We start from the raw sequence: 57671 nt of genomic DNA on the forward strand, positions 1-57671 counted from the left end.
CGTACCGGAAGTTAAGCTACAGCAATATACCGGCGAATATGATATGAAAGGGTTTACGATCACAGTAGCAGTGAAGGACGGTGTGCTGACAGGACAGCCCAGCGGACAACAACCTACTCCATTGTATGCAGAAAAAGAGGATTTCTTTTTCCTGAAGATCGCTGATGTACAGATCAAATTCACCCGTGGCGAAAAGAATGAAGTGAATGGTATCATTCTCTATGAGAATGACAGAGAGAGAACCGGCGCAAAGATCAAATAAAGCTATTCGTTGTGGTTCAGCCCACTGAAGGCGGTCTGTGTATTGTTGTCCCAGGTTATCTCTCTGGGACAACAATACCAGATCCAAACAACGTCTTCAACAGTTGATGGAATTGGTAATGGGCCGCCGCTGCTTTGCCTTACAGCTACCAGGGCATGCTGTTTACGCCAGGTGTATATTTTCTACCACGGCATGCTCTAAAGGACGCTGCTGCAGGGCCAGGATCACATTTCTTGCGGCAATCGCTGCCATCGCGCTGCGTGTGTCCACAGTGGCAGAGCCGATATGGGGGAGAATGGCAACGTTGGGCATGTTCAGCAAGGGGTTATCAGGAGCCATCGGCTCCGGATTGGTAACATCCAGACCAGCTCCCCAGATAGTGCCGTTCTCCAGCGCAGCGATCAGGTCTTCTTCATTATGCACGCCTCCCCTGGCGGTGTTGATAAAAATAGAAGAGGGCTTCATTTTACTGAACGCATTTTTCTCAAAGAGGCCTTTCGTTTCCGGTGTCAGGGCTGTATGTACAGATACCACATCACTCTGCTGCAACAGTTCATCAAAAGACACCCGTACTGCCCCAAATGCTTTTTCAGCCTCCTCATTTCTACCGCGGTTATGATAGATGACCTTCATGTTGTACGCGCCTACACATCGCTTTGCCAGTTCAAAACCTATCTTGCCCAGGCCGACAATACCCAATGTTCTACCGCCCAGTTCCAGACCAAGATTGGCGGTAGGGTCCCAGAAATTCCAGTTGCCACGTATAATTTCCTTGTGCATATGGAAAGCCTTCCTCGAAGCAGCCAGCATCAGCAGGAAAGCAGTATCTGCTGTTGCACCGCTTAATACGCCGGGCGTATTCCCTACGGCGATGCCTAATGTCTTTGCGGCCTCAGTATCAACATTATCGTAACCGACCGACATCAGGGAGACTATTTTCAGATGACGGCAGGACTCCAGGAAATGACGGTCCACTTTTACAGGACCAGACACCAGGACCGCATCATATTGCTGCAGCACTTTAATCAGCTCTTCCTCTGGCTGGTGGTACATTTCCGTCCACACAGTAACGTCAAGACCGGCGTCTTTTAACAGTTTCAGCCCTGCTTCGGGAATATTCCTTGTTATATACACTTTCATATCACTATATGGTTTGCATTTACATTCAGTAACAAAATACATAAATGCCGGATTTCAGGGATACTTTCGAAAAACTTGTTCAAGTAATTTTGCAACGCATAACAAGATGCGCCTTTTCCCTCGCACCATTTGAGAAGACAGGTCAATGGTTAAAGCGCTTAGTTTATTTGTTTATTTTTAGTCTAGTCAGGAAAGCCTTTTAAGTTCTACTTAAGAGGCTTTTCCTTTTTAATGCGTTTATCCACACATATCGCCAGCTCAGGATCAGCTACATCATCCAATTTCCTTATCAAGAGAAACTATTTTTTCAAATAGAATAACACTTCTTATTGTTTTGTTAAAGCGCTGAAATCTGTTGCGGACAGATTGCAATAATTAGTGAATAATGATAACTTGCACACGGTTCAATTGCCCGCCCCTACAGCGTTAACAATTGATTTAAAATACTAACAATCTGTTTAAGATTATAACAATCCGTTTAAGATTCATCAGTATGAGGATGTTCCTGGCAGCTATGTTCATTATCGCGATAAGCGGCAATCGATTATATGCCCAACAAGCAAAGAATAATAGTGAGATCCTTTCCTCGGCTGTTATCGCAACAATATTTACAGATGATGTTGTTAAGCAGTTTAACCTGCAACACCCCATCAGAAGAGTATACAGCTATCAGGACCAATCCGGCGCCTACTATCTCGTTCTTTCTGAAAGTATAGACAATATAACAAAGAAGGACACACTGCACCAGAAGATAAACGCTGTCAATCTGAAGATAGATGGTAACGGGCTTGTGAAGACATGGGAATTGAAAGATTTTATCAACAGTAATAACGCTGACGGTGGTCAGGAAACCTCCATCTGGTTCTGGACAAAGTTCTGTGAAGTGAAAGACCTCGATGGCGATGGCAATGCAGATCCGCTGATCGTGTATGGCAGCAGTGATGATAACGGGTATGATGATGGAAGGATCAAGATCATTCTCAACTATAAAGGACAAAAGATCGCGGTCAGACATCAGAACTCAACCCTGGATGAAGGACGGCATATCCAGGTGGATGCGGCCTTTTATACACTGCCGCAAACGGTACAGCAACACATCAAACAACTGATGCAGACGCTGGCTGAAAAGGGTTTTGCATTATATCCGCATGAGTATGAAAAAGCGATGATCCAAAAGAAGCTGCTTATATATTAATCAACCAACAACTTTGTATGAAACTAAACTGTTATAAACCCGTCGCCCTGCTGGGCTTACTTTCCCTCCCTCTTTTCATGTCTGCGCAAACTACAGCGACAGTTGCAAAAGAGGCTGCACCTGTAGTGAGTAAAGAGACCACACACGAGATCCTTGAAAAGATCAGTAAAGGATTGGACGCGAGCTATCCCTTCCCGGATATCTCAAAGAAATACATCGCTGCTTTAAAGAGTCAGGAAACAAAGAAGGCATACGAAAATCTGACTGCAGAACAACTTGCCAAAAAGATCACAAAAGACCTGCGTGACGTGCATAAAGATGTACATCTGACCATCTTCTTCAGTAAAGATTACTTTGAACAGCTCACCAGGAGCTTCTCCAACACCAGCACGCCGCAAGACGAGCAAAAGGAACTGGAAAGGAAAAGACGGAATAACTATGGCTTTGATGCCGTTGAACTCGACAAGAAAACATCTACTGCCTATATCAAAATATCCGGTGGTTTCCACGGAGACCAGGAGGCTTTTGAAATGGCTGCCAACGCGATGAACATGGCTGCCTATTCAAAGAACATCATTATTGATATCAGGGATAACGGCGGTGGTACCGGCATGATGGGCCGCTTCCTCGCAGGTTATTTCTTTAATCCGGGTGATGAGCGTTATTACCTGCATGGTTATCATAAAGACAGGACAAAAGATATCCAGGAATGGACATACCCTTTTGTACCTGGTAAAAGAATGGCAGACAGCAAACTGTATATACTGGTAAATAAACGTACGGCTTCTGCGACAGAAGGTTTCGCTTTTGCCATGCAGAAAATGCACAGGGCCACCGTCATAGGCGACACCACCGCCGGTGCGGGCATCGCAGGCTCCATGATACCGCTGAAAGAAAACCTGGTAGTATTCCTGCCGGTGAAAATGGTAGCAGCACCCGATTCTGACCAGGGCTGGGAAGGTATTGGCGTGCTCCCCGACGTAGCTGTAAAAGGTGATGAAGCAAGAACTGAAGCTGAGCGCATCATCAAAAAAGAGCAGGAAGAAGTAGCGGCAAAAACTAAATAATTGTCTGTAAATATCAGACTAAAGAGGGCCTGTATCGTACTTTGATACAGGTCCTTCTTATTTATATACGTGGGTACTTAGCTGATCTTTTTATGCGCTGCTAGGATGTTCATTTATTGTTACTACCCTCTCTTTACATCCGGGTAATGATGACAGATAGTCTTTTAAATGATTCCCCAGCCTCCTACTTCTTTCTGACTGACTCTTACACTTATCATGGATGCTGTGAATAAGCAACAATCGAAGCCTTTGCAAGCACGTTTAAATTCAGGAATACACCTGCAAGTGCTGCTGGCGCATTTTTATCCAGCTGCAGTTTTGTTTTCAATGCATATACGGTGATGAGATACTGGTGAGGAAGTCCGGGCAATGGTGCAGGACCGATATAACCGGGTGCTCCTGTATCGTTGATACCATTTACGGCGCCGGCAGGTAAAAGGTTGCGGCTAAGGTCTCCTGCACCGGCTTTCAGCTCCTTTACATCTGCAGGAATATTGTATATCATCCAGTGCCAGAATCCGCTGCCTGTCGGAGCATCTACATCATACATGGCAACAGCAAAGCTCTGTGTACCGGCAGGTGCATTCTCCCATGATAATTGCGGGGAAATATTTTTTCCATGATATCCCATTTGATTCCATAACTGATCATTCACAAATTGTCCGCTAAGATCATTGCTTTTCAGCGTGAAGGTCTGCGCCATGGCAGCAGAACAACCGAGGATGACCATCGCGATCAGTGTGCTTATTCTTTTCATAGTGCCTTGTTTTATGTGATACAAAGCTACTATGCAGCTAAGGGCGGGCATTAGGGCTAACAGGTCAAAAGCTAAGGCTGAACAGTCAATTTCTGTTGCTGGTATTCACTGGGTGTAAGACCATAGATCTGTTTGAAGGACTGTGTAAAACTGGAGTGATTCTCATAACCTATTTTGTGATAAACCTCACTAGGCTTTTCTCCCCTTGCCAGCAGCATGGTAGCCGCCATTTCCATCCGCTTCTGCAGGAACCATTTGGTAGGCGTTGTACCATACACCTTGCTGAACTTCCTTTTATAAGTAGACAGGCTCATATTACAGAGAAAAGCCAGTTCCTCTACGGTCACATTATTATAGAGGTTTGTTTCTGCCGACCTCCTGATCACCATGTCTTCCTGTGTTTCATGTACCGTAGCCCGCAGACGCTGCAACTGCTGCGGATAACGGTCTGCGATATACAGGAGCAGCTCTTCAAATTTCAGCTGCTTCATTTCCCTGGATAAAGGTTTTCCTCCCTCCAGCATCAGCCATAATGAGTCTATAAAGTTCCTGAGGAATCCATCTTTATTAAAAACAAGAAAGGGTTCACCTGCTGTATTACTTTCCGGCGTATCGGGGCAGACATGAGGGTATTTCAGAAAGAAGCTGCTGAGCACATTCTGCTCAAAGGAGAGCATGACACTTTTATATGCTCCGCCATGAGATGCATGCTTTTCGCTCATGATGCAATTACCGGACGATAAGAGCAGGAATTGCGAATTATCTATCACCGCATGTTTCTCTGCATAGTACACGCGCTTCTCTCCTTCCAGCAGGAAGCTGAACAGGTGATGTCCCAGCATGATCTTATTTCTCATCCGGTTTTCGGTTGATTGATAAGACAATACATGGATATCATCCTGCTTAACATCAGCAGAAAGCAGGAAATCAGGAAATGAATAACTTTCTGGAATAGCCATGATAAGCAAAGTTACACAAATACCCCGTCAGGGTATGCACATTACCTGTACTGGTAGAAAATGCCTTTATCGAAGGGCGTCCATAGACAGGCTTTTTGTCCGCAGTGTTTCAGCCCATCGTTGGTCCAGGTATTGCAGGTATGGAACAGGCTATAACTTCCTTTGGCCTCATAGAATGCATCTGTCCTTCCATAGTTGGCATTGGTGACGATATGTATAATATTTCCGCTGGTATCCCTGTCAAAACTCTCCCGGATATAACTGATCAGCCTTACATATTGGGCACTGTCAACATTCAGCCTGATACAGTCATTACCTTCTTTCATGTTGTGGTAATAAGTGGTATGGATCGCAGATCTACTTAGTCCGGTAGCTGCCTTAAAAGCAGTGCTGAACTTCAGATCTGCCCAGGTAGGCGTTTCCAGGTAGAAGCCTTTGTCGCCCCAGCCGAAAGCGATCCATTGTGCAGTAGTGTCTTTGCCTGTTGTATTCTCAAAAAGCACTTCTTTACTCCAGTCTATGTGCTGGTTACGTACCGGCATTACCAGGTCGGTATGCACCCCGTTGGTGAGGATATAAAGCGGGATATCTGCGGCAGCAGTTTCCTCCTTTGCCACGGCAATACGGGATAATAAATAGGCTGCTGACAGGTATAGGCCTACCAGTAATACAGGGGTTAAAACTGTCCACCCGATGACCTTAAATGTCTTCTTCAAGTTGTTGGTATTTAGGGACTGCTTGTTCTCTCCGTCTTCTCTGCTTGTTCTCTCCTTGTTCTCTCAGCCCCCGGTTTAAGAAATTATGAACACTTTGTTTCTCTGTTACAAAGATACACATTACGGGATATTAAATATAAACTCCATGGATACCGGCACTACGGCATACAAACAAAATACAATCGGCTCCTGACGCAGCCGTGTGTTTGTGGCCCCGGGGGTGACAACCCCGGGAAATACGGGTTTTAACAAAACATGATCGGCTCCGCGTAGGAGCCGTGTGTTTGTAGTCCGGGGTTTCACCCCGGCGAATGCGTTTTTTTATATTTATCGCTGGAATTATATAATTCGGTTGTTATTGTCCGATCAACCTAACCAGGATTACCTGATCACCAATCTCTCACACCGATTGCGAATACCTCTCCAGCGTGTCCCGCTCCTTCTTGGTAAGACTCTTTATCCCCTTTTTATGGATCTTTTCCAGCAGGAAATCAATCTCCTGTTGCCGGTCCATCCGGTCCAGGTTATACCGGTCGTCAATATCATAGTCGCCGACATGGGTCTTGAAGTACTGGTTATCAACCAGCAGCAAATGAGGACGGGTGATGATCAGATATACGGCCAGTGCGCCTGGGAGAAGAATGGACAGTATGGTGGGATAATTTTCCGCAATTGCTTCCGGTACCATACAAACCGCCACCAGCATGCCAATCAGCGCGCCGCCGAGATGTGCTTCATGCCCGATGTTATCCCTTTTCGACCTGATACCGTAAATGGAATAAAGCACATATAGCAACCCATAGATCCAGGCAGGAATAGAGAAGGGCAGACCGAAGAAACCCAGTCTCATGCCCGGGAACAAGGCAATAGACGCAAAGATGATTCCGCAGACAGCGCCGGAAGCACCTACCGCACTATAGTCGCCATGATTGCGGTGTATCAGTAACGACAACAGATTACCCCCTACCAGGCTGGCGAAATAAAGCGTGAGGTAACTCGAGAGTCCCATCCGCAACTCCAGACTTGTACTAAAGGCGTAAAGTGCAAACATGTTGAAAAACAGGTGCATCCAGCTGACGTGCAGAAAGCCCGAGGTGACAAGACGCTTATAGTCCTTGTATACCAGGATATTGTCCACTTCAAACGAATATCTGTCAAAAAAGGAATGATCTTTCAATCCTTTGTATGACACAACAATGTTTACAATAATCAGTGCCAGGTTAATGAAACCAATGTATGCCATTCAATGCGGGTTTTAAAAAACGATAGGGAACGGTCAGCCGGATATCTTGCTCACTGCAATACTCTTACTAATGCAAATATATCCAAATCTGCCGCCACGAATTCGCGCTTTTACGGAATTTTATTTAATATTAGCAAAAATCGCACCCATGATATCCAGACCTCAACCTGGCGAATTTATGCCCTACCAGGGCGTCTACATCGAGTGTGTAGGCAACGCCGAAGTTCCCGCTGTCCTGCAGGAATTAAAAGACAGCACCTACGCTTTTTTTACCGCTATTCCCGAGGAAAAAGCAAACTACTCCTATGCTCCCGGTAAATGGACCATTAAAGAAACATTGGGACATATGATTGATACAGAAAGAGTACTTGCCTACCGGCTCTTATGTTTTGCCCGGGGAGAGCAACAGGGGTTACCAGGCTTTGAGCAGGACGATTACGCCCTGAATTCAAATGCCGGCGACCGCACATTGCAGGACCTGGCAGATGAATTCAGGATCGTTCGTGAATCGTCTATTTACCTCTTACGTAATCTGAAGAAAGACCGGGAAGCTTTTATCGGTAAGTCCAACAACAACGCTCTTTCTGTCAGGGCATTGGCTTATATTATCCCTGGTCATGAATTACACCACTTAAGGATATTGAAAGAACGTTACTTACCTGGACTTGGCATCCAGATCTAACCACTCATTCACCGTATTGGCACTTGTTTCCAATACGATCTTATAAAAGTTGGATGGCAGTTTTGTTACATCCAGCAGCGCACGACGGTCCTGTACGGGTACTTCTGCCAGCAGATGGTACTCGTCAGTTCCGCCTGTCTTGAAAAGATTGGTCGTTGTTACCCAGATCTTCACTTTACCGGTATCCTGTAAAGCCGCCCACTTGATATCGATATGCCCCTGTATAAAATTGGCGGTGGGATTTGCGATAGCCACCTTCCCGATCATAGGAATACCATCCACCTCCCTCGCGGTATGGGGAGGAATATTCATGTTCAGGTAACTGGCAATAGTCGGCATGATATCCACGATTGCTGGTTCATAATAACGGGCATAATCGTTTGCAGGCTTATAGCTGGTCGCCATCCAGGTGCTTCTCTGGCGGGGCGACTGTCCTCCATGATGGCGGCCGGTCTTTTCGTCACGGCCATGATCTGTAGTGATTACCAGCATCCAGTCTTCCGCAAAATGCTGCTGCCTGTAAGTGATCGCTTCCCAGAGGCGGCCCATCTGCTTGTCCATCATTTCCACCGCATTGTAGAACTGCGGACTGTCGCCATATCCATGGCCCATGTCATCTGTATACTCCAGGTATACCCATGTCAGGGAAGGCGCATCCTTCTTAATACCGGCACTGGCCTCATCGATCACTTTCTCGTCAATGCGATGCATGTAGTCCGATTTTTTATCATGAGGGAACTGCACCGTATCCAGTTCGTAACCATCCGCATGCAGGTCGATCTTCACATTGCCAGCCTCCGGCAGTCCATCGCCCGCCAGTTTGGTACGGTTATCCAGCCAGCTGGAATAGATAGCGGTCTTCTTTTGCGGATACTGTGTTTTAAACAGCCGGAAAAGGTTATAATAATGATAGTTAGGCGCTTTAATATCGTTGTCAGGCACATTGTGCTTGTTCACCCACACGCCCGTCAGCAGGCTGTTATACCCCACTGCTGAGATGGTAGGTGTCTGGTTATAGGTATCCTTGTCCCCACCCACATGCATGCGGGTATACCTGCCGGCAGCAGCGATACGGTCAATATTGGGCGTGTTCAGTTTTTCCAGCACATCGGCCGGAATACCATCCGCAATAACAAATACTACTTTCTTTTCCCGTTGTTGCTGGGCCTGAAGGCCTCCTGCCAGCAGGAGGCTGAGGCAGGAAGCCAGGTATATTTTCTTCATCATGAACATAAAAATATAAAATACTATTTATTCTGTTTTCAGCAGCCACATTACGCCGTTGATATTATCATCGCCTGCAAACTGGCTGCTGACAGCTGCTTCCACATTCGCCTGGTTGGTCTGTAATTCCGTTACAGGGTACATCCAGCGTTTCGGTACCTTCTTGTTGTTCAGCACACCGGAACCAGATACATCAAATACCGGTAAACCAGTTCGGCGCTGCTCAAAGAAGAAATGCCAGTCGCTGTTCATAAAGGAAGCGATATATTTCTGTGTCATGATCGCTGCCAGCTGATTCGTAGCCGGGAATGGGTTCAATAGCAGGTATGCGTCAATTGTGGCCTGGTCTATACCGTAAAACAGCATTGATGCCTGTACACCCTTCTTATAATAAGCAGCCGCATCTCCGTTGATCCAGCCACGCACTACCGCTTCTGCGAGGATGAACTGCAGTTCTGCATAACCGATGGCTATACTTGGTTCGTTCACCGGGTTATTGAAGTAACGTGACTTGATCTTGGATACTTCACCTGCCAGCACCTTGTTACTGTTGTCATTTACAGGGTCGCTGCCTTTCGCACCACCATAAGCGGTAAAATCATTATCAGGCAATGAAGCATACTTAGGCGCTTTCTCTGCAAAACGGAACAGGCGCGGATCTTTCAGTCCTTTCAGCAGGTCTACAAAAGTAGCATCCAGGTAATAAGCAGTCTGCAGGTCGTTGTCGTTGTATGTCGGATAACGCGTGCCCAGCACATCATAGAATACCAGCTGACCGTTGTCTGCATTACCTGTCATGAGCGGATAGGTGTTAGGATCATTTACGATCTCTGCAAACCGTCCTTTCACATTCAGCGTTGTATTGTTCTCTTTCAGTGATAAGCTCATCAGGATACGCAGGGACAGGGTATTGATCAGTCTTTTCCACTGCTGCATGGAACCATTGTACAGGATATCGCCCTGTACTTCCGGCGTAGTACTGCTGATCAGCGCATTTGCTGCCTTCAGATCATTCAGCACAGCGATATAGATATCTTGCTGTTTGTCGTATACCGGCGAAATAGTGTCCTGCTCTCCTTTTAATGCTGCTGAATAAGGAATATCACCAAACGTATTCGTCAGCTGCATGAAGTAATAGGCCTTGAAGAATTTCACCAGCGGAATATACTCCGGCTTCTGCATCCTGTTTGCCTCCTGTTCCATCTTTGCCACCTGGCGCAGGTCCTTATAGGTGTCAAAGCTGGCTCTTGTCCAGCCATAGTATTGCTCGTTAGATACACTGTTCACAAATACCATCTGGCGGGTAGCCAGTGTGGCGCCCAGCGTGGTAGACTGGAATGCTTTCTGGATTACGGTAGACAACAGCAGGTCCGGTGTAGCGCTTGTTGGCTTGTTGGGATCTGTCTGAAAATCATCGAACTTCTTACAGCCTGCTGTGATGATCAACAGCAGTACCGCTATGCTATATATTTTTCTCATGGTAGCTGACATTAGAATTTAAGATTAAGGTTCACACCAATGCTCCTGGTAGATGGTGTCTGTAAGTTATCCGAACCAGCATCCGGATCTACGTTCGGCATCTTAGAGAATAGCAACAGGTTACGGCCCACAGCGGAAATATCGGCTGCACGGAAGATGTGACCTTTCAGCCATTTAGATGGCAGCCGGTAGGTCAGTGTTACCTCCCTCAGCTTCAGGAAAGTCTGCGAGTAATAGTTGTAATTCACGAACTGCGCATTGCTCGTGTTGGTCATATAGTCGATGTAGTTCACGCCTTGTGTGTTCGGTGCAAAAGTCCTGTTGTCGCTGATGATGTTACCATCCCTGTCATAGTTCACCTGACCGGAGGTCACGATCACACCCTGTCCTACGTAAGTAGATTTACCTTCATTTGCTTCATCCCTGAAGTGATTTACCGTACCCGGATTGGTACCACCCCACCACATTTTCTGATTGGTAGTGGAATACATTAAACCACCGATACGTCCATCTACCAGGAAACGGAAGCTGAAATTGCCATAAGAGAAACTATTCTCCAGACCATAGATCAGGTCAGGATCGCTGTTACCCACAAGGCGCTGGATGTTATCTTCCAGCGGGAACCCATCAGCCCTGTATACAACATTACCGGAAGGATCTTTCTGATAAACAGTTGTGAAGATCTTATCAGCCCTGTCACCTGCTTTCAGGTATCCAAGCCTGTCGCCACCCGTGATCTCTTTCAGGTAACGGCGATACGTGCTCAGGTTCAGCAATACATCCCATCTGAATTTCTCTTTACGTACAGGAGTAGCGGTAGCTACGATCTCTATACCTCTGCGCTGATAAACGTGACCGTTCTCGAGGCGGCTGGTAAAGCCACTGCCTAATGATACCGGGATCTCCAGGATATTGTTGAAGTCTTTTGTCTGGAAGTAAGTCAGCTCCAGTCCCAGTTTGTTGCCGAAGAACTTCGTTTCCACACCGGCTTCCCAGCTGTCAGAAGTCTGTGGATGCAGTGACTGATTATAGATCACATTTTTGTAAGTCAGACCAGGTTTACCATTCCATGTTGTGCTCTTGTCATAAGATGGAAGATAACCATACGTGTAACTGTTATCCAATGTACCGCTGGATACCCTGGACACCGCACCTCTTGCCTTCAGGAATGAGAACCACTCAGGCAGACGTACCAGCTGTGATACAACCACTGATCCTGACAAGGATGGATAGAAGAAACTATTGTTAGCGATAGGCAATGTAGAGATCTTGTCATTACGGCCAGTAACAGAGAGGTAGATCGCGTTGTACAGTTCCACGTCTACAACCCCATAAACGCTCGCTGTTCTGCGTTCTTCCAGCCAGTTAAATGACTGTACGGCATTGGCAGAGTTACTCAGGTTGTATAATCCCGGAATGGTCAGACCATCGGTATTACTGGAATCAGCTTTCTGGTTCCTGTAGTAGTTGGAACCGCCTGCCTGCGCGTGTATCTTAAACTTGTCGCTGAAAGTATGGTTATAATCAACGATCAGGTCAGACACAATATCAAAGTAGGTACCTGAAGTAATAGTATACTGTCCTCTTGATTTATTTCCATAACCGATATAGCTCTTGGGCTCGTTATAGTTACGGTTCAGACTGTACTGGTTAATACCGTTACGGAATTTCACGTTAAACGAAGGACTGATCTTATAGTTCAGATCAACTGATCCGAAGGTATTATTCTTATCATAACCTCTCAGGTATTCGTAAGCCTGGAAGTATGGGTTATTGTAGTAAGAGATGTTGTAATGACGCTGTTGAACACCTTCCTTACCAGGTACCCAGTAATTACGCAGGTCGCGCACATCGATATCCGGACCAGTCCAGAGTATCAGGTTATACAGGTAGTTGGTAGGGCCATAACCTGTTTCCGGGAAGTTGTGCGTGTATTCTTTGTTATAGCTGATGCGGCCATTCACGCTGAAGTTCTTACTCAGGTTATATGTACCCGCCAGGTTGAAGGAAGTATTCTTCAGATCTGTATTCGGTACAATACCCTGCTGATAGATATGTGAAGCGGAAGCCCTGAAGCTACCATTATCGCCCGTTTTGGTGAAGCTTATATTATTGCTGGTGATAACACCTGTACGGAAGAAGTTCTTCACATTGTCCTTACCGCGTGACAGGAATGGCAACGGTACCAGTTTACCTGTATTAGGATCAACAGGACTATTGAACTGAGGCGTTTCAAAATAACCACTTGGTGTGGACGGATCACGCTGGTCCAGTCTTGGTCCCCAGATCCATCCGAAGCCTTCAGGGCCGCTACCGGAACCATCTATGTATTCATATTCACCTTTGAAACCGTTACCATAAGTGGTCTGTACTTTAGGAATGCGGATAAAGCTGGTCTGGAACTGTGTAGAAGAATTAAAGTCAACACTCAGATCTTTTGAACCACCTCTTTTTGTGGTGATCATGATAGCGCCGTTCGTACCGATGGAACCATACAATGCAGAAGCAGACGAGCCTTTCAGTACGGTCATACTCTCAATATCGTCTGCATTGATCTTATACATATCGGCAGTCTGGTCAGGAATACCATCTATTACGATCAATGGTTTGGCACCACGCAGGGAGATACCCGGGTCCTGGAACAGGTCAGTGGTATTCCTGATAGTCAGACCAGCTACGCGACCTGTCAGAGAGCTGATCACGTTTGATTCTCGGGCCTTTACCAGGTCAGCACCTTTTACTTCCTGTGCGGCATAACCTACTTTTGCTTTCTCTTTCTTAATACCTAAAGCCGTTACCAATACCTCAGACAATTTCTTTTCATCATCCTGCAGGGTTACCTGATAACTGGTGCTTTTATCTACGGTCAGCAGGAAAGGCTGATAACCTGTGAAGAAGAACTGCAATACTTCTCCTTCATTTGCTTTGATCTGGAAGTCACCGTTCTCGTTTGAGATAGTACCACGCTTTGTACCCTTCACCATGATAGATACTCCTGGCAGTGGTTGTTTCTTTGCATCAGTTACTTTACCGGAGATGACCTTTTCCACCGGATCATCCACTGCTACCGGTGCTGCACCTGCCTTTACAATGATGTTATTGTCCAGGCATTTGTAATTAAAGGCGGCCTGTCCTGCCAGTTGCTGTAATACATTTTCCAATGTTGTATTGCGTGCATTCAGGTTCACTTTCCTGGTCATGAGCCCGGACTGGTCCATGCATATGATAGCATAATGTGTTTGCTGTTCGATCATTTCGAACACTTCTTCTAATGGCTTATTCTGTACCGTCAGTGAACAGGGTACCTTGTGCAGGTCTACCCGTGCGCCTGCCTGTACCGAAGCGAATGGAAGGGATAATACACAACAAAGCAACATACATAAGATTGCTTTGCCGCGTGCGATACTCAGATGTTGGTAAAAACGAAACATAAATTCAGGCATTTAGCGTGAGTGATAGGCATTACTTTGTGGTGAAGCGGATTTGTTTTCCGTCGATCGTGTAATCAAGATTGTCCGTTGCTTTGATCACATCCAGTATATATTTCAATGGTTTGTCATTGAACCTGGCAAACAGTTTATAACCGGCCATGGCAGGACTAGCGAAGGAGATCTCTACATCATATAATTGCTCCAGTTTATTGGCTACAACTGACAGTGGCTCATTACGGAACACGAGTATGCGGGAAGTCCATCCTGTAATGGCTTCCACATCATAGTTCCGGGTATAGGCATGCCGGTCGTGACTGTCATAATATAATTCCTGTCCCGGCTGCAGTTCATAAGGCTGTTGCTGTGCAGGTACATTTACCTGCACCTTTCCATCTACCAGCGATACCGCTGCACTGTCCACGCCTTTATAACAGGTTACATTAAACCGCGTACCCAGCACCTGCACGGACAGATCGCCTGCCTTCACTGTAAAAGGCTGGTGTGCATCTTTGGCTACTTCAAAAAAGGCCTGTCCTTCCAGGACAATGTTCCTGTCGTGCTGTCCAAATTGCTGTGTATATCTGATGATGCTCTTTGGCGCCAGCTGCACAATAGTGCCATCAGGCAAAGTGTCTTTCAACATCTGTCCGGGCAGCGTCTTTTTCTCTATATAAGCGACTTCCTGCTGGCGCGGCTGCTGTCTTAAAAAGAAGATGCTGCTTATAACGATACCTGCAATAGCTGCAGCTACACCCGCCTGCCAGAAATATCTCTTTATGAGTCCTTCCTGCCGGCGGTTACGGATGCGTTGTTTTACATCTTCCAAAGCCAGCGCTACCTGCTCTCCATCATGCTCCTGCTGGCTTGCCAGCCATATCTCCTGCAGTACGCGATAGGTTTGTCTGTTTTCTTCTGCACTTTCCAGCCATTCAGCCAGGAAGTCTTCTTCCCATGGGACGGTCTGTTGATTAAAATGCCGGGTGATCAGTAAGTAGAGTTCCTTCTGTTCCAATCTTTTTTCTGTTTACAAGACTAGGACGAAAAGAATGATCCCGCTCGTGACAGAAAAAACGGAGTTAACATATTGGTAATATTGGATAGGCTGTCTTGAGGATTTTCAATGCGCGGAACATATGTGTCTTCACGGAGTTAACAGATATATTTAATAGATCCGCAATTTCATCATAACTGAATCCTTCATAACGGTGCATCTTAAATACCAGCTGCATCTGGGGAGGCAATCCCGTGATCAGTTGCCGGATCTGTGAGGTAACGTCTTTATATATGAGCTGATGGTCAGGTTGTTGATGGTCTTCACCGGCAGTTTCGGCCAGTACTTCTTCAGGCAGGTTGAAAATAGTCTTTCGCTTGCGGTAATAATCAAACACCCTGTTCCTGACAGAGACGTATAAATAGGCGCTTAAAGTAGTAGAAATAGCAATCTGGCGGCGGTTATGCCACAGCGTACAGAACATCTCTGCAACGATATCTTCGGCTTCATCAGTAGGATAAGGCAGCAGCACTTTGGCAAACTGCAATAAGCCTTCATAATAACGTTTAAAGATAGCATCAAACGCATCTTCGCTGCCGGAGATGAAGAGTTGCAGGTGTTTGTCTTCGTCGAATAAATGGCGTGCCATCAGCGCAAAGCTAAGGGGTGAGAATGGCTTTCAATGTTAGGTTTTTATTAAGTCTGCGGTAACATACTACTGACTCCAAAGTTCAATACCCGCCTATTAATTTTTTATTATCATATCTTTGTTTGAATAAATGTAACGCCCTTCCAATGAAAGAAGGACCACATGCGTGATTGCAAGCCGCGCCTTTTCTTTTGAATACGGGTGAACATAACAGCTTATCTATCTTTCTCCGTGATTAATTTCTGATAAAATTTGAGTAAATTTATCTAACAATCCCCCCGGCATCTCTACCCCACCTTTTCAGATTGTCACATCATTTAACTCCAATAATTATGAAAACGTGTATACTAAGCATTTTCATGTTATTTACCACCCATGCCATACTCGCGCAGGAGCAGGACACAACCAGCCGCTACCAGCAACTGGAAGAGAAATTCCAACGTCTGAAAGACTCCGTCTCGCGCTTATCTCCTTTTATCCCGGCTGTATCATCTGTACTCGTTAATTACAAGCAGCTGGAATTAAACTTTTTTGCATCTATTATATCGGCCAATAACTACAGGGATGACGACGGACATCTGGGTGATCTCAGCGTCCGTCAAACGTACCTGTACCGCACATTACAGGCAACGTACGGCGTATCAAAACATGCACGATTTAATGCAGGAGTGGATGTCAATATCATGATGGGAAGAATAGACCAGGACAGGACCAGCTCCATATTCAAGGTCTTTGACAGCGATGTAGAAGGCAATAGCCGCTTTGCGAGAGCCATTACCTCTGTAGCAGCAAGGATCAGGTGGAGGCCTTTGAGGAGAAATTACAACTTCACTATGCAAAGCAGTATCATCTTCCCGACTGGTATCAGTCGGGAGAAGCAGCAGGTATTAGGGTATAGCCAGATCTTTCTGCTGTCTCAGTTCCTATACAATCAGCCTTTGAGTGAGCGCCTGTTCCTCTTCTCCCAGCTAGGTTTGCAATATGGGTTTGAAAGAGATAATGCGCCGGCAGCATTCTTCTCTCCCATATCCCTCTACTTAAGTTATTTAATCCCCAGGAAAACGATCCCCTTTATATTGTTTAATTATATTCCTATGTTCAGCAAGGATAACAGCTGGTCTTACAGCCGTTATACGATGCAGGTGGGCGGCGGACTACAATACCAGCTCACCCGCCGGTTTTTAATCAATGCATATTATGCAAATGATATAAAAGGAAAGAACTACCCCGACTTCAACACCTACAGCCTCAGCTTACGCTATGTGCTACATTAAATGATTCACGGATCACATTGCTCATCAGGATTATTAGCCTTCCTGTCGAACGTACATGTTGAGACAGTACCTGTTTTGGAAGAGATGAGCACCATTTTCAACACGCAGGGATTAGCCGTTGTAGCAGAGAACTGTCCTGCGAAGGTTTCTCCTGTCGTCTTGTTGGTAAACTCAACATAGTTCAGGTCATTATAGTCTTTGTCTTTATCAAAGTGATATTCAAAAGTGCCAGTCACGTCATAATTGAAGGTGCCGTCGTCTGTATTGAGATCAACGAAGTTATTCCCATCCGTTTGCGAAAATAATCCGCAGCTCCAGTTGTTGGAGATAGTAGGTACATAGTTAGGAGGAGGAATGTTGATAATGGAGAAGTTGACACTGGCTGGTCCGGAAGGTGGTGGTCCTGACACCTGGAAGTTGAGTGTAGACGTCCCTTTGACAGTAGCCACCTTTACAGTCACCGTACCTGCAGGCAGGTCTTTCGGAACGGTAACCGTGATCACCTTTTTGTTGTTTGTATAAACAACGGCATCTTTATCATTAAAGGTTACACTGATGGCGCCTGAAAGATTATCGCCATAGATCAATACAGGGTATTCTGTGAAGTTGGCGGCTGGAATGATCTTACTCAACGTTGGCGGCAACGGATCTACATTGTCCGGCTCTTCTATCACTTCAAATTGCAGTTCATTCGACTTACCTCCGCTGGTGTACACCGCAATCTTATTCATGCCGATAGTTGCACCCGCAGGCACTACCGTTGTAATAGCAGTACCGGTATTACCTACAATTGTAGAAGCAGTACTATTGAACGTTATCTTGTCAGCATTACCGATATTCTGCCCACTCACGGTTACCGGGTCTCCTACTATACCTTTTACGGGAGATACCGAACTAAGTGAAGGTACAGGGATCACCTCCTTTTTGGATTTTCCGCACTGCGGACCGGTAAACAGAATGATCAGCAACAGCAGGTATAGCTGGTTGATCCTTATCAACTGTTTCATAAGTGTCGTTTTATAGTACTGTTAATAAGCTGTCTGTTACATGGCCAGTCTGCTTAAGAGGATCTTCGCCCTGTTATCCAGTTCCTGCAACCTTCTTTCCAGCGACAGTTGTGCCTCTTCAATTTCCCGCATCACGGTGTCCTTAAATTCCTTCCTTTTTGATCCTTTGATCCCTCCCCTGTTGTATTCATTGATGTCTCTTATCTTTAGATTCAATGTGAAGATGTTAACGTTATGCAGATCTCCCAGTGCATAGTTGAACCATTCCCTTACCTCAGTGGCTTTTGCTTCACTCTCCCACAGGTCTGCCACCATTTTCTCATATCCACTGCGTTTCCTGTTGATATCTTCGAATGCTTCATTATATCTATTCACTGCATCTGTAAGTATCTGCATCGCCTGCGGATCATCAAATGCATGCCTGACAGTGAACTTAAACGCATCTTTCAGATCCTTTGCCTCATTTGTATAGTTACTGATAGCAGCAGCAAGGACCGGGTAGAAGTCCTGCCTTCTTCTATCCAGGTCTATCTGATCTTTGAGATCCTCCAGTTTGATATTGGTCATCTTCTGGATTTCATCCCTGAAGGCGACTAAAGACTGTTCTATGCCATCCTGTTTTACCCCCAGTTGCAGCAAGCCGTTCTTAATCTCATTATTACTTCTGGCAACAGCACGGGTAAGTATATCTTTAGGAGAATCGCCGACAATGAATACAGTGGCAACACTGCTATCCCTGGGTACTGCTACACTCCCTCCGGGGGGATACAGGATACTTTGATCACTATCCACCAGCTCCAGTGTTACCATGCTGACGTTACTGTTGATGGGAATGATGAATTGTCCGTCCGTGCCGGTAGTGCCTCTGCCCTGGTCCACCAGCCTGACAGAGATATTATTCAGTGCTTTATTACCATCGAAAAGCACCACTCTTCCTTTAAACCTCCTGACGTTCTGACCGAAACAAACATGCATGAGCAATAGCAAACATATTGCAAGGCAGCATCTCAAACATCCTTTTGGCATATATATCAGATTAAGGGGTCTTATCTATTCTCAGATCAATTGGTATTGCTGATGAAATGGTCACTACTTCGTTGAACCGGGTGATGCCATCGGTGACTATCTTCAGCTGCACCTTTTCCCCCGAGGGCAATGGTACTGTCAGGGAAAAGTTACCATTAGCATCTGTATAACAGGTAGCGAGGCCGCTGGAGAAATCGAGCCATGCATGCACTACAGCCATATTCTGCTCATCGAGCACGGAACCTCTCACCAATGTGGACATTGATTCCCTGGTCCTGCTAACATGGATATCTACATAGTCGTCTCGCTTAGAGAGCAGTACTTCATTGGAATCTGCCAACTGGTAGTTCTTAATAGCCGTCAATAACCTGACTTTCCTGTTGTCATATTCCTCCGGTATATTGTAGAATGCCACCTCACCTTCGTGGATACTCACCGTCTTTGGTTCTTTCCCTATATATAATGTAATCGTACCCTCATTCAAGGTATTCAGGGGCTGATCATTGCTGACAATGCGCATTTTCAGATCAAACTGTCCTTTCGTATTGTAGTAATTCGGCATAATAAATCCACCACCTACAACGAGGGCAAATATCACGATGGGGCCTGTCAGCTGTAGCTTTCCATAAGTAACGCTTTCATTCGATGTAAAGGAAGCATACGACTTCATTGCGCCGGCCAGGAAAGCTGCACTGCTGAATCCAAGAGGAATGAGAATGATGTAATAAATGTTTCCTGTGATCCCAAGATCTTCCAATTCTTTACCAAAGAAGATCATTATGCCTGCGGCCAGAAAGGACAACAGGAAAGCCGCCCCACTTATCCATATCCAATTCATACGGCGCCTTGGGGCTGAGCGTCCGTTCGCAACAGTCTTCATGATATCATTCACATGAACTTATCAACAAGCTATAAAACAAATGCTATTAGTGATTGGCATACTATATCGCCCGGCTATATACCTGTATTATTGCTATCAGTGACGAATGAAATATTGCAGCCTCACATGTATTTCATCTTCGTGCCAGCGCTTACACCATCATTTCATTACGCTGTAGAGGAAATTGGGGTGAGGGATGTTTATAACGAATTTGCTTATGTTAAGTTATAAATATTTTTCCAAACTGCTATCAGTATTTTTTACTACTGTATAAAATTAGATAATAGATGAAATGTAATACAGTCAAAGACTATAGGAGATTATTATAATTTATTTATTTTAATTATTGATCACCGTAATGATAGTACTAATAAGCGGGAGAAAACTTAAAACAGTTCCTGAGCATCGCTTAAATGATTTCCTGACTCCATCATTACCCGGATAAAACGATGGTGCATCAGACTTTGAAGCACCCAAAAAAGTCAGACACTTTTGGAAGCACTTCAAAGTCTGATACACCATCTATTATCCGGACACATGACAGCGGCTTGTCGTTTAAGCAACTATTAGCGCTTTCATTTATCCCTGGTACTATTTTTTTGTATGCAGTGTTTCAACTTACAATAGCAAGGTATATCAACACATTAATAGTCATCATTCTGCTCAAGCGACAAATAACTATCCACTTCTGCCTGCGGGAAGGGAAATACATAATTCTTTGGAAAGAACTTCCTGTTCACACCACCGGGATTGACAACCGCGGGTAACACCGTTGCTGCCGTCTTCCATCTTAACAGGTCAAAGTACCGTAATCCTTCCAGGGCAAACTCTACTCTCCTTTCCTGCCTGATGCGCTCACGCATCTGATCCTGCGACAAGCCTTCAGGTAATGGTGGCTGTTGCACACTCTTACGGCCACGTACCGCATTCACTGCATCATATACACTCTGATCAGGACCGCTCACCTCGTTCTTTGCTTCTGCATACATCAGCAAAATGTCGGCATAACGGATCAGCACAAAATCCTGGTCGCTACGGGTGGAATAGTCGGTTGGGGCCCTTGTAGTATCGAGGTATTTCTTCACAAGAAATCCTGTCCTGTTATTACCGTCTTTCGCCGGATCAAAGATACCTTCCGCACTATACTTCCAGGGATCCCCCGGCACATAGATCGTTCTGCGTAAACGGGCATCACGGTTATCATACGGATGCGCAGGATCATATAGGGGAGATTCAGTGATCTTTTTCCCGTCCTTACACTCAAACGCATCTGCCAGACCTTTAATGGGTTGTATACGTTCCCACTGATCCCATCCCATCTGGTAATCTATAGTATTGATCAGGTTAGGCAACTGGTAACGGGCAGAAAAGATGATCTCAGGATTGTTGTTCTGGCCGGGCTTTACAAACAAACCATAAAATTCATCCGCTATACGGAACTTCCCACCATCGATGATCTGCTTTGCAGCAGCAGCAGCTTCCGCCCAACGTTCATTATACAACAGCACTCTTGCCTTCAGTCCCAGTGCTGTTGCCTTTACGATCTTACCACTATACACATCGTCTGGCAATGAAACCAAAGCAGTATCTATATCTTTCAACACCTGCTCCACCACCTGTTCCTTTGTACTCTTCTTCATATCCTGTGGATAATTCAGTTCCTCCGGCTGTAAAGTGATGATGACGCCTCCATAGGTCTTGCACAGTTGGGAATAATAATAGGCCCGCAGAAAATATACCTGTGCCTTATACTGCGCTGTAGTGGTGGCATTCAGTTTAGCCTTATCTACATTCGCCAGAAAATAATTACAGGTAGCGATCGCCTTATAATTCAGATAATACATATCGTTCACAATGCCGCCCGTCGTCGGTTCCAGTTGTGAGGTAGCAATACTGTTGAAAGATCCGGAACGTGGCCATGCATCATCAGAAATACCATCCCAGTACATAGTGAATGCACCAAATCCTTCGGAAATGGAGTTGTTATCAGACTGTGCAGACAACAGCGCATAACAACCGGTAAGCGCCAGTTTTACATCTTCTTCAGACCTCCAGAAATTTTTACCGGATACTTTATCAAGCGGATCTTTATCAAGAAAATCGCTGCTGCAGGCCATCATGCACGACAGCAGTAAAAAGTATATAATGTTTTTCATGACGTGTTTTTTAATGATCAGAAAGTAACCCTTGCACCGAAGGAATAAACTTTATTCTGCGGATAGTTCACAAAGTCGCCACCGCTGCTCCGCTCGGGATCAAGCCCCGGATAACGAGTGAACGTAAACAGGTTATCGCCCGCGAAGTATACTCTAAGCGCGGTAATACCGGCCCTTTTCAATAACTCAGCTTTCACATTATATCCCAGCTGTACATTCTTCAAACGGAAGAAGGAGGCATCTTTCAGGAAGAAATCTGAAGGGGAAGAAGAGATAGGACCATAACCCTGCACATAGATATGCGGTAGTGTGGCGTTTTTATTCTCAGGCGTCCATGCGTCTCTCCATTCCGTGGTTGGCGGTGTGGATTGCCTGAAAGGTTCGAGCCCCCAACCGGTCACATAGAACTTCTGTCCCTGTACACCGTAGAAGAATGCACTGAAGTCGAAATTCCGCCATGCAGCATTAAGATTAAAAGAGTAGTTGAAATCGGGAAAAGCGCCATCTACATAGGTCCTGTCAGATGCATTGATCTTTCCGTCATTGTTCACATCCCTGTATTTCAGATCACCGGGTTTAGGCGTGTATTGTTGTTGCGGAGAATTTTTGATATCATCATCCGATTGGAAAATGCCTGTCACCTCGTACAGGTAAAACGTCTGCCAGGGCAGTCCTTCCTCCTTGATAGCAGTACCTGTTATTTCGCGTGCACCAAATTTCACCAGCTCGTTTTTATAAGTCTGGAAATTTACACCCACACCATAAGTGACCTCTCCTATCCTGTTGTTGTAATTAAGGCCAAACTCCCAGCCGATGTTCTGCATCGTACCTCTGTTCACAGTCGGCGCACTCAATCCCAGCCATCCCGGCACCTGTGCAGCACGCAGGATGTTGAAAGTGCGCTTATTGTACCAGTCGGCCGTTATACTGAGCTTGTTGTCAAACACGGCAAAGTCTACGCCTACATCAAACACCTGGGTAGTTTCCCAGCGGATGTTCTCATCTACCAGGGCGGTACGTAAAACGCCCGGTGATAATACGGTATTATCCATCGGATAGTTATATCCTACAGTCAGGATGCTCTGATAAGGATAGTTACCTATGTTCTGGTTGCCCAGTCTGCCCCATGACGCACGTAGTTTCAGATCGGTGAGCCAGGACAGTCCTTTCATAAAAGGCTCCTGCCCTATACGCCATCCTGCAGAAAAAGAAGGGAACAATCCCCAGCGGGTATCTTTTTTGAAACGGGAAGATCCATCATAACGCAGGTTGGCTTCAAAAAGATATTTATCTCTGTAATCGTAATTCAGGCGGCCATAGTAAGAACGCAATGACCACTCAAAGGCGGTGCCACCGGTAGTTTGTCCGTCGGCGCCAGCGGCATTCAGTTCAGGCAGGTCATTGCTGGGGAAATCCCGTCTGTATCCATTCAGATTTTCCTCTTTGAAATATTCTTCCTGTGCACCTCCCAACACTTTAAAAGTATGGTCGCCGAACTTCTTGTTGTAGGTCAGCTGCGTGTACACAACAGGATAAATATTGTTTTTGTCTGTAACGATCAGTCCTTTGGTACCAACGTCCAGGTTCGTGGCGAATTGGCCTGTAAACCAATCGTACTGCGGGATCACGGGGCGGAAGTCTTTCACTTTATTAAAGCTGAAATTAAATCCGCCTCTTGTTTCCCAACTCAATCCTTCGAGCACTTTTACATTCAGAAAGAGATTGCTTTGCAGATAATAAGCGCGATCTGAAGCCTGTACATTTTCAGCAATAGCGACAGGATTCTTGTTGTGATACACGTAAGGATCGCCTCTGAAAGTATAATGCCCGGTGCCATCAGGTACGATAGGACCATACATAGGCGCCTGCGACAGCGCAGCGAGGAACTGGTCCTGCGCACCCTGACGGGGATATTTGCGGTCATTATAATTGAAGTTCATGTTCATACCGAATGTGACCCTTTTGTTCACTTCGGAAGTCAGGTTGAACTGCAGGGTGTATTTCTTATTCGCAAATCCCAGCATGGTCCCCGGTTCGTCTGTGAGGCCCATTCCCACCGTATAGTTCGTACCAGCCCTGCCACCGCTGACGTTCAGGTAATGGTTCTGCACATATGTTGTACGAAACAACACGTCCAGCCAGTTTACGTCGGGATAACGTGTTTTATCGGTGGCATTGCGGTACTGGTCAATAAAGCTGGCGGGATATGCTGCCGCCTGACCAGAGTGAACGAGGGCTTTGTTATACAGCTCCATGTATTCCACGGAGTTGGTGATCAGCTTCAGCATGCGGGTAGGTGAAGTGATGCCCATATTGTAGCTGTATTCCAGGTGCAGACCGTTTTTAGCGCCTTGTTTTGTTGTGACGAGTATAACGCCATTGGCGGCACGGGTACCGTAGATGGAAGCGGAAGCAGCATCTTTCAGCACGGTGACCGATTCAATGTCATTGGGATTGAGCGCCGTGAGATTACCGGGTATACCATTTACGATGACCAGTGGATCATTACCGGCGCCGCTGTAAGTGCCTTGTCCGCGGACACGCAGGCTCACCCCCTGGTTACCCGGTTCTCCGGAGTTCTCCACCACCGTGAGGCCGGGCAATTTTCCCTGCAGCATAGTGGCTGGGTTGGTCACCACACGTTTATTCAGTTCTGCAGAATTGACGGTCACCACAGCCCCTGTCAGGTTTACCTTCTTCTGGGTACCATAGCCTACTACGATCACATCGCTGAGGGCTGTGGCCGTTTCTGTAAGGCTGACCATTAATTCTTTTTTCCCGGCCACAGGAATGCGCTCTTCCTGATAACCGATAAAACTGAACTTCAGCGTTCCCGAGTTTGCGACACTGATCCGGAACTGACCATTGTTGTCGGTTTGTGTACCGGTCTTTTCATTGCCGGCAACGGTGACGGTTACTCCGGGCAATGGGTTTCCCCGGGTGTCTTTGACGGTACCGGTGACGATTGAAGGAGGGCTTGACTGTCCCCATAGCATAAGGGGGAGGATCAATAGGAGTGTTAACAGGTTGTTCAACTTTTTCATAGCGTGAATTTTTGGTTGAGGGTTTTTCTGACTACAGTAGTGGAAATGAGGGTGTTTCGTGGAATCTAGCTGTACTGAAATTAAGTATTATGAAATCGATTTCAAACATGCCATTTTCTGATTAAGAATATTATATCATAAATTGCTAAAAAACAATCATATACAGCATTCAGGATAAATTAGAAATCGATTTAATAATCTGGTACACAATGAAGAAGAATAAGCGGGTGACAATCTATGATCTGGCGAATGAGCTGGGCATATCGGCATCTTATGTATCGAGGGCATTAAACAACCATCCGGGTATTAGTGAAAAGATGAAGCAGATGGTGCAGTTAAAGGCGCAGGCGCTGAATTACCGGCACAATACCAACGCCGCCAATCTGCGTAAGGGGGCCTCCTCCACGATCGGCGTTATCGTTCCCAAGATCAACGAGAATTTCTTTTCCAACGCGATAGCGGGCATCGAGGAAGCGTGTACGGAACATCAGCATCACCTGATCATCTGCCAGTCAGATGAATCTTACGAAAAAGAGGTAGCGGCGGTCCAGAAACTGATCAATCTCAACGTTGATTGCATCATCATATCCGTTTCCGCTGAAACGAGCCGTTTTAAGCACCTGGAAGAGATTATGCACAACAACATCCAGCTCGTCCAGTTTGACCGCACTGCTGAGGTTATAAATAGCTGTAAAGTCGAAAACGACACAAGAGATGCTGCCCGTCAGGCGGTGTTACATTTGCTCGCCAAGGGGTATAAACGTATTGCTTATATCGGCGGTCCGGAACAGCTGCCTACCTTCCGCGACCGGAAAGAAGGGTTCTTGTCTGCTATGGAAGCAGCTGATATTGTTGTTCCCTGGAATTATATCGTGGGTAACGTGCTGACGAAAGAAAAAGGAATTGCAGTAGCTATGGATTTATTACAATTGAAAAACCCACCGGATGCGATTGTGACGGTAACCGACTATGTAGCGCTTGGAGTATTGCAGGCCGCTGGTCAATTGGGCATTACCGTTCCTGATCAACTGGGCGTGTTCGGGTTTGCCAATGAGATCTTTGCTGAGCTGATATCACCGGGGCTATCGTCGGTAGAACAACATGCGAAAGTCATGGGCAGAAGGGCCGCGGATTGTTATTTTGAGGGCAAGGAAGCGGGAACGGAGGTGATAAAGTGTGAGGTGCTGGTACGCAGGACGACGAAGTAATAAATCACCATTCATGCTAATTCTTTCATAAAGTATTCCAGGCTGTTGAATGGACCATAAGATTCCCATTTCCTACTCCGGATAAATTCTTCTGCTAAAGAGATAAACGCATTCCGTTTATCCCATTTGTATTTATTATTCCGGTTCAGGATGATAAAGTTGAACGCTGCCAGCGGTTCACCCAGATCTGATGTCAGCATACCAAACCCCAGCATGTCATCAGGATGCGTAATCAGTTCTCCATCAACAATACATCTTGCGTTAGCGGCCCCTCTTACTCTATCGCCCTGTTGTATTTGGTAGAGCAGGTTTTCCTTCAGGGGATGCGCGTCCAGACAACTAACATGCATACCGGCATCACTAAATATGAACAAGGGGTCTTTGATATTACTTGTTAACGGTGGCGCCCCCGTGATCTCCTTACTATTGTCCAGCGTTTGTCCACACAGCACGCATTGGCTCAATCCTTGAATTATGATTGCCATTGGGGGAATGTATTTAGCATTATCAATTGAAATAAATATCAATGTAATCTACCACATTATTCCCTTCACAATTCTCCATTTCCTGTAGTCTCCAGTACTTTCTGGCGCCTTTGGCCAGGAAATGATAAATGCCGGTTCTTTCACACACATTGCCCTGGTTAATGCCTTCGTATTGACTCTTCATAGTACCGGTGAATATCAGCTCCTTCGGAGAAGCTACCTTCAATGTACCGTCAATCGTTACAAAGCTGTTGCTCTGTGCATCCCGCTGTTCCCCTTTGATAGCATAGGTGCTCTTGTTCTTTTTGCGGATCTGTACTTTACCCGGCTTGTCCCAGCTGATCCACTGGAGGGTAAAGTTGTGCGTGCCTTCACGGAGAGCGGGGGTGGATTTTTTCTGAGCATAGGTGCTGTAGGTACAGGTCAGGATAAAAACCAGCAAAAGCGAGGATATTCTTTTCATGAGCGATTGAGTGATTTACGCGGCTAAAGTTAGATAAATTAATTTTTTCTGTACTAAGACAAATGTCGGTTTTAGTCCGTCTTGATACCGCTTTGATACCGCTAATCCTACGTTGATCCTACGTTCATGAACGTAGGATCAACGTAGGATTAGCGGTATCAAAGCGGTATCAAGACGGTATATGGCCACCCTTTACAATGTACTTGAGATATAGTAGAGATATAGTAGAGATTCGCTCATCCTCCCTTAATCTTCCGTTCACAAAGGGAGGATTAAGGGAGGATGAGCGAATCTCTACTATATCTCTACTGATGTTAAAGCCTGTATTGCCCAAAGAAGAGCCAGATTACCCCCATTGGCGACTATTGAACTAAATATCATTCAATTAACTGAAAATCAATAATTAAAACACGCTTCGACATATTAAAAATGCGTATTTTCCGCATGACTTTTCTACTTAGCTTTGTCTTGTAATTAGAAAAACGTGTAGTGACCGGGCGAAAGAAAGCGCGCACTTTCCCCCGCAGTGACGAATGACAACAAGCTCTTTGACATAAAAAAAGACCGCCTCCATGAGACGGCCTTTCTAAAAAATTTTCTGAAAGCGTTACTTCTTCTGCAGCTGATATTTTGGTATCACCAGGAAGTGTACGATGGTGTGAGCTGTTAAAGATAGCACCACCACAATACCGGGAATCAGCAATTGCTTGCCTGGCGTATCAAATACGTCCAGTATGGCCGATTCGCTTTTACCAGCAAACAACACAGCCAGTAAGAACAACAGTCCGCCGCTGATCCATAAGGTAAGATGAGAGTAAAAATATCTCAGCTTCCGGTACCCGCCTTTTCCAAAGGAGGTAAACAGCAGCATAACGTGGGCAATGAAAAATACCAGTGCCAGGGCAACGAGGGAGTTAAAAGCAGTCATAAGTGTCTTTTGAAGTTGTGAGGTTTGCAATAGTTAATACGACAAATAAGTAGATGTATCTATATAAAGATATCGTTTTTAACTATTTCCTCCAAACACTGCTTAGTGCTGCTGAGGCGCTTCCTGTGCCGGTGGTGCAGGCGGTTTGGATGCAGGTTCCTTTTGCCCGTTGTGACAGGTATAACAGGTAACCGTCATCATCTGAGCGCCCTTTTCATCTTTACCGGATTTAAAATACTTCTTGTTGATGCGCAGGGTCATTTTCAACATCTCACGGGCTGTTTCCTTTTCTTCCTTGTCGTCACTGGCAAAATCCATTTTCTTTGGATTGTCTGTCTGTCTGACATGGCAAAAGTCGCATTTTACGCCCAGCGCCTTGTTGTAACTGCGCATCTCTTTCTCGAGGTCTTCATGGCTGATGTCTTTAGGCAATACTTTCAGATTCTTTGCTCTTTCTTCCTGCTGCGGTAATGATAGTGAGCATAGTGTCGCCGCCAGCAACAGGGACAGCGGTACAAAATAAGACCGTTTTAATTGCATAACTGTTATAATATTAGCTTCCTTAAATTCAGGCCAGGAACTTACAAAAAAGTATTTATACTCTTATAATTTATTATATGACTCCCAGTATTTTATGTTTAAGAGAGGGGAAACGGTATCCGAACGTGATGGAGAAATCGCTGTTCTGTAAGTGAAGATGGGCGGCGGGGTGCTTCGCTCATGCAGCATCACTCGCGTGCTGAGCGTACAAACAGCCTGCTCCCGAAAATTGTAAGAGAAGGAACAGGCTGATGTGCAGTTGTAGGTTTAAAAAAAAATATTTCATCTCATCTCAAAGTCAACTCTATCACAGGTATTTCTACCAAAGGTTTTTTTACAGGCAGTGTAAGCACAAGATCCTTACTTCCCTGATTTTCCTTTCCAATATACTTTATTTCTGAATTATCGTGCAGGAATTGAACATATTTAACTTTTTGATCAAACCCAGGCAGCACCAGTTTGCCGAATGGCCATACCAGCACGTGTACATACAATTTGCGGGTTTCAGGATTATAAGTCAGCATGGTGCCGGGAGGCGCCTTGAACTCGTCCGGTGCCTGCGTACAGCCATATATGGACCTACTGTTCAGCTGCATCCACACACCCATTGCATTTAATGCATCCTTTGCGCGATGGTCGAACTGGCCACGGGCAGTGGGCCCTACATTCAGCAGCAGGTTACCGCCCTTGCCCACAGAGCCGATTAGCAGCTGTAATAACTGTTCAGGGGTTTTCCAGCTGTCTTCATCGCGGTGATACCCCCAGGAGCCGGAAAAGGTCTGGCAGGTCTCCCAGGCTACCTTCTTACCATTCACAGTAGGCCAGTCTGATACCACCACCTGCTCTGGTGTTACGAAGTCAAATCCGTCTTCATAATCGTTCAGGTCTAAACGGTTGTCCACAATAATATTTGGCTGCAGTTTATGCATCATTTTCATCAATTCCGCAGCTCCCCAGTCATCATGGCCTTTACCATTCTTGCCGGGATAGGAAAAGTCGAGCCACATAATATCGATCTTACCGTATTTCGTCAATAGTTCTCTAACCTGGTTATGCAGATATTGACGGTACCTGCTCATATCCTTCCCCTGGTTCAATCGCGCATAGGCAGTATCGCTGTCATTAGCCGGCTGCTGCGGATGATGCTTATCCACAGTAAAATCGGGATGATGCCAGTCCAGCAGGGAATAGTAGAACCCTACCTTTAAACCTTCAGCACGGAAAGCTTCGACCCATTCCTTAACAAGGTCGCGCTTCGCGGCCGTGTTGGTAGCCTTATAATCGGTGAATTTCGAATCGAACAGGCAGAAGCCCTCGTGATGCTTGGTTGTGATCACTGCATACTTCATACCGGCTGCTTTCGCAGCCTTTGCCCATTCTTTCGGATTGTACAGGTCCGGGTTAAATTGTTCAAAATATTTCTGATAATCTTCATTTGTCATCTTCTCATACTTCTTCACCCATTCATGACGGGCAGGCAAGGCGTACAAGCCCCAGTGAATGAACATACCAAAGCGGTCATTCGTCCACCAGGCAAGTCTTTTCTCCTGGTTTCCGGGTTTCTCATAGCCAATTCGTTTCTGTGAAAATGCAAAAGGGCAACAAAATAAGATTGCTGTCAGCAGCAATAAGCAACGTTTTCTCATAGTGGAATCAGTGTTTTGAAGGAAAGTAATCCTGTAACATATACCGGACGTTAACAAAATCCGGGGTTCCTAAAATAACAAACTATTCCTGAATAGACAATCCTGTCTCTAAAATGAACGGAGCCGGAACCTGTATAGATAAGCTCCGGCTCCTTTTTAAAGTATCCCCTATCCTAAAATGCCGGATCGTCCGGCGTGTTGCTATTATCATTCCTTTCTACAAATGGGAATGGCAGCCAGCTACGTTTACGCTCTGCCTCCGGCCTGCCGAATCTGCGCTGGTCTTCCAGTTCAAGTCCGCTCATGAACAGTTCTATATGACGATGCTTGTAGATCAGCTCCAGCAGTCTGTTTTTTGTGGCCGCTACTTCCCCGGTCAATCCTGCTCCTACACCAAACGCATCTTCAGATGGTTGTTTGGTCACCACTTTGTTCAATTCCAGCAAACCGTTTATCAGGTCGTCTTTACGCGCATAACATTCCGCTTTGATCAACGTGATCTCACCTGGGAGATATACAGGAATACTCTGTGTGGTGGCGGTAAAGAATCCTTTCACCCGAAAACGCGGATTGGCGCCGATACCTACATAAAAGGGCACTCGTTTGTCTGCAGGATCAGGTTGCAGTCCTACAGGAAGTCCCATTGCAGAATCCACCACCTGGTAAATATTGTTGGTAGCTGTGACCAGTGTGAAGATCGGGTTCGTGATCAGTGAATTGTAGTTGAAGGTAGAATAAGCAGTTACCTGGTTGGCAGCAGCCAGGGCAACATCATAATCGCCTGCAAACAAAGCGTAACGCGCCTTCAGCGCATACAGGGCATTCACAATATCTATACCCGCAGGTATATTTGCTTTGAAACCTGCACTGATAGCATTGGCATTCACAACGGCCAGCGCATTATCAAGTACACGCACTGCTTTCCTGTATCCTTCCTGGCTGGTGATGAATGGTACATCGACACCGACAGTGTCCGGAACGTGTGTCCAGAACATCGAAATATTACCCAGTGCCAGCGCCTTATATATGGAAGCATAAGCAATCACACCACTGGCATAACCCGGCTCTGTGATCACACTATTCGTAGCATTGAGTACGCGGTTGGCATCAAAAATGATCTTGTTCGATACTGCCCACATTCCTGTAACAACGGCATTCGTATTCTGCACCGCTGAGGCGCCCGTATTGAGCTGGCCTTCATCTGCGTTACCTGCGTTGACAACATAAGTGCCGCGGGTCAGCAGACTGGCGGTGGCGATCGAAGTATATAAAGTACTTGTCCTATTGGCAGTGTACCAGTTCTGCAACCCTACGGCTACATCTGTCAATGCATTGGCGGTACTGACAGCATCATCTGAAGCTGGTCCTGAGGGATCTGTATATTCTTTTTTACAGGATGCAGCCACTAATAGCAGCATGCCCGCCAGAAAAGAACGACTGTATTTATTGAGATACATTTTCATAAAATACTTTTTGATGATTTAGAATCTGGCGCGAAGCGCTACATTATATGTCCTGGGAGCAGGCACACTACCGAAATCAATACCACGCAATACGGTGCTTTGTCCTGCCGCATTCACCTCAGGGTCATATCCTTTGTAGTTATCCCACGAATACAGGTTACGGCCGCCTACGCTGAGTGTTAGATCGCTCAGACCTTTGATCTTACCGAAGTTATAGCTGAAGGCCACTTCTCTCAGTTTCACAAAAGAACCATCATCTATTCTCCATTCCTGGATATTGTAATTCCCCGCAATGAATCCACGGGGCAGGAGTCCCAGGTCTTCCTGTTCTGCTATCTTACCATTGTCCACACCTTGCCTTGTTCTGAAATCAGCGTTAAATACATCTACGCCCTGTACAATGTCCAGCTGTGTATGCAGGCTCAATCTCTTATAGCTGAAATCGTTGGTGAGGGTACCTGTCCAATCCGGGTTAGGATCGCCTATTTTCCGTTGTAAAGCAGTTACGCCTGTAGTAGGTGGCAATCCGGTATTTGGATCTCTTGCGGGCGTGTAAGAGAATGGTGATTGCTGCACACCTGCTTCTGTAACAGGAACACCATTAGGTTTTGTCAGCTTGTTACCACTGGCATCACGGGCGAAGAAGGTACCATAAAAGAAGCCTATAGGCTGACCGTTAGCAATAGCAACAGGCGCGCCACTCACAGTAGAATACAGGAGGATGGATTGTCCGATGTCGAGTGCTTTGTTCCTGTTACGGTTGAAGATAGCAGTCATGTCCCAGTTGAAACTTTTGCTCTTCACAGGCGCTACATTTAATACAACTTCGAAACCTTTATTGGAAAGTGAACCAATGTTATCCAGGCGGGTGCTGTAACCCTGTGTTGGTGCAATAGCGCGGGCTATCAGCAGGTCTTCCACTTTCTTGCTGTAGTAGTTAACGGAGAGATTGATACGGTTGTCCCAGAAGGCGAGATCTGTACCAAACTCCAGTTCCTGTTGTCTTTCAGGTTTGATATCAGGGTTGGTGTAAGTGGTTGGTGAGGTGAAAGATGCAGCACCGATAAAGGCCACGGCCCTGTAGGTATTAAAACGGCCATAGGCAGGAATACCCGTCAGGTTACCCGACTGCCCATAAGCAGCCCTGAGTTTGAACAGGTTCCACCAGTTGGATACATTCAATGATTTCCAGTAATCGGTACCTGACAATACATAACTACCACTCAGTTTTGTATAGATCTGGTTCCGCTCATCCTCACCAAATACGGAAGAACCATCCATTCTCAAAGCACCGGTGATGAAGAGCTGATCGCGGTATTTAAAGTTCTGCTGTATGTACTGACCAGAAATAGACAAACGGGTACGCTCGTCGGCACCGGTGATAGGCGTAGCAGCGCCGCTTACTGTCTGCACAAACGGAGGCAAGCCCCTACCCTGTTGCAGGGAATAATGCCCACGCTGGTATTGCAGGGAATATCCTACCTGCGTTACAGACGCCAGATCGGATGTGATCTGCGCATCATAGGTAACATTCACATCATGATTGATCAGAAAGGAATTATTGATACCTGTACTGGCGTAACCATTCTGGGTAGGATCGAGTGTGGCGCCTCCACCAAAGAAACCAAGGCTTACATTATATGCAAAAGGAGGAATAAAGGTGGTACCGTCCTGGCTGTAGTTATCAATACCCATGTGATAGTCAATTGTCAGGTTCTTGATTGGCGTCAGCTTAATGCCAGCGCCGGCAATCAACCTGCTGGTCTGTTGTTGCTGCTGAAAATCCTCGATAACAGAAACAGGATTAACACGTCCGCGTTCTCCTACTGCCAGCAGATTACCCAATGAATTACGCTGGTGGATATCGTAATAGTTGCCAATGATGGTTACTGAGTTGGTCGGAGAAAAGAAAGAGTTGCCATCAGGTTTTTCGTTCGTTTTACTGTAGATGTAGTTCATGGTAGCATTAAAGCTGATCCACTTGTTAAGCTCCTGATCGAGGTTCAGGCGGAAGCTGTAACGGTTGAAATCAGTATTTCTCACAATACCCTGATTGTACAGATAGCTGGCAGATGCATAATATCTTGTTTTATTCTGCCCACCTGTTACTGACACATTATTGTCTGTACCGATGCCTGTGCGGAAGATATAGTCCTGGTAATCGTAACGTTTTACCGGAGTAGTGCGCAAGATAGTATCTGTGAGGATCGTTTGTGTAGATACATCGGGGGTGCCACCAAACTTAACAGGCGCCTGGTTTACGTCGAGTTTCTTACGCAGCTCGTTCACATTAAAGCCGGTAGAGAAGCTAACCACCGGTGCACCTCCTTTACCTTTCTTTGTAAAGATCTGCACCACACCTGCATTGGCGCGTGAGCCATAGATAGCAGCGGCAGCAGCACCATTCAGTACTTCAATGCTTTCAATATCTGCAGGATTGATATCTACCATACGGTTCTGACCAACGTTACCCGCGAAGTTGCCGCCAGCATAAGAAGCATCTGCGTTTGTTACGCGGGTGGTAGAGTTATCAATGATCACTCCATCGATAATATACAATGGTTCAGTAGAACCGCTGATAGTACTGATACCACGCAGCTTCACAGACATACCACCTGCAGGGTCGCCGGAGTTTTGTGTGATCTGCGCACCCGCAGTTTTACCTTGCAATGCTGTCAAGACGTTGCCTGTAGCACCTTTGGAGAGTTCATCCGACTTTACTGTGCTGATATAGGTACCTAATTGTTTACGCGTAGTACCGAGAGAAGCACCTGTTACCACAACTTCATCCAGTTTGGACACAGAAGTGGCTAACTGTTGGTTGAGTGTATAGGATGTGGCAGTACCAACTGTTATCACGCCTTCTGTCTGAGTAAAGCCTATCCCTGTGAATACCAGTGTGTAACTGCCGGGCTTAAGATCAGCGTTGATAGTATAGACGCCATCTATTGAGGTGGTAGCACCCAGTTTGGTTCCTTTGATAGTCACAGTGATACCGGGCAGGGTAGCGCCCGTTTCATCTGTCACTTTACCCGACAGCTTCACCTGCGCAAAAGCAGTAAAGGCAGTAAGGCATTGCATGACCAGCAAAAGCAGCAGATACCTGCATCTGGTGCGCCGGAATAATTGATAAATTCTCATAACTGATGTTTAAATAGTAAGCGAAATGTAATGGCATGGATATCCCCCGTCACTCAGGAGTATTTTTCCCGAATAACTGATTGACCACACATTGGTTGATAAACGCGTTTACATGTACAATGAATTCCCGTTATAACCGGGATAGTTAATAAGTTCTCATAACTGATTTTTAAAAGTTAAGCCATCAATATCAGAATAGATACTTCCCGGCATCCGGGAATATCCGCTATGAATAAAGATTGATTACAGGCTGGTTGATAAGCTGTTTAGATAGTTCAATAGATTCCCGGAATGTGCCGGGAACTGTAATAGCTGTTTTATTTATAAAATCTGAATACCCTTTTTCTTATATGGCTGCAATTTCTTAGCATCTGGTGGCAGCTCAGTGATTAATATATCTATCTCATCCACATCACAGATCTTTAACTGTTCGGACGTGTCCATTTTTTCTGAAATGGTCAATACCACTACTTTCTTAGCAGTGCTGATCATGGCCCTTTTCACCTGTACTACATCCCAGTCATTGTCGGTTAACCCATCTTCTACATCAATAGCATTGTTTCCAAGGAAACACAGGTCAGCTTTGATCATTTTTATCTTTGAAATAGCCTCTCCTCCTACTGTGATCTTTGATCCTTTGGATAGTTTATCACCTATCACGATCACTTCTATATTCGGGTGATTGGCATATTCAAAAGCAGCAGGGAGGCTTACGGTGATGAAAGTGGCCTGCAGATCTCTGGGTAGCACGCGGGCCAGCTCTGCGATCGTAGTCCCCCCTGTAGTTAATACAAACATACCGTCGTGTATTAGTTCGACGGCTTTTAAAGCTATGGTCTTTTTATCTTTTACCGCGTATACATCCTGCGATGTTATACCCTGATGAAATGAATTGGAAAGCGCGCCGCCATGCACTTTTATGATCTTACCCTCCTGTGCTAACTCCGCAAGATCACGGCGGATAGTATCTTCCGATACCTGTATCTGTTCACTCAGATGAGAAGACAACACCTTGTTATGCAAGTTTACCTGATGAAGTATGTATGCGTGGCGTTCTTCCTTTAACATCCGGGATGATTACTTTGGTTGAATATGAGATCAATTTCCGCAAAAAAGCGCAGAAAACAAAATATAACCCGCACTTTTTTGCTGCTTTTAGCAGGATTAAAAACGATAATGCGGGTTTATGCAGGAAATGACAGTTTGCCCATGGTGATGGCAGGCATGCCGGGTTTACCGAAATCAATGCCTTCCCCACAAATTGCTTCATTGGCGAGTATGGCAAAGAGTACGGCTTCTTTTGCATCTCCGGCGATGCCTAATTCGTCGGTGGTATGGAATTCCAGGCGTGGTAGCCTTTCCCTGATCAGGCTTGTCAGCAGCGGATTATGTGCCCCTCCGCCGCTTGCGTATACCGCGTAGTGCTTATCTGTCTGCAATACACTTTGCAGCGCATCTGCGATCGTATCTGCACTGAATCGGGTCAGTGTAGCCATGATATCATAAGGGGAAAGACCGATTGTATCACTATGCTCCTGTGCTGTTTTTACATAGTCCTTACTAAATAACTCCGGACCAGTTGTACGTGGGAATGGTTCTTTAAAAAACGGATCCGCCTTCAATGCTGTCAACAGGTTTTCATTGACAGTACCCTGTTTAGCGAACAAGGCATCTTTATCGTATTCCGCCTGGAAGAAGGCTCTTGCAAAGGCATCCAGCAACGTATTGCCGGGACCTGTATCTGTTACGAAGACACCTGATGGATCAAGATCGCCAGGCAGGAAAGTAAAGTTGGCGATACCGCCCATATTCAGCATGATCCTGTCTTCTCCTTTTTTCGAGAATAAACAGTAGTCTCCGTATAAAGCGAGTGGTGCTCCTTCTCCACCGGCGGCAATATGTTTCTGCCTGAAATCGCTTAGCGTGATAATGCCGGTGCTAACCGCTATATGGTCCCCATCAACGATCTGCAAAGTTGCATTTGGAAAATCGGGCAGGCGGTGTAATATCTTCGGACTGTGATAAACAGTCTGCCCGTGAGAGGCGATCAGATCAACCTCTTCCGGGGTAAGGTTCCATTTTTGCAGGCATTCCAGTATCCATTGTGCATGCAGGTGTGCCAGCCATGGATGCAGAAGACAAAGCTGCCGGAAAGAGATGGTATCTTTTGCAAACACTTTCCTGATCTCATCTTTCACTGCTATCGGGTAAGGTACTGTTTCAAAATGTTCCACCGTAACCCGGGTATCCATTCCGCTACCGCTGATAGCACACAGTGCCACATCCAGTCCATCCAGTGATGTACCCGACATCAGTCCGATAATGCGCCTTACCGGCTTTTGTGCAATTGTAAACAGACGTTGAAGATTCCTGTTCATGATTTTCTGCTTTCTATTGCTGCCCTTACACTTCCTTTTTCTGCTATCAGCTGACGCGCTGTGGCTTCATCTACGTTCAGTTCACTCATCACCATCCGTGTAGCACGGTCTACCAACTTATGATTGCTCAACTGCATGTCTACCATCTTATTCCCTTTCACTCTTCCCAACTGTATCATGATGGACGTGGAGATCATGTTCAGGATGAGCTTCTGTGCTGTACCTGATTTCATGCGGGTACTGCCGGTCAGGAACTCAGCGCCGACTTCAGCTTCTACAGGATATTCAACTGCGGCTGCCAGCGGACTGCCTGTATTACAGGTTACACAACCTGTCATAATACCTCTTTCCCGCATGGTTTTCACGCCTCCTATTACATAAGGCGTAGTACCCGATGCAGCGATGCCTATTACCACATCTTTATCATTGATATTAAAACTATCCAGGTCTTTCGCAGCCTGTTGCCTGTCGTCTTCTGCAAATTCCACCGCTTTGCGAATGGCTTTGTCGCCTCCGGCAATAATACCTACTACCAGTTCGTGGGGCACGCCAAATGTAGGCGGACATTCTGATGCATCGACGATACCCAGTCTTCCGCTGGTACCGGCGCCAATATAGAACAGACGGCCTCCCTGCTTCATTTTCTCCACCGCTGCCGTTACCAGTTTTTCTATCTGGGGAATGGCTTTCGCTACTGCCTGTGGCACCGTAGCATCTTCGCTGTTGATCCCTTCCAGCAGGGCGCGGACACTCATCTTCTCCAGGTCATTGAACCGGGAAGACATTTCAGTTGTAAGCATATTTGTAGCATTAATTTTTACAGATCAGGACAGTAGTCCTTTTTTCTGAAAGTTCCGGGAACTCAGCCATAAACCGATGAACATAAACAATCCGTTAATAACAAGCAGTTCCAGGCCTATTTTATAGTCTTTGAAAAGATATGTCTGCGTCATCTCCAACACATAACAGAGCACAGGCGCCGCTACTGCGATAGCCGGTACCATGTCGTCATTTACCGTACGTTTGGTCAGAATACCAAAGGCAAATAAACCCAGTAAAGGTCCGTAGGTGTATGAGGCTATCTTCAGTATTACAGAGATCATACTCTGACTATCGATGTGCTTAAACACTAATACTATCAACAGGAACACCGCACTGAAACCAAGGTGCACCATCCGCCGGGTATTCTTCTTTTCTTTCTCTGACAGGTCGTTTCTACGCTGAATGTTCAGAATATCGATACAAAAAGAAGAGGTCAGTGCTGTGATGGCTCCGTCCGCGCTGGGAAATAATGCAGAGATCAGGGCTATAATAAAGATCACTGAAATAGCTGCCGGCATACGCTGCGCATCGAGGGCCAGTGTAGGAAACAGTTTATCCGAAGCAGCTGTTACGCCGATGGTTTCAGCATAGAGGTATAATAAACCACCGAGGAACAGGAAGAGGAGTATCACCACACCGAAGATCAGGCTGAGTGTCATCACGTTCTTCTGCGCATCTACCAGGCGTTTAACAGAGATATTCTTCTGCATCATCTCCTGGTCCATACCTGTCATGGTGATCGTAATAAAGGCGCCACCGAGGATCTGTTTGAAGAAGAACAGCGGACTGTTAGGATCTGTAAAGAAGATCTGCGACATACCTTTGGTGCCCATTGCCTGCAGGCTGCTGCCTATGTTCATGTCAAGGCGGTTCAGGATATACACGATACAAATAACGAGACCTGCCAGCATACAGGTGGTCTGCAGTGTGTCTGTATACACGATCGTCTTCACACCTCCTTCAAACGTATACAGCAGGATCATGAGCAGGATGATCAGTGTGGTGAGCCAGAAAGGCACCTGGAACTGATCTTTAAAGGCCTCTTCCAATAAGTTCTGGAGGATGTTCACCACGAGGTACAACCTTGCGGTAGCGCCCAGGGTTCTTGATAATATAAAGAATGATGCGCCTGTTTTATACGACTTCGTCCCGAAGCGGGTACTGAAATAATTATAAATGGAGGTCAGTTGCAGCCGGTAATATAAAGGCAGCAGCACGAATGCGATGACCACATATCCCATCATATTTCCCAAAGCCACCTGGAAGTAACCGAAGGCCGTCTTACCCACATCGCCCGGTACACTGACAAAAGTGACGCCGCTAAGCGAGGTACCGATCATCCCGAAGGCTACCAGCATCCAGTTGCTGTTACGGTTCCCTATGAAAAAAGAGTCGTTGTTTGAATTACGGCCGGTATACCAGGCTACGATCAATAGGATAACGAAATACGCAATGACAATAGAAAATAAAAGGCCTGGTGTCATAACAAGGTAGAATTTCTTTGATTAAAGCCGCACAAAAACGCATATTCACGTTTCAATATAAACACAAAAACGCAAAAAACGCATAACTATATGCAGAAAAACGAATAAATTTATATTTTCACAGTACTTCCACCAAAAACTGCGTAATATGAAAAAGCTGCTCTTGCTGGTATTATCCGCATTTATCAGCCTTCCACTTCCTGCCAACTGGATACGCATTAACCAGCTTGGTTATGCGCCGCACAGCAGTAAGGTGGCAGTTTGGTGCAGTAAAGAACAAGATACATTAAAATATTTTGAGCTTGTCAATGCCGCTACAGGTGAGGTAGTATTCAAACATGCTGCGGGCAGGGCGGCGGGTGCTTATGGGCCGTTCCGGCAAACCAGCAGGCTGGATTTTTCTTCATTTACCCTGCCGGGACGATATTATTTACAGGCAGGCGGGGCAAAGTCGCCGGTATTCTCTATTAGTGATACAGTATATAAAGGCACAGCCGACTTCTGCCTGCGGTATATGCGGCAGCAGCGGAATGGCTTCAATCCTTTCCTGAAAGATTCCTGTCATACGCATGACGGCTTTCCCGTTTATGGACCTGATAGCGTGTTTGTGCCGGTTTCCGGCGGATGGCATGATGCTTCGGACTATCTGCAATATGTTACTACTTCAGCCAACGCCACCTGGCATCTGCTGGCAGCTTATCGTGACTTCCCAAATGTATTTACAGACTCATTACAGGCCAATGGGTTACTTGGCGATAATGGCATTGCAGACGTGCTCGATGAGGCAAAATGGGGCCTGGATTGGCTTATTAAAATGAACCCCCAGGACGACAGGATGTATAACCAGGTAGGTGATGACCGCGACCACCAGGGTATGCGCATTCCGCGGCAGGATACCAATTTCTATGGCCGTGGACTGGAACGTCCCGTTTACTTCTGTACTGGACAGCCGCAGGGGTTGTTAAAATATAAGAACCGCAGCACGGGTGTAGCTTCTACGGCTGGAAAGTTCAGTAGCTGTTTTGCATTGGGCACAAAGCTGTTTGCGGATTTGCAGCCTTCTTATGCAGACATCCTTCAGCACAAGGCTAGCGCCGCTTATAACCTGGGTATGCTGAAACCGGGCGTTTGTCAGACAGCTCCCGGACGCTCTCCTTATTTCTATGAAGAAGATAACTGGACGGATGACATGGAACTGGCAGCGGCTTCCCTGGGCGGCTCCTATCTCAATAATGCATGGAACTTTGCACGACAGGAACCTGTCACGCCCTGGCTCGGACAGGATACTGCCCGCCACTATCAATGGTATCCGTTCGTCAATCCTGGTCATGCGGAACTGGCCAGATTATCAACAGGGGCACAACGGGATACACTGATCCGCTACTATAAAGAAGGCATTGAACGCGTATGGCGCAAGGCTTCGCAGAATGCATTCTACCGGGGCATTCCTTTTATCTGGTGCAGCAACAACCTCACCGTGGCCTTTGCCATCCAGTGTTACTGGTACAGGCAACTGAGTGGGGACAATACTTACCTGCAACTGGAGCAGGCCTGTTTTGACTGGATATTCGGCTGCAATCCCTGGGGCACAGCTATGGTATATGGTTTACCTCAACATGGCGACACGCCTTCCGACCCTCACTCCTCTTTCACTCATCTGAAACAATACCCGATAGACGGCGGACTGGTGGACGGACCTGTATATACCAACATCTTCAAAAACCTGATCGGTATACAATTGCAGGATGCGGACGAATATGCTGAGTTTCAAAGCAACCTGGCGGTATATCACGACGACTATGGAGACTATAGCACCAATGAGCCTACCATGGATGGTACTGCTGTGTTGATCTATCTGCTGGCAGCACAGGAAAATGCTGCACGGCAAAAAGGATATACTATCACACAAGGTGGCATTACGAGAATGGACAGTACCAGGAAGGAAATGGCGCTGGTGTTTACGGGGGATGAATTTGGGGAAGGCTTACCGCACATCTTTAATGTGCTGCAGCAACAGCAGGTAAAAGGTTCTTTTTTCTTTACGGGGAATTTTTATAGCAACACTCATTTTCAGCGGGATATTAAACGGCTGTATGCCAATGGTCATTACTTAGGCCCGCATTCAGATAAACACCTGCTTTACTGCGACTGGAAAAAGCGGGACAGCCTGCTCGTTTCACGACAGCAGTTCAGCGCTGATATGCAGGCAAACCTGTCGAAGATGCAGGCATTGGGCATTGATACTGCAAAGGTGCATACTTATATCCCACCCTATGAATGGTGGAATGATACTATTGCTGCGTGGTCGGAAAAGATAGGATTACAGATCGTTTGTTTTACACCGGGTACCAGTAGTAACGCCGACTACACTTATCCGCAGATGGGCGCATCCTACAAAAGCAGCGCAGCTATTTTGCATGCAGTAAAAGCATTTGAAACCCGCAGGCCGGGAAAGCTGAATGGGGTTATATTACTCATCCATGCAGGTACAGACGCCAGAAGAAAGGACAAATTCTATCTACAATTAGATGCGCTGATCAGGTATCTGAAGCAACAGGGGTATCATTTTAAAAAGGTAGATGAGCTGGTTATCTAACCTGCCCATCTCCTCTTACAAACCATTTTTCAGTGACAAGTTTCTCCAGTGCAAAAGGTCCTCTTGCATGTAATTTCTGTGTAGAGATGCCTATTTCTGCGCCCAATCCGAACACACCTCCGTCGGTAAACCGGGTAGAGGCATTCATGTATACGGCGGCAGCATCCACTTCATTGAGGAAACGTTCACTGATTGCAGTATCTTTTGATATAATAGCTTCAGAGTGTTTGGATGAATACTCCTGAATGTGCTGCAGGGCTTCGTCCACACCGTTCACCACTTTTACGGAACATTTGAAGTCCAGGAATTCCCGTCCGAAATCTGCTGCCGTAGCACGTATCAGGTACGGGTATTCCAGCGCCTCCAGTATGTTGTATGATACTTCGTCTGCAAAGATCTCCACATCATAATCCTGCAGGGCGTCAGCCAGCAGCCGTAGTAATCCGGGTGCTGCCTGTTCATCTACCAATACAGTATCCAGTGCATTACATACGGAAGGACGGGATACTTTTGCATTGGTGATCACCTTACTGGCCATCTCAAGATCCGCCGTCTTTTCCACATACGTATGACAAACGCCGGCGCCGGTTTCGATCACAGGCACCTTTGAATTAGCGCGTACGTAATCGATCAGCTGCTGGGAGCCGCGGGGAATAATGATATCAATGTACTTTACAGCTGTTAGCATTTCTCCGATAAGTGCCCTTTCCACCGGCAATAACTGCACTGCATTCACATCAACTTTAAAGGTGGCCAGCACTTCCTGGATCAGCTTAACGAGAATGATATTCGTATGAAATGCATCTGTGCCGCCACGCAGTACAGCGACGTTACCGGACTTAATGCATAAAGCAGCAACATCCAGTGTTACGTTCGGGCGTGATTCATAGATGACGCCCACCACTCCCAGGGGGGCGGTACGTTTCTGCAGCTGTAACCCATTGGGCAGTGTTCTTTCCAGCAGCAGCTGGTTGGCCGGGTCGGGTAAGTGAGCTATATCTTTTAGACTGTCTGCCAGTTGCTGTATACGGCTGGCGTTCAGTAATAACCTGTCTTTTTTCGGGTCCTGGTCAGACATTTTGTCCAGGTCCTTTTTGTTTTCCGCTACAATATCAGCGGTATGTGCTACAATCCGGTCGGCCAGCTGCAGCAACAATTGCTGCTTCTGCTCATCGGGCAGTGTTTTCACAGAACGTGTGGCTGCCTGTGCCTGCACCAGTAAAGGTTGTATGGATTCCATATTCCGCCAGTTTTACTTGTTTATTTTATAACAGCACAATATCATCCGCATGTGCAATCTCCAGGTTCTGCGTTTTACCGTCTTCCGACAGCAGGTCGGAAGAGACCTTGGCACGTGCTACTGCAATCACATTGTGTTCTTCGTCCACGATCTCGAATACCTCACCTCCCTCAAATCTTTCCAGCACGGTCAACACGCCCACTGCCAGCAAGCTACGTCTTTTCTGCAGAGCTGACAACGCACCCTCGTCCACCAGCACCCTGCCGGTCACCAGGCTACCGCTGGCCAGCCATTTCTTGCGCGCCGGCATACTGCATGGCTGCGGCAGGCACAAGGTACCTGTTTTCCCGGCGATGGCATTCAGAATGCCATCGGGAGTATGGATACCAAATATCACCACTTTGATGCCCATGCGGGTAGCCAGACGGGCAAAGGTCAGCTTGGACACCATTCCTCCCAGTCCCAGACTCGATTTTTTGGTATCTGCCAGCGACAGCACTGATTCATCGATCGCATCTATCTGTGGTACCACCTTGCCTTGCCTGTCCAATACGCCACCTACGGAAGTACTGAACAGCAGCATGGAAGCACCGAAGCCCACGGCTATCAGGGTAGCCAGTTCATCGTTGTCGGAGAATTTCAGCTCCAGGTCACTCACCACGTCATTCTCATTGGCCACGGGTATTACACCGCTGGCCCAGAGTTCTTCATATGTTTTTTTTAGTTGCAGGAACTGTGCCCTGTTACTGAAATGCCTGCGTTCACAAAGGCTTTGCGCAATGGCAATGTCGTACGGGGAAAAGTACCGGGCGTACTTACTGAGCAGCAAAGGGTTACCGATGGCTGCCGCCGCCTTACGCTCACTCATTGTGCCACCGTATTGTTTCAGGTATTTCTTGCCTGCAGCCACTGCTCCTGACGATACCAGTACGATATTATATTCTTCTTTCAGATCTGCTACCTGCCTGGCTATGGAGGCTACTATTGTCTCATCCAGCTCCCCATTTTCATGTGTGATGGAGGCTGTCCCAAATTTTATTACTAATATCGGTTTTGTCACTGCTCGCTGAATTTGCCGACAAAATATTGAAAATGCCTCATTTTTTCATTATTTACATTTCATTTAAAGTCTTTTACCCGGCTGTGACATCCTGTTTATACCGGAACTATTACTTTGCAAGGTTCTCTAATCGTTAAAACACTTATTGACAATGGGCTCACGCTTGGCTACCCGTCTTTCCTTATTCACCGCATTTTCTTTATGCACCCAGCTTTCCCTGCAGGCGCAGGACAAAAATCTGGTACAATATGTAAAACCCATTATCGGTACAGAAAAAATGGGACATACCTATCCCGGTGCTACTGTTCCTTTTGGAATGGTGCAATTAAGCCCGGAAACAGATACGCTTCCCTATGAGATGAATGGACGTTACAATCCGGATGTGTACAAATACTGCGCAGGGTATCAGTATGTCGACAAAACCATTACGGGATTCAGTCATACACATTTCAGCGGCACCGGTCACTCCGACCTGGGAGATTTCCTGATCATGCCCACAACAGGGAAACTGTACCTGAACCCCGGTACGGCCAGCAATCCGGAAAGCGGCTACCGTTCCACTTTCTCACACGATAACGAAGTAGCTGAAGCAGCTTACTATAAAGTAAAGCTCGATAAATATAACATCACCGCTGAGCTGACCGCAACCAACAGGGTGGGCTTTCATCAGTACACTTTTGCGGAGGCGACAGACCAGGCACATATTGTGCTCGATCTGATGGCCGGCATTTATAACTATGGCAATAAAAATGTGTGGACATTTGTAAGAGTTGAGAATGACACACTGATAACGGGTTACCGGCAGACTAACGGATGGGCGCGTACGAGGATTGAATATTTTGCGATGTCTTTCTCCAAACCTATTTCCCACTATGGTCATCAGAACTACGCCAATGACGTGTACAAGGGCTTTTGGCGTAAATTTGACGTAGCACACGATTTCCCTGAAATGGCCGGCCGTAATATCAGGGCCTGGTTTGACTTCAAAGTGCAGGCGGGTGAAAAGGTCAAGATCAAATTCGCACTCTCTCCTGTAAGTACAGCAGGCGCACTGGCCAATCTGCGTGCAGAAATACCAGGATGGGATTTCGAAAAAGTAAAGCAGGACGGACAGGCGCAGTGGAACAAAGAGCTGCATAAGATCACCGCACAGCTGAACAGCAACGATGAGATGATCAACTTCTATACCGCCATGTATCATGCTTTCCTGAGCCCGACTACCTACATGGATATTGACGGCAGTTATCGTGGCCTGGACCAGAACAATCACAAAGCAGAAGGATTCACCAACTATACTACTTTCTCCCTGTGGGATACTTACAGGGCATTGCATCCGTTGTTCAACGTGATACAGCCTAAACGTAATGCAGACATGATCCAGTCAATGCTGGCGCATTATGATCAGAGCGTACAGCATATGCTGCCTGTATGGTCGCACTACGCCAATGAGAACTGGTGTATGATCGGTTATCATAGCGTATCGCTCATTGCAGATGCGATCATTAAAGGCAATGCACCTTTTGATGCAGAGAAAGCGCTGGCAGCCTGTGTAACAACAGCCAGACACCGCACTTACGATGGCCTGGGTTATTACATCGACAAAGGTTATGTACCTGAAGATAAAAACGGCTCTTCTGTATCCAAGACGCTGGAATATGCGTATGATGACTGGTGTATAGCGCAGGTCGCAAAGAAGCTGGGCAAACAGGATATCTATGACGAATTCATCAAACGTTCCCAGAACTACCGCAATGTGTACGACGCAAGTATCGGATATATGCGTCCACGTTTGAACGATGGTACTTTCCGTGTTGCATTCGATCCGTTGAAGACAGATAACCAGGGTTTTATTGAAGGTAATGCGTGGAACTACAGTCTGTATGTGCCGCAAGATCCGGCAGCGCTGATTGCGTTGAACGGAGGCAAGAAGCGTTTTTCCGGTCACCTGGACAGCCTGTTCACCATGCATCTGCCGGACGAATTCTTTGCTGAGACCGAAGACATTTCCCGCGACGGCATCATCGGAAACTATGTACATGGAAATGAACCATCTCATCACGTAGCTTATCTCTACAACTGGACAGGCGAGCCATGGAAAACACAGGAAAGAGTACGTATGATCCTGAAGAAGATGTACCATCCCGGCGCAGACGGTCTGGGAGGTAATGATGACTGTGGCCAGATGAGCGCCTGGTATATATTCACCTCTCTGGGTTTTTATCCGGTATGTCCGGGTTCCGACCAGTATATACTGGGAAGTCCGGCGGTTAAAGCAGCCACCATCCAGCTGGAGAATGGCAATACTTTCACTGTGGAGGCGCCTGGTCAGAGCGATAAGAATGTGTATGTACAGCAGGTAACGCTGAACGGACAGCCTGTGCTGACTAACAGCATCAGCCATGCAGATATCATGAAAGGAGGGCGTCTGGTGTTCCAGATGGGAGCAAAACCGAAGAAATAATCTCCTTACTCATAAAAAAAAGAGGGATGGATGAGAGGATTTACTCTTGTCCATCCCTCTTAATTTTTACGTAGATTTATATATACTAACCCGTATATATGAAAGCAATCCCACATCAGCACAGCTTCAGGTTCCACAACCTGGGCATTGGTGATATACAGCTGGGCAAAAAGCCGGAACAAATACCCGGCATGCTACCTTTTCCCTCCTATACCGGTAAGAATAACTTTCGGGTTTATCCTGACGCTGCTCATTATCATGCATTTAACGGAACGGCAAGAGGTACAATTGAGAAAGACGATCCGGGCATTAACCTGCAGCACCTGTTGACAGGCATCAACGAAGATGGGTTTATTAACCGCATATTTCTTTATCCGCAGGAAGCCAATGAGCAACTGGCATGGCGATTGAGTCAGTTGTACGGCGAGCCGTTTACGGGGAAGGTGCAGTCTGGTGTGCAAAATACCTGGATCACTGAGAGCGAAACGGAGGTAACGTTATTCAATCCGGCGGATAACAACACCGCTGATACGGTTATTTCATTCCGCTTTTTTTATGACTTTTCGGCGTTGAAGGAATATATCATTGAAGGTACAACGTAGTTGAACTATACAAAAGAAAAGGCCTGCTAAAAAGCAGGCCAGTTATGGTACTTTGGGGGGGACAATACAATTAGGGTTTTCAAAGGGTACAATATTTTAAATCAGCATTCAGGCTTAATTGCCTTCTCAATATTAGAGAAAATAAAGTTCAGGAAGTTGTCATTAAGAGTGTATGCGAGACATCTGAATCCTCACTTTGAGATACCTGTTACAACACGAAAATAAATGCCGGTAGAGCAAAATGCCTGTGAGTCATGCCAATAGAGCACTTCAAAGAGATAAATAACTGATAAACAGCAATTCCTATACAGGTAAGCGGGGAGAAAAAACCGGCAATGAATCAAGAGGAAATGTATAAATACGTAAATGCAAACTGCGTAAATCACGGTAAATAGGTATCCGGTATTTCACGGTATCCGGCGGACCGATTTTCAAGCCATATATAATACGTGTATGATTCTGAGGTTAATTACCTGGAAAAAGCGTTTCTTATATGTGATTTTTTTTTGCCACCGATATTATCCGGTAAATTTACACCGTTATTTACGCAGAATGATCTTCGTGTTTCAAGGAAAAAGGGGCATAAATACACGGTTTTTATATTATATAAAATTATATATAATCTGAGCTGGAAGTAATTATAAATTTCCTATGTTTGTAATGTTATGATAATCATAAACTTACAATGTTTTTCCCATGTCTTAAAACCTAGTTTTAGGTTGTTAATGATTGATAAACCTAAAATACAATATCTTATGTCAGCCGCTAAAACCATGAAAGTAGGTCAGTTCGTAGACAACAAGCACGTCACTATGCTGCGCGAAAATTATACACAGAAGAGATGGAAAGCGAATTCTGAGCGTCTTGGCAAACCCGATTCTCTGAGCGTATGGTATAGCCTGGACGAACTGAAACAATACATCGCTACCGCTGAAGAAGCTGGAGCTGACGGCATCAGGGTTTATTTCGGGGTATACCCTTCTGTTTTTCCGGAAAACATTTTGTTGCAGGATAGACAAACTATCGTTTTTGTGGCTACAAGACAGAAAATCAGTGAAACCGGTAAAACCGAAAACAAAGACATGTATGTTTCCACACCGAAAGGGCCAGAAATGGTGGCATTCAACTGGGGACTGCCCTGCCCTCCCGGCTGTGTAGGCGACCCGCAGTGGAAAAGCGTTTGTGAAACTACAGAGCTGCAGCCTGCGAACCGATAGCGTTTCCCCATCCTCATAAATCAAGTTCTAAGCTGCCTGATGGTATCCGGCAGCTTTTTTTATAGCCTCTGAATTTATTTTATCGCCACTTTTACTAATTTACCAGCCGCATCAAAGTCATTAATAACAGTTTAAAATATTTGCCACTCATATTCTATGTCATGTGCACATATATATATGCTCTTGATTTCTAAAGCGGTTCTATCACGAATACCTATGCATGTATTTATCATCATTATCTGCTTTATCATCGCATTGCTGGCTAAGCTTCAGAAAAACCCTCCACGGTACCTGAATACGTTTATCATATATATCCTGGTGACCATTGCTATAGAAATGATGGCCTGGTGGTATAACATACATAATAAGCACAACCTGATCTTCTATAATTTTTATGGAATAATCAACTTCACCTACCTGATCTTTCTGCTACGTTCATTCATGGCCAATAAGAGAATGATCAATGTAATGGGAGTCCTTTTGATCATTTATCCACTATTGGCACTTATTAACCTGGTCTTTATACAAAAGCTGGACACTTTCAATACTTACACATTTCTATCGGGTTGCATTATAGTGGTAACAGCCAGCATCTGTTACTTTTATGAGCGTATCAAATATCCGGGGCCGCATAGCCTGCTGCACGAGCCCGCTTTCTGGGTATCCACCGGCCTGCTGTTCTTTTATACCTGCAGTCCGCCGCTAACGGGGGTACTGAATGCCATCTCACTAATGCCATTCTATAACTATAAAACGCTTTATATCATAAATCTTATGGTAAATATTATCCTATATTTATTGTTTAGCATTTCGTTCATATGCAATCTGATTTTCAGGAGGTATTCCTAGTCATTTTTACATCCCTCTTCCTACTTGTTTTACTGGTGGGCTTCATCATTATTATGTTGATATTGAATCAGAAAAGCAGGCAGGCACAGGTGCAGGAACTCAGATTAATGAAAGAAAGGTATGAACAGGAACTATTAAGGTCACAACTTGAAATCCAGGAGAATGTGTTCGGACATTTGTCTCAGGAGATACACGATAATATCGGGCAATCCCTCACGTTCGTAGCTTTATCCTTATTAACAGTACCGGTAGAGAACAACAGTGAAGCACAGGAATATATAGAAGAGAGCAGGAAGGCTTTGCAAAAAGCCATCACAGAACTAAGAGATCTTTCACGCAGTTTACACACCGACCGCGTCACGGAAGTAGGCCTGGTCAATTCTATTGATTTCGAACTGGAGCGACTAAAGAGGACTAATTTGTACGAAACTTCTTTTAATTTTGCTGACATTCGGAACCTGCTGGACCATCAGACAGAAATCATACTTTTCCGCATCATACAGGAAATGCTCAACAATATCGTGAAACATGCCAAAGCGAGTAGAGTAGAAATCCGACTTTCTCATAAAACAGATATCCTTGTCCTTGAGATCAAGGATAACGGTGTTGGATTCGATCCTGAAGCGCTTTTCGCCAAACAGGAGAGGTCAAAAGGACTAGGACTGATGAACATTCGAAAAAGAGCATCCCTGATAGGAGGTACATTCCATATCAATAGTGCGAAAAATAGCGGGACCGCCATTCGTATCACTATACCCGTAAATAAACAATCATTTCATGAGCATAACCAGGAAAGCGAAATATAGTGTTGCCATTGCCGATGACCATGTGCTCGTCAGAAAAGCACTTGGCAGGCTGATTAATACCTTTACTGATTACTTCATACTTTTTGAAGCCAGTAACGGGGAAGAAGTGATCAAGATCATCAATAACCGTGAGTTACAGCTGCCCGACATCTTGATACTGGATGTGAACATGCCGGGTATGAACGGTTATGAAACTGCTACCTGGATCAATAACCATTTCCCTCAGATCAAGGTGCTTGCGCTCTCTATGCTGAACGATGAGTCCGTGATCATTAAGATGTTGAAATCCGGCGCCAAGGGTTATATTATGAAGAACGTTGAACCTGACGATCTGAAAGAAGCCTTTGATTCTATCATAAAGAAAGATTTCTATCTGCCTGATTACATTTCAGGAAAGGTGATCTCCGGCCTACAGAAAGATGTATTATCACTTAGCGAAAAGATAGAACTGACACCTAAGGAAAAGACATTCCTGCAATTCCTTTGTACAGAATTATCGTACAAGGAAATAGCACAGAAGATGTTTGTAAGTCCCCGAACCATTGATGACTACAAGAGCAGTCTTTGCGACAAACTGAAAGTTAAAACCCGTGTGGGTCTTGTTATTTTCGGTATCAGGTATGGACTGATAGACATCAATACCGACTAAAGCGCATGGTCTTTCTTCACTGTTTTGCCCGCCCATGCTTTTTGCGCGGTCCACTCTTCGGGGGAAGCCGTCCAGAAAGCATTTTTTTCTGGCAGTCCTAATGCCAGGAATCCTGTAGTACACAGGTATAAACTGCCGGTGGATGTATATACATCTGCTATTTCCGGCTGATGGCCACAGAAACCTAATTGCAACCAGCCATCTTTGTCGAACGTACCAGGCGTCTCAAAGATGTTCTTCATCACAGCGGTCATAGCCGCCCGCACCTGTCCGGGCTTCAGTTCTTCCAGCAGCTGCTCATGTAACGCCAGTTGTACCAGTGGCTGAAAAACAGCATTCCGGTAAGTCATGGAACGGCCTACTACCGGGAAAGTACCTTCAGGAGAGATCAGCCGTTCCTGGATAACGCCATAACGTTGCATCCTGGTGATACCCTGATCGTATTCTTTCGGATTGATCTTACCAGCATCTGACAGTACTTTCAGGATATCTGTCAGCATCGGTTGTATGACAAAACCATTGTAATAATCAAAATGGAAGTCGGCCCCGTCGCCATACATCCCATCTCCCTTATACCATTCCTGGTGCTTTTTCACTGCATAATCCACCCGCATACCGTCCCACTCTTCTCCAAACAACAGCAATGCCGCTTCGATAATGGCAGCAAAAAGCAGCCAGTTATTGTATCCCGGCCTGATACTGCGCAGGCTCTTAAAGCCGGCAACTACCTGTTGCTTGACGGCAGCAGGAAGGGGGTGCCATAACTGCCTGGGCGCCCTGATAAAGGCATGTGCAAGAAAAGCGCCGTCCACCAGGGGCTGTGCGTCAAACTGGCCTGTAAAGTTCATATAATCAGGCCCGCCAGGTTGCACTGCCTGTTCTGTGGCCTTTAACGCATAATCAATAAAACGAGCCCTTATTTTGCCCTCAGGAGTATTATCGGCACCCAGCTCCAGCCAGGAAGAGATCCCGGCCATAGTGCGCCCAAAAGCCTCCAGATAGGTCACCTTTTCGACCGGCTTATTGTAACCGGGTGCTTTCTCGGTCGGCATTTTTTGCCGGAGCTGCCCAAGGCTCAGATTTTTCATGACCGGTTCTGCGATGCGGGTCAGGAGTTGTACCCAATATTCCCGGTCTGTCTCAAAACCAGCACTTCCTGCCGGCTGTTGTGCTGCCTGCAGGAAGTTGCCTGAGTTAACCGCCCCGGCCATGCCAGCCAGCGGAACTGCTTTTATAAAGTGACGTCTGTGCATTACTTAGACCATTGTTTGTATCGTAACAAAGCTTCTACAAAATAATAGTCGGCATATGTGAGTGGTACATCTACTTCGGAATTGTGCGGAAGAGAGCCTACGCTATGCATCAGGATGAAGTTGTTGTTCTCACCTTCTTTTGCCAGATAAGCAGGACTAGCCAGGCTTTCCAGCATCTTCTCCCCTGCTTTCCAGTACCGGGAAGATATATCGCCTTTCGTATAACGGCTTAGCTCAAGCAAGGCAGATGCCGCCACAGCGCCCGCAGAAGCGTCTCTCTTTGCGTTCGGAATGCCAGGTGCGTCGTAGTCCCAGTAAGGGATCAGATCTTGCGGCATACGCGGATGTCCCAGCATGAAATCAGCAATATGTTTTGCCTGCTCCAGGTAGGCTTTATCTTTTGTTTCGCGGTACATCATGGTGTAACCATACAAGCCCCAGGCCTGTCCGCGGGACCATGCAGAAGTATCATTTGCACCCTGATGAGTGTTCCTTGCCAGTACGGTTCCGGTGGTGGAATCATATCCAATTACATGATAGGAACTGTAATCCGGCCTGAAATGATGCTTTATAGTTGTATTGGCGTGCGTACGGGCTATACGATCAAAGGAAGGATCTTTACTTGCCCTGGTAGCCCAGGTCAGTAATTCCAGGTTCATCATATTGTCGATGATCACCGGGAATTCCCACTTACCATGGTCCCATGATTTGATACAACCCACCTTCGGATTAAAACGTGTACAGAGGGAACGTGCGCTGGTCAGCAGTACGTCTTTGTACTTAGGATCTTTGGTGATACGGTACGCATTTCCCGCACTGCAATACAGCATAAAACCCAGGTCATGTGTACCCTTGTTATTTTTTTCGATCTCTACCTGTGCGGTACGTTTCAGTGCTTCCTGCTTCAGCGTATTATCTTTTGAATATTCATACAGGTACCAAAGTGTACCGGGATAAAACCCTGCAGTCCACCAGCCTGTTTTAGCGGTAACCAGGCTACCGTCTGCATTATTGGTGGTACGCGGCAAAACACTGTCCGGTACGTGTTGCATCATCTGCTTATACTGACGTACCGCCAGGTCCAGCGTCTTATTCGCCAGCTCGTTCATTTGCTGTTTGCGGCTGCTTTGGGCATATACAGTAGTGATACTGCCCGACAACAATAATCCACAGAAAAGGAGTTGTAGTTTTTTCATCTCGTGTAATTTTATCAACCGCATTACTGATTCTGCGGCTACTTACCAATTATATTTACGCAATCGTTTGCACTTAAAAGGATAGTGAAAGCAGGCTTGCCGTTGACAGCATACCTGCTTTTATTTTACTTTCTTCTTTACGCTTGTTTTAGGTTTTGAAACGGGCGCTGCTGAAGATGCACGCTCTATCAGCTGGATAGGCACCAATTCTTCCGAGTAACGCTGTGGTGTTGTTCCGGGCTGCTGTAAGAGGTCCAGCAGTGCATTGGCTACCCGCTCTCCCATAATAGCCGGGAACTGATCGACGGAAGTGATGGAAGGTGTAATGATCTCTGCACGCGGATCATTGGAGTATCCCACTATTTTGAGATCTTCCGGTACCCGCACATTGATCTTACGGCAGTATTCCAGTATAGTGATGGCCGTCGTGTCATTAGCAGCAAAGATCCCATCAGGATAAGGCTGCCTGGAAAAGATCTTCTCACAGGTCAGTAAGGCATTTTCTTTCGTGAGCTCCTGGTAGAAAACCCTTGATTTTTTGAAAGGGATCTTATGCTTACGCAGGGCATTTTTATATCCTGCCACGCGTTCTGTGTACAGGTTACAGGTCAGTGGTCCTGAAATGTGTACTATATCCCTGCAGCCTTTTTCTATCAGGTGTTCTGTTACGGTATAACCTCCCAGGTAATCATCGCCCTTTATCACTTTCACCTTGTAATCTTTCGGTACGCGGTCAAAGAATACCAACGGAATATGATTATCCTTAAAAATGTCAAAATGTGAAAAGTCGGTTGTATAGAGTGTACTGGAAACAGCCAGTGCATCGATCCTGGTAGAATACAGGGTTTCTGCGAGCGCTATTTCCTGTTCCAGGGAATCATTGGATTGACAGATCAGCACATGATACCCGTGCTCGTGCAGTTTGTTCTGTATAACTGTACTGATGGTAGCAGGAAAGAACATAGAGATACGCGGCACAACCAGGCCCACGGTGCGGCTTTTACTGTTGCGCAAACCGGCGGCCATCGCATTGGGGCGGTATCCGAGCTTATTCGCCATCTTCTTTACCTTTTCCTTTGTGCGGATGCTGATATTGGGATGATCGTTCAGCGCACGGGAAACGGTAGATACGGAAAGTTTCAGCTCTTCCGCAATATCAACAATTGTCTTTTCTGTTCTTTTGCTCATAGATCAATATTCAGGTGCAGTTTATCGCCCCATCCACCCTCCGTCAACCGTGAGAATCGTACCGTGTACATAATCGGCTGCCGCAGAAGCCAGGAATACAACAGGCCCTTTGAAATCGGCCGGTTCTCCCCAGCGCCCCGCAGGGATACGCTCCAGTATAGAAGCACTGCGTTTTTCATCTGCACGCAATGCAGCTGTATTATCAGTAGCAATATATCCCGGAGCAATCGCATTTACATTCACCCCCTTACCGGCCCATTCATTGGCAAAGGCTTTTACCAGTGAACCTACCGCTCCTTTACTGGCGGCATAGCCAGGTACATTGATCCCCCCCTGGAAGGTGAGAAGCGATGCTGTAAAGATAATCTTTCCGCTGCCACGCGCTATCATTCCTTTACCGATTTCGCGGGTCAGGATAAATTGCGCATTCAGGTTGATATTGATCACTTCATCCCAGTATTCGTCCGGATGTTCTGCCGCTGGCTTACGCAGAATAGTGCCGGCATTATTCACCAGGATATCTATGGCAGGATGTTGTGCTGTTACCTCTTTGATGAAAGCATACAACGCCTCACGATTTCCCAGATCGCACTGGTACCCATAGAACTTCCGACCTGTAGCCTTGACAGCCTTTTCCACTTCACTGCCTTCCTTTTCCAGCGATGCTGACACACCGATAACATCAGCTCCCGCTTCTGCCAGTGCTACAGCCATCCCTAAGCCTATCCCTCTTTTACATCCTGTTACCAACGCGGTTTTACCTCTCAGGTCAAATGATTGTAAGATCATATAAGTATTATACCTTTTTACTGATTGATGTTTATTTCCAGTGGAGCTGACAGCTTTTCGGCAAACGTCTGCAGATAAGTGAACCATTGCGCAGCACTGGTATAACGGCCCGCCTTGTTCCATGCTGCACCGAAATAATACACAAAGGGCTGTTTAGCACTTGCTTTGGCATGGGCCAGCAAATGCTGTGCTGTTACCTCCATAGGCCCCTGATGGACGGGCAATACCAGTCCCACACCTGTGATGCCATCAGCTCCATGCTCCGGCTCCCAATAGCCTGCAATACCTGTTTTCTCATCCAGTAGGATAGTGCCAGGCGCCGGCCGTTTCACGATACCGGCTACTACCGGTAAGCTATCCCCTTGCTTCAGCGTGTATTGTACAGTCATTTTGTTGAGCTGAGAACCGGCATCCAGTGAGACCGTTTTCACAACAGACACCGTTGTGCTACCTACCTGCCAGGCTTCATAACCCAGCTGGAAGGTACAGCGCAAAGGGCCACTGTCCAGTACTTTCCAGGTTCTGTAATTACGCGGATAATAGATAGAGTCATTCATATATGGCGCAATATCGCCACCACCCAACGTCATGCCTACATGATAATAATCAAGTCCCTGTCCATTATCATGGTGATAATCGTTGGTTTTATACCACTTATTCAACACAAGCTCACTGGTGCGTTTTGTCCAGACGTCTACGCCATGCGCATTTTCAGCGGGAAAGTTTTCCAATGCGGCTCCATACATACGGAAGGCAACACGGTCGTTTTCCCAGGCAAAATCATCCTTTCGCTCCGGCACAAAACGCGCATAAGTGCGGGATACTACGGGAGCTGGTTTACCCGGTACGGCTGTAATAACTACATTGCCATGAGCAGGAACACTCACCTGCACCAGTAGCAACTGAGGCTGCGGAGCCCCCTCATATGCCAGCTGGTAAGGCAGCTCTTTTCCAGTCTGTTTGTTGATCAGCTTAAAAGGGCCGGTGACCGCATGTAGTCTGGCATATGGTATTTCCACAAGTTCTTCATTGCGGGCAATAGCAGAAGGATTTTTGATCGTAATGCTTAGCGGTGCAGCAACTGCATGCTTCGTGGAACTGGCCAGCAGGCTGGAATGGCAAATACCTGTGGCCATTAACAATAAAAATATCCGCTTCATGGTTCTTATTTGAGATCAGGTATTGCGCAAACATCCATATCGCTGTAATCCAGGTTTTCACCGGCCATACCCCAGATGAAAGTGTAGTTGCTGGTACCGGCACCTGAGTGAATAGACCAGGGAGGAGAAATTACTGCCTGCTCATTCTGCATCCAGATATGTCTTGTCTCCTGTGGTTGCCCCCAGAAATGGCATACTGACTGCCCCTGCGGAACTTCAAAATAAAAGTAAACTTCCATACGCCTGTCGTGCGTATGCGCAGGCATCGTGTTCCATACACTGCCGGGTTTCAGTTCGGTCATCCCCATCTGCAGCTGGCAGGTGGGCAGCACAGTACTTACCAGCAATTTATTGATAGTACGATGGTTGGCTGTTTCCATCGTGCCAAGCGTTACTACTTCTGCATCCTTACGGGTAATGTGACGGGTAGGATATTCATGATGGGCCGGCGTTGAATTCAGGTAAAACTTAGCCGGAGCGGTGGCGTCCTTACTGCTGAACAGTAGTTCCTTCCGGCCTTTTCCGATGTATAATGCTTCTTTAAACCCGATCTCAAAAGTTTCGCCGTCCACTTTTACCACACCGGCGCCACCTACGTTGATAATACCAAGCTCTCTCCTTTCCAGGAAATAAGCGGCTTTGAACTGGTCCGGCGGTGTCAGCGTCAGGGCTTTAGTTACCGGGAAGATCCCGCCGGTCACAAAACGATCATAATGACTATACACCAGTTTAATCTCATCCTGTACAAAAAGCTGTTCTATCAAAAGTTCCTTCCTGGTCTGTGCGGTGTTCCAGCTCAGCACTTCTGCCGGGCTGGCGGCATACCTGGTTTCTGCAGTCATAATCTCGACATATTAAATTAAGA

General features: G+C 46.2%; 47 protein-coding genes (1 of these 47 only partly in view). 13 read left to right on the forward strand and 34 right to left on the reverse strand.

Annotated features, from left to right (window positions below; translation table 11 throughout):
• On the forward strand, nucleotides 1–262 hold the 3' portion of the coding sequence (locus tag L3C95_RS12805; protein ID WP_236387677.1) for a serine hydrolase. The gene continues 1079 nt to the left of window position 1, outside the view; only the last 262 of its 1341 coding nucleotides appear in the window; its start codon lies beyond the left edge, outside the window; its stop codon occupies nucleotides 260–262.
• Nucleotides 263–424: 162 nt separating this feature from the next.
• On the opposite strand, the gene L3C95_RS12810 is transcribed toward L3C95_RS12805, so the two are convergent.
• Nucleotides 425–1402 (reverse strand): 2-hydroxyacid dehydrogenase, encoded by a 978-nt coding sequence (locus L3C95_RS12810; protein WP_236387687.1) that lies wholly within the window; start codon nucleotides 1400–1402, stop codon nucleotides 425–427.
• A 493-nt stretch (nucleotides 1403–1895) separates the two neighbouring features.
• Between L3C95_RS12810 and L3C95_RS12815 the strand changes: the two genes are divergently transcribed.
• The gene (locus tag L3C95_RS12815; RefSeq protein WP_236387698.1) at nucleotides 1896–2597 is read left to right on the forward strand and encodes a M949_RS01915 family surface polysaccharide biosynthesis protein; all 702 of its coding nucleotides are present in this window, start codon (nucleotides 1896–1898) and stop codon (nucleotides 2595–2597) included.
• 17 nt (nucleotides 2598–2614) lie between these two features.
• On the forward strand, nucleotides 2615–3664 hold the full coding sequence (locus L3C95_RS12820; RefSeq protein WP_236387701.1) for a S41 family peptidase: 1050 nt from the start codon (nucleotides 2615–2617) through the stop codon (nucleotides 3662–3664).
• Nucleotides 3665–3878: 214 nt separating this feature from the next.
• Here the strand turns inward: L3C95_RS12820 and L3C95_RS12825 are convergent, their stop codons facing one another.
• The 4 genes from L3C95_RS12825 to L3C95_RS12840 form a co-directional block, all read right to left on the reverse strand.
• Nucleotides 3879–4421, reverse strand: a complete 543-nt coding sequence (locus L3C95_RS12825) for a YbhB/YbcL family Raf kinase inhibitor-like protein (RefSeq protein WP_236387707.1) — start codon at nucleotides 4419–4421, stop codon at nucleotides 3879–3881.
• A gap of 71 nt (nucleotides 4422–4492) precedes the next feature.
• Complete coding sequence (locus L3C95_RS12830) at nucleotides 4493–5380, reverse strand: helix-turn-helix domain-containing protein (RefSeq protein WP_236387708.1); 888 nt, start codon at nucleotides 5378–5380, stop codon at nucleotides 4493–4495.
• A 41-nt stretch (nucleotides 5381–5421) separates the two neighbouring features.
• Nucleotides 5422–6096 (reverse strand): TIGR02117 family protein, encoded by a 675-nt coding sequence (locus tag L3C95_RS12835; protein ID WP_236387709.1) that lies wholly within the window; start codon nucleotides 6094–6096, stop codon nucleotides 5422–5424.
• A 400-nt stretch (nucleotides 6097–6496) separates the two neighbouring features.
• Nucleotides 6497–7339 carry a rhomboid family intramembrane serine protease gene (locus L3C95_RS12840; protein ID WP_236387716.1) on the reverse strand — a complete coding sequence of 281 codons (843 nt, stop codon included), beginning with the start codon at nucleotides 7337–7339 and terminating at the stop codon, nucleotides 6497–6499.
• A 148-nt stretch (nucleotides 7340–7487) separates the two neighbouring features.
• On the opposite strand from L3C95_RS12840, the gene L3C95_RS12845 reads away from it, so the two are divergent.
• A complete protein-coding gene (locus tag L3C95_RS12845; protein ID WP_236387719.1) occupies nucleotides 7488–8021 on the forward strand; it encodes a DinB family protein in 534 nt (177 codons plus the stop codon).
• Here the strand turns inward: L3C95_RS12845 and L3C95_RS12850 are convergent.
• The 5 genes from L3C95_RS12850 to L3C95_RS12870 form a co-directional block, all read right to left on the reverse strand.
• A complete protein-coding gene (locus L3C95_RS12850; protein ID WP_236387721.1) occupies nucleotides 7995–9248 on the reverse strand; it encodes an alkaline phosphatase family protein in 1254 nt (417 codons plus the stop codon). The genes L3C95_RS12845 and L3C95_RS12850 overlap by 27 nt on opposite strands.
• A 24-nt stretch (nucleotides 9249–9272) precedes the next feature.
• The gene (locus L3C95_RS12855) at nucleotides 9273–10724 is read right to left on the reverse strand and encodes a SusD/RagB family nutrient-binding outer membrane lipoprotein (protein ID WP_236387723.1); all 1452 of its coding nucleotides are present in this window, start codon (nucleotides 10722–10724) and stop codon (nucleotides 9273–9275) included.
• An 11-nt stretch (nucleotides 10725–10735) separates the two neighbouring features.
• Complete coding sequence (locus L3C95_RS12860; protein ID WP_236387869.1) at nucleotides 10736–14155, reverse strand: SusC/RagA family TonB-linked outer membrane protein; 3420 nt, start codon at nucleotides 14153–14155, stop codon at nucleotides 10736–10738.
• Between the two features lie 31 nt (nucleotides 14156–14186).
• A complete protein-coding gene (locus L3C95_RS12865; RefSeq protein ID WP_236387874.1) occupies nucleotides 14187–15167 on the reverse strand; it encodes a FecR family protein in 981 nt (326 codons plus the stop codon).
• Between the two features lie 64 nt (nucleotides 15168–15231).
• Nucleotides 15232–15795, reverse strand: a complete 564-nt coding sequence (locus tag L3C95_RS12870; protein WP_236387883.1) for an RNA polymerase sigma-70 factor — start codon at nucleotides 15793–15795, stop codon at nucleotides 15232–15234.
• Between the two features lie 332 nt (nucleotides 15796–16127).
• Here L3C95_RS12870 and L3C95_RS12875 point away from each other — a divergent pair, with 332 nt between their 5' ends.
• Nucleotides 16128–17069, forward strand: a complete 942-nt coding sequence (locus L3C95_RS12875) for a hypothetical protein (protein WP_236387890.1) — start codon at nucleotides 16128–16130, stop codon at nucleotides 17067–17069.
• 5 nt (nucleotides 17070–17074) lie between these two features.
• Here L3C95_RS12875 and L3C95_RS12880 read toward each other — a convergent pair whose 3' ends face one another.
• The 5 genes from L3C95_RS12880 to L3C95_RS12900 form a co-directional block, all read right to left on the reverse strand.
• Nucleotides 17075–18076, reverse strand: a complete 1002-nt coding sequence (locus L3C95_RS12880) for a hypothetical protein (RefSeq protein WP_236387892.1) — start codon at nucleotides 18074–18076, stop codon at nucleotides 17075–17077.
• 36 nt (nucleotides 18077–18112) lie between these two features.
• A complete protein-coding gene (locus tag L3C95_RS12885; RefSeq protein ID WP_236387893.1) occupies nucleotides 18113–19051 on the reverse strand; it encodes a hypothetical protein in 939 nt (312 codons plus the stop codon).
• 61 nt (nucleotides 19052–19112) lie between these two features.
• Nucleotides 19113–19940, reverse strand: a complete 828-nt coding sequence (locus L3C95_RS12890; RefSeq protein ID WP_236387895.1) for a hypothetical protein — start codon at nucleotides 19938–19940, stop codon at nucleotides 19113–19115.
• Between the two features lie 686 nt (nucleotides 19941–20626).
• Nucleotides 20627–22138, reverse strand: coding sequence for a RagB/SusD family nutrient uptake outer membrane protein (locus L3C95_RS12895; RefSeq protein ID WP_236387909.1), 1512 nt, complete (start codon nucleotides 22136–22138; stop codon nucleotides 20627–20629).
• Between the two features lie 17 nt (nucleotides 22139–22155).
• Nucleotides 22156–25182: a SusC/RagA family TonB-linked outer membrane protein gene (locus L3C95_RS12900; RefSeq protein WP_236387915.1), complete on the reverse strand. Its 3027-nt coding sequence runs from the start codon at nucleotides 25180–25182 to the stop codon at nucleotides 22156–22158.
• Between the two features lie 209 nt (nucleotides 25183–25391).
• On the opposite strand from L3C95_RS12900, the gene L3C95_RS12905 reads away from it, so the two are divergent.
• A complete protein-coding gene (locus L3C95_RS12905) occupies nucleotides 25392–26390 on the forward strand; it encodes a LacI family DNA-binding transcriptional regulator (protein WP_236387930.1) in 999 nt (332 codons plus the stop codon).
• 11 nt (nucleotides 26391–26401) lie between these two features.
• On the opposite strand, the gene L3C95_RS12910 is transcribed toward L3C95_RS12905, so the two are convergent.
• The 11 genes from L3C95_RS12910 to L3C95_RS12960 all read right to left on the reverse strand — a co-directional run bounded on the left by L3C95_RS12910 (nucleotide 26402) and on the right by L3C95_RS12960 (nucleotide 39740).
• Nucleotides 26402–26875: a hypothetical protein gene (locus tag L3C95_RS12910; protein WP_236387931.1), complete on the reverse strand. Its 474-nt coding sequence runs from the start codon at nucleotides 26873–26875 to the stop codon at nucleotides 26402–26404.
• A gap of 22 nt (nucleotides 26876–26897) precedes the next feature.
• Entirely contained in the window at nucleotides 26898–27338 is a 441-nt protein-coding gene (locus tag L3C95_RS12915) for a hypothetical protein (RefSeq protein ID WP_236387934.1), read from the reverse strand.
• Between the two features lie 607 nt (nucleotides 27339–27945).
• Complete coding sequence (locus L3C95_RS12920) at nucleotides 27946–28266, reverse strand: hypothetical protein (protein ID WP_236387936.1); 321 nt, start codon at nucleotides 28264–28266, stop codon at nucleotides 27946–27948.
• A 102-nt stretch (nucleotides 28267–28368) separates the two neighbouring features.
• Nucleotides 28369–28806, reverse strand: coding sequence for a c-type cytochrome (locus L3C95_RS12925; protein ID WP_236387944.1), 438 nt, complete (start codon nucleotides 28804–28806; stop codon nucleotides 28369–28371).
• Between the two features lie 287 nt (nucleotides 28807–29093).
• Nucleotides 29094–30452, reverse strand: coding sequence for an alpha-L-fucosidase (locus tag L3C95_RS12930; RefSeq protein ID WP_236387958.1), 1359 nt, complete (start codon nucleotides 30450–30452; stop codon nucleotides 29094–29096).
• Between the two features lie 173 nt (nucleotides 30453–30625).
• Entirely contained in the window at nucleotides 30626–31915 is a 1290-nt protein-coding gene (locus tag L3C95_RS12935; protein WP_236387971.1) for a RagB/SusD family nutrient uptake outer membrane protein, read from the reverse strand.
• An 18-nt stretch (nucleotides 31916–31933) separates the two neighbouring features.
• Entirely contained in the window at nucleotides 31934–35056 is a 3123-nt protein-coding gene (locus L3C95_RS12940) for a SusC/RagA family TonB-linked outer membrane protein (protein WP_236387981.1), read from the reverse strand.
• A 321-nt stretch (nucleotides 35057–35377) separates the two neighbouring features.
• Nucleotides 35378–36124 carry a DeoR/GlpR family DNA-binding transcription regulator gene (locus L3C95_RS12945; protein ID WP_236387988.1) on the reverse strand — a complete coding sequence of 249 codons (747 nt, stop codon included), beginning with the start codon at nucleotides 36122–36124 and terminating at the stop codon, nucleotides 35378–35380.
• Between the two features lie 116 nt (nucleotides 36125–36240).
• Nucleotides 36241–37434 carry an anhydro-N-acetylmuramic acid kinase gene (locus L3C95_RS12950; RefSeq protein ID WP_236387991.1) on the reverse strand — a complete coding sequence of 398 codons (1194 nt, stop codon included), beginning with the start codon at nucleotides 37432–37434 and terminating at the stop codon, nucleotides 36241–36243.
• Nucleotides 37431–38234, reverse strand: coding sequence for an N-acetylmuramic acid 6-phosphate etherase (murQ, locus tag L3C95_RS12955; RefSeq protein WP_236387997.1), 804 nt, complete (start codon nucleotides 38232–38234; stop codon nucleotides 37431–37433). Before murQ ends, L3C95_RS12950 begins: the two co-directional genes overlap by 4 nt.
• A 24-nt stretch (nucleotides 38235–38258) precedes the next feature.
• A complete protein-coding gene (locus L3C95_RS12960; RefSeq protein WP_236387999.1) occupies nucleotides 38259–39740 on the reverse strand; it encodes a sodium:solute symporter in 1482 nt (493 codons plus the stop codon).
• Nucleotides 39741–39888: 148 nt separating this feature from the next.
• On the opposite strand from L3C95_RS12960, the gene L3C95_RS12965 reads away from it, so the two are divergent.
• Nucleotides 39889–42336, forward strand: coding sequence for a glycoside hydrolase family 9 protein (locus L3C95_RS12965; RefSeq protein WP_236388001.1), 2448 nt, complete (start codon nucleotides 39889–39891; stop codon nucleotides 42334–42336).
• Here the strand turns inward: L3C95_RS12965 and L3C95_RS12970 are convergent.
• Nucleotides 42329–43576, reverse strand: coding sequence for a glutamate-5-semialdehyde dehydrogenase (locus tag L3C95_RS12970; protein WP_236388010.1), 1248 nt, complete (start codon nucleotides 43574–43576; stop codon nucleotides 42329–42331). The genes L3C95_RS12965 and L3C95_RS12970 overlap by 8 nt on opposite strands.
• 25 nt (nucleotides 43577–43601) lie before the next feature.
• Nucleotides 43602–44636 carry a glutamate 5-kinase gene (gene proB, locus L3C95_RS12975; protein ID WP_236388018.1) on the reverse strand — a complete coding sequence of 345 codons (1035 nt, stop codon included), beginning with the start codon at nucleotides 44634–44636 and terminating at the stop codon, nucleotides 43602–43604.
• A gap of 151 nt (nucleotides 44637–44787) precedes the next feature.
• Here proB and L3C95_RS12980 point away from each other — a divergent pair, with 151 nt between their 5' ends.
• From L3C95_RS12980 to L3C95_RS13005, 6 genes are all read left to right on the forward strand, one after another.
• The gene (locus L3C95_RS12980; RefSeq protein ID WP_236388026.1) at nucleotides 44788–47097 is read left to right on the forward strand and encodes a GH92 family glycosyl hydrolase; all 2310 of its coding nucleotides are present in this window, start codon (nucleotides 44788–44790) and stop codon (nucleotides 47095–47097) included.
• Between the two features lie 98 nt (nucleotides 47098–47195).
• Nucleotides 47196–47699 carry a hypothetical protein gene (locus L3C95_RS12985; protein ID WP_236388028.1) on the forward strand — a complete coding sequence of 168 codons (504 nt, stop codon included), beginning with the start codon at nucleotides 47196–47198 and terminating at the stop codon, nucleotides 47697–47699.
• Nucleotides 47700–48454: 755 nt separating this feature from the next.
• Entirely contained in the window at nucleotides 48455–48916 is a 462-nt protein-coding gene (locus L3C95_RS12990) for a hypothetical protein (protein WP_236388029.1), read from the forward strand.
• A 216-nt stretch (nucleotides 48917–49132) separates the two neighbouring features.
• Nucleotides 49133–49765, forward strand: a complete 633-nt coding sequence (locus tag L3C95_RS12995) for a hypothetical protein (RefSeq protein WP_236388031.1) — start codon at nucleotides 49133–49135, stop codon at nucleotides 49763–49765.
• 53 nt (nucleotides 49766–49818) lie between these two features.
• Nucleotides 49819–50571 carry a sensor histidine kinase gene (locus L3C95_RS13000; RefSeq protein WP_236388033.1) on the forward strand — a complete coding sequence of 251 codons (753 nt, stop codon included), beginning with the start codon at nucleotides 49819–49821 and terminating at the stop codon, nucleotides 50569–50571.
• On the forward strand, nucleotides 50543–51220 hold the full coding sequence (locus L3C95_RS13005) for a response regulator transcription factor (RefSeq protein WP_236388034.1): 678 nt from the start codon (nucleotides 50543–50545) through the stop codon (nucleotides 51218–51220). The genes L3C95_RS13000 and L3C95_RS13005 overlap by 29 nt, the downstream gene beginning before the upstream one ends.
• Here L3C95_RS13005 and L3C95_RS13010 read toward each other — a convergent pair.
• The 6 genes from L3C95_RS13010 to kduI form a co-directional block, all read right to left on the reverse strand.
• Complete coding sequence (locus L3C95_RS13010) at nucleotides 51217–52473, reverse strand: DUF2264 domain-containing protein (protein WP_236388041.1); 1257 nt, start codon at nucleotides 52471–52473, stop codon at nucleotides 51217–51219. The two genes, L3C95_RS13005 and L3C95_RS13010, sit on opposite strands and share 4 nt — an antisense overlap.
• Complete coding sequence (locus tag L3C95_RS13015; RefSeq protein ID WP_236388043.1) at nucleotides 52473–53669, reverse strand: glycoside hydrolase family 88 protein; 1197 nt, start codon at nucleotides 53667–53669, stop codon at nucleotides 52473–52475. Before L3C95_RS13015 ends, L3C95_RS13010 begins: the two co-directional genes overlap by 1 nt.
• Nucleotides 53670–53789: 120 nt before the next feature.
• A complete protein-coding gene (locus L3C95_RS13020) occupies nucleotides 53790–54857 on the reverse strand; it encodes a LacI family DNA-binding transcriptional regulator (RefSeq protein WP_236388045.1) in 1068 nt (355 codons plus the stop codon).
• 21 nt (nucleotides 54858–54878) lie between these two features.
• Entirely contained in the window at nucleotides 54879–55643 is a 765-nt protein-coding gene (gene kduD / locus L3C95_RS13025) for a 2-dehydro-3-deoxy-D-gluconate 5-dehydrogenase KduD (RefSeq protein WP_317207688.1), read from the reverse strand.
• Between the two features lie 20 nt (nucleotides 55644–55663).
• Complete coding sequence (locus L3C95_RS13030) at nucleotides 55664–56806, reverse strand: DUF4861 family protein (protein ID WP_236388049.1); 1143 nt, start codon at nucleotides 56804–56806, stop codon at nucleotides 55664–55666.
• A 5-nt stretch (nucleotides 56807–56811) separates the two neighbouring features.
• Nucleotides 56812–57648, reverse strand: coding sequence for a 5-dehydro-4-deoxy-D-glucuronate isomerase (gene kduI, locus L3C95_RS13035; protein WP_236388050.1), 837 nt, complete (start codon nucleotides 57646–57648; stop codon nucleotides 56812–56814).
• Between the last annotated feature and the right edge of the window lie 23 nt (nucleotides 57649–57671).

The organism is Chitinophaga filiformis (assembly GCF_021646545.1).
GTDB classification, from domain to species: domain Bacteria; phylum Bacteroidota; class Bacteroidia; order Chitinophagales; family Chitinophagaceae; genus Chitinophaga; species Chitinophaga filiformis_A.

Coding starts and splice junctions, on each gene's coding strand:
- L3C95_RS12810 (WP_236387687.1), bottom strand. CDS start 1,402: ATGAAAGTGTATATAACAAGGAATATTCCCGAAGCAGGGCTGAAACTG.
- L3C95_RS12815 (WP_236387698.1), top strand. CDS start 1,896: ATGAGGATGTTCCTGGCAGCTATGTTCATTATCGCGATAAGCGGCAAT.
- L3C95_RS12820 (WP_236387701.1), top strand. CDS start 2,615: ATGAAACTAAACTGTTATAAACCCGTCGCCCTGCTGGGCTTACTTTCC.
- L3C95_RS12825 (WP_236387707.1), bottom strand. CDS start 4,421: ATGAAAAGAATAAGCACACTGATCGCGATGGTCATCCTCGGTTGTTCT.
- L3C95_RS12830 (WP_236387708.1), bottom strand. CDS start 5,380: ATGGCTATTCCAGAAAGTTATTCATTTCCTGATTTCCTGCTTTCTGCT.
- L3C95_RS12840 (WP_236387716.1), bottom strand. CDS start 7,339: ATGGCATACATTGGTTTCATTAACCTGGCACTGATTATTGTAAACATT.
- L3C95_RS12845 (WP_236387719.1), top strand. CDS start 7,488: ATGATATCCAGACCTCAACCTGGCGAATTTATGCCCTACCAGGGCGTC.
- L3C95_RS12850 (WP_236387721.1), bottom strand. CDS start 9,248: ATGATGAAGAAAATATACCTGGCTTCCTGCCTCAGCCTCCTGCTGGCA.
- L3C95_RS12855 (WP_236387723.1), bottom strand. CDS start 10,724: ATGAGAAAAATATATAGCATAGCGGTACTGCTGTTGATCATCACAGCA.
- L3C95_RS12860 (WP_236387869.1), bottom strand. CDS start 14,155: ATGTTTCGTTTTTACCAACATCTGAGTATCGCACGCGGCAAAGCAATC.
- L3C95_RS12870 (WP_236387883.1), bottom strand. CDS start 15,795: ATGGCACGCCATTTATTCGACGAAGACAAACACCTGCAACTCTTCATC.
- L3C95_RS12875 (WP_236387890.1), top strand. CDS start 16,128: ATGAAAACGTGTATACTAAGCATTTTCATGTTATTTACCACCCATGCC.
- L3C95_RS12880 (WP_236387892.1), bottom strand. CDS start 18,076: ATGAAACAGTTGATAAGGATCAACCAGCTATACCTGCTGTTGCTGATC.
- L3C95_RS12885 (WP_236387893.1), bottom strand. CDS start 19,051: ATGCATGTTTGTTTCGGTCAGAACGTCAGGAGGTTTAAAGGAAGAGTG.
- L3C95_RS12890 (WP_236387895.1), bottom strand. CDS start 19,940: ATGAATTGGATATGGATAAGTGGGGCGGCTTTCCTGTTGTCCTTTCTG.
- L3C95_RS12895 (WP_236387909.1), bottom strand. CDS start 22,138: ATGAAAAACATTATATACTTTTTACTGCTGTCGTGCATGATGGCCTGC.
- L3C95_RS12900 (WP_236387915.1), bottom strand. CDS start 25,182: ATGAAAAAGTTGAACAACCTGTTAACACTCCTATTGATCCTCCCCCTT.
- L3C95_RS12905 (WP_236387930.1), top strand. CDS start 25,392: ATGAAGAAGAATAAGCGGGTGACAATCTATGATCTGGCGAATGAGCTG.
- L3C95_RS12910 (WP_236387931.1), bottom strand. CDS start 26,875: ATGGCAATCATAATTCAAGGATTGAGCCAATGCGTGCTGTGTGGACAA.
- L3C95_RS12915 (WP_236387934.1), bottom strand. CDS start 27,338: ATGAAAAGAATATCCTCGCTTTTGCTGGTTTTTATCCTGACCTGTACC.
- L3C95_RS12920 (WP_236387936.1), bottom strand. CDS start 28,266: ATGACTGCTTTTAACTCCCTCGTTGCCCTGGCACTGGTATTTTTCATT.
- L3C95_RS12925 (WP_236387944.1), bottom strand. CDS start 28,806: ATGCAATTAAAACGGTCTTATTTTGTACCGCTGTCCCTGTTGCTGGCG.
- L3C95_RS12930 (WP_236387958.1), bottom strand. CDS start 30,452: ATGAGAAAACGTTGCTTATTGCTGCTGACAGCAATCTTATTTTGTTGC.
- L3C95_RS12935 (WP_236387971.1), bottom strand. CDS start 31,915: ATGAAAATGTATCTCAATAAATACAGTCGTTCTTTTCTGGCGGGCATG.
- L3C95_RS12940 (WP_236387981.1), bottom strand. CDS start 35,056: ATGAGAATTTATCAATTATTCCGGCGCACCAGATGCAGGTATCTGCTG.
- L3C95_RS12945 (WP_236387988.1), bottom strand. CDS start 36,124: ATGTTAAAGGAAGAACGCCACGCATACATACTTCATCAGGTAAACTTG.
- L3C95_RS12950 (WP_236387991.1), bottom strand. CDS start 37,434: ATGAACAGGAATCTTCAACGTCTGTTTACAATTGCACAAAAGCCGGTA.
- murQ (WP_236387997.1), bottom strand. CDS start 38,234: ATGCTTACAACTGAAATGTCTTCCCGGTTCAATGACCTGGAGAAGATG.
- L3C95_RS12960 (WP_236387999.1), bottom strand. CDS start 39,740: ATGACACCAGGCCTTTTATTTTCTATTGTCATTGCGTATTTCGTTATC.
- L3C95_RS12965 (WP_236388001.1), top strand. CDS start 39,889: ATGAAAAAGCTGCTCTTGCTGGTATTATCCGCATTTATCAGCCTTCCA.
- L3C95_RS12970 (WP_236388010.1), bottom strand. CDS start 43,576: ATGGAATCCATACAACCTTTACTGGTGCAGGCACAGGCAGCCACACGT.
- L3C95_RS12980 (WP_236388026.1), top strand. CDS start 44,788: ATGGGCTCACGCTTGGCTACCCGTCTTTCCTTATTCACCGCATTTTCT.
- L3C95_RS12985 (WP_236388028.1), top strand. CDS start 47,196: ATGAAAGCAATCCCACATCAGCACAGCTTCAGGTTCCACAACCTGGGC.
- L3C95_RS12990 (WP_236388029.1), top strand. CDS start 48,455: ATGTCAGCCGCTAAAACCATGAAAGTAGGTCAGTTCGTAGACAACAAG.
- L3C95_RS12995 (WP_236388031.1), top strand. CDS start 49,133: ATGCATGTATTTATCATCATTATCTGCTTTATCATCGCATTGCTGGCT.
- L3C95_RS13000 (WP_236388033.1), top strand. CDS start 49,819: ATGTTGATATTGAATCAGAAAAGCAGGCAGGCACAGGTGCAGGAACTC.
- L3C95_RS13005 (WP_236388034.1), top strand. CDS start 50,543: ATGAGCATAACCAGGAAAGCGAAATATAGTGTTGCCATTGCCGATGAC.
- L3C95_RS13010 (WP_236388041.1), bottom strand. CDS start 52,473: ATGCACAGACGTCACTTTATAAAAGCAGTTCCGCTGGCTGGCATGGCC.
- L3C95_RS13015 (WP_236388043.1), bottom strand. CDS start 53,669: ATGAAAAAACTACAACTCCTTTTCTGTGGATTATTGTTGTCGGGCAGT.
- L3C95_RS13020 (WP_236388045.1), bottom strand. CDS start 54,857: ATGAGCAAAAGAACAGAAAAGACAATTGTTGATATTGCGGAAGAGCTG.
- L3C95_RS13030 (WP_236388049.1), bottom strand. CDS start 56,806: ATGAAGCGGATATTTTTATTGTTAATGGCCACAGGTATTTGCCATTCC.
- kduI (WP_236388050.1), bottom strand. CDS start 57,648: ATGACTGCAGAAACCAGGTATGCCGCCAGCCCGGCAGAAGTGCTGAGC.